This window comes from Pasteurella oralis (assembly GCF_042681465.1).
Classification (GTDB): Bacteria; Pseudomonadota; Gammaproteobacteria; order Enterobacterales; family Pasteurellaceae; genus Pasteurella; species Pasteurella oralis.
Window position 1 is genome coordinate 1 of sequence record NZ_JBHUFP010000002.1, and the last position, 57671, is coordinate 57671.

Genomic DNA, 57671 nt, shown 5'->3' on the forward strand with positions numbered 1-57671 from the left:
AAAAAGCACAAATCACTGCGTTAAGTTCGATGACAGCCGCGGTGGCAGGTGGGCTAACGGCACAGAGTTCAAGTCAGAGTAACACGACGGTATCGAGTCTCACCCATGCTTCGATTGGTGGTGAGATTGGTAAGATTGCGGTGGAGAATAATTATCTTGCTGTGCTTTCTAGAGGTTGTTTATCAATTTCTTTTTGTAGAAATCAAGTGCTTAAAGAAGCATTACTATTGAATAGTAGTGTTATTGCAACAGGCATCATTGCAGAGGAGTTAACAAGTAAACTATCTTCTGATGAGTCAGAGCATTTGATGACATTATTATTGATAGGGAATGATAATATTACAAGTCACTATGTAAATAGTTTAGTTACTAAGTATGCTTCCTTAGATCCAAATGATGTGCCTAAATTAGAGGGATATCCTATACCTGAGCCTAAAAAGCTTCTCATATTAGTGAGTCCTCAACCAGAGTATGATAGAGAGGATGGGATTCTAATAACACCTACGCATATTACAGATAAACACGATTCTGTTTTAGTGGGTGGGGAAATTAAAATTGGAGATTGGAGAGACAATGTATTAAATATTGTACCAGAGAGCTTAATTCCAGAAGGTGCAAAAAGAAGAGGTGCTTTTAATGAGGCAAAACGAAGATCAGGTATACCAGTTAGTCAGAGTCCATCAAAAATATATTCTAATATAGACAAAAGAGGAAATAAGCAAGCAGGATACATTTATGAATTTGATATTCCTCGACAAGGTGGTGGAAGCAGAAAAGTATATATTAGGGATGACTCGAAAGGACATTTTTATGGTGAGAATGATCCTCAAAATAGGGGACCTCACTTTAACGACGAAAAAGGAAATCACTATGATTATAAATGATGTTGTTGTAAGAAAAGCAACAGATATTAGAAAGAAAAATGATATAGCAAATTTCCCTCAAAAGTACTTTACTCCATTTCATAATGTTTCAGCGATAAGTTTTGAAGTGCTAAATATGGATTCTTTTAGAGGAAAGTATTGGATTCTAAAAAATTTTTTAGCATTGAACTATCCAAATGAAAAAAAATTAAGTTTTGTTATTCAACTATCTGAACAGCCAAATCAAAAAAGCATCAAGTTTAAAGGTATTTGGAGAATACTAAATTTTTCAGGTGTTAATATTGATTTTTTTTATAATAGAAAGGAACTTTTTTATGAATCTAATTCGAAGCTGAATATAGTAGGATATGCTGAGGTCGATATTGAGCACATAGAGTTTATGATTAAGCTGATAAATGATGTCGATTATTTATATTTTTCTTTAGGGGGAAATGACATTTTTTTTGATAATTATGAAAAGTGGATAAATTATAAACTAAATAATAATAAGTCAGTTTTATTTTTTTTAGAAGACTTATGGGGAGGTGAAAATGAAATGGTTGTTATTGATAAAAATATCAATGTATTAAAATTAAGAATTACTTAAGATTAAAATAAATAGTTTTCTATTGAGTTCTCTATCTTTTCTTAGTGTTATTAAAGCACTCGTCAAAGATGAGCGCTAGCTTGGGGGATGGAGGCTAGATTATGATGAGGAAAAAGGTATGCATATAAATGTATTTGATTTTTCTCAAGGAAAAGGTAATAAAGGAATTAAAGAAGTAATTCCTTTTGAAGGAAATCAGGATGATTTTAAACGTTACTTAAAACAGTTAAATAAGTGAGAATGAAAATGAATTTATTTAATGAATGTAAAATAGCATTACACAATTCTATATCTGTTATAACGAAAGAAACTGAAAAGCAAGTTATAGACTTACTCAATACATATCCTATTAAAGATAATTGGATTGATTTTAATTTAGCTCATTATAAGGAATATGAGCATATAGAAATGCTCCCCAAAGAATATTATTCAAATGATTTTTTTGTTTTAGCGGATGATATCGATATACCTATATTTCAAGCTAATCTAAAGGAAATAGTAGAGAATTTTCATCATGTTTCTTGTTTGTGTCCTATATTGTTTATTTTTAATCAAGAATGTCTAATTCTAAGAGATTTTTCAACAGATAAAGTAAGAGTAATATATAAACCATTATAAATTTAAATGTAGACATTTATTATTTCCTGTGGCAGAAAATTTTGAGGCGTTTTTAGATATGCTTTACGATTTTGATGAACGTTATCCGAATGGTTATGAGTAGGTATTTGTTTAACTAATGTGTTGTATTTTTTAAGCGTTGTTTACAATTAATATTTTAAGTGCGGTCAGTTTTGAAAAAGTTTTGCTTTGAGAAATTGACCGTTTTTTACATGATATAGTTAAGACGCACTACCTTAAGCAATGTCATTGTGGATAAGATTATCAAGGAATACCCAAATGGGGTCTATGAAGCGAGGGTGTTGATCCCTAACCCAAAAGCTAAAACTGATCCTACTGCACCGAAATTTTTGGAGAAAAAGGGAAATGAAGGTGTATCCACAATGTTTCCGAGAACATGAACAGCTGATAGATTGAAAGTTGAGTTGGAGAATGCGTTTCGAAACAGTTCTGGAGTACTAGATACTAAGGATAAGTGGACAGGCATAACAAAATCAGGGGTTAAAGTAGAATGGATTCTTAATAAAGATGGTTATTTATCAACAGTTTATCCGACAAAAGGGCAATGAGGTATAAAATGAAAGTACGTTTTAAGTATTGGGAATATGAAGGTAGTATATATAAAACCTGTGGTGTTTATGAAAGTGATAATTGGGAAAATGATGGGGTGATTACTGACTACATTAGCACGTTGGAACGTTTAAGTTGGATAAGTAAGGTATTAGAGATGCTTCGAGATCCAACGATTACTCGGGATTGGATTAGTTCTCAGGCATTTGATGCCTTGATAGACCATGATCAAATAAAAGTGGGTTTTTATCTATTAGATGATATGGAAGAAGAGGATATTCCTGATGATGTTGACGAAAGAGATACCGATCCCCGTTTCATCCCCCGTAAAGAATTTGCCTATCTACTGGAAAAATGGATCGCTTTTTACCAAAGACCTATTACTGATATGAATTACCAAGAAATTATTGACACCAAGGAGGCGTATTTATGACTGTGATTGTGAGTGGACATTCCACCTTAGGCAATATTCGAGTGGACCGAGTATTACAAACCTATAAAAATGGCGTGTATATTGCACAAATTTCCGTATGGGATAGCGACACCAATCAATATATTGCCAAAACCAATAACAACGGCGAAATGCTCATGTTTCCTGCAACATGGACAGCAGATAGGATATTGGTTGAGATTGATTCAGCCTATTCAAACCAAGTGGATGATTTAGATGTGGTACGTCAAATGGAAGGGATGTGGGCGGGGATATCCAATTCAGGTGTGAGAATTGAAGGATACACTTATCCAGAACTTACTGCTTTTCCAAGTAGCAGACAGGAGTAAGCTATGCAATTAGTGTTTTCCTATATTGAACATAAATCACAAGTGATACCGGTTTGTTTTTGGAAAGAAAACCATCAGCTTCATCCTTTAACAGGCTATTTAAATGACCCGATGGGTGGACCCAATTACTTTGCGTTCTTGGATAGGGTGTTATCGATTTTGAGGGATGATGAGGTACAACAAGGGGATATTTCTTCCAATTCTTGGGGAGTTGAAATTCAGGGTGATAAGGTGTATTTCTGTTTTTTATTTGCCCAAGAAGACACAAGTTTGCATTTTGCTTTAACGAGAGCAGTACTGATAGATGTGCTCGTACTATGGTTAGCCTTTCGTAGTCAGGAGCCTGTTGTTGGTTATCAAGAAGAGTTAAGTTTTGATGAAGTGTAAATATCAAACAGCGTAGCAAGAAAGTGCGGTCAGTTTTGAAAAAGTTTTGAGCTTTGAGAATTGGTCGCATTTTTAACATACATTGATAACGTACGTTAAGGAAGTTTTAGTGAAGGTAGATAAAAGTTTAGAATTAATAGAAAGATGAAGATTAATTTCATTAATAAAACGCTTTATGACAGCTTGAAAATCTGCTTGCTTAGTAGCTTTTAACAGAATAGTGCTATTTTTGTTGTAAACTTGCACCGTCTTTTGCTTTTAAGTAGCTTAAAATCCAAATCAGTAAGATGCCAAACAGTGCAACACTTAAAAAAGTGCAACTAAAAGATTGCTGTAATTGGTTGCCGATTTCACCAATATTGTCACGATATATCCCTAAAATGACCGAACAAACTGCGATACCAATCCCAATTCCCATTTGTTGAGCAACACTGAGAATCGTTGAGCCTGCGCTGGCATTTTGTTCAGAGAGCTCACTGACTGCAAGAGTATTTGTGGCAGTGAAAATCACTGACATACAGCTACCATACCAAGCCAGCGCAGCAATTAATAACCAAGTCGGCGTTTCTACTGTGACAAATGCCATTGATGCAATGGATAAAGTAAGTAGAAATGCGGTAAAAATAAGGGTTTTTTTGTAACCTAACAAGGCAAGGATGCGGCTAATTAAAGGTTTCATTAATACAGAGCTAATGGCGATAGGTGCTAGTAGCCAACCTGATAACTCAGCACTGTAATTAAACACAATTTGTAACATAAGTGGTAATAAGAACGGGATGCCTGAACCACATAAACGGATGAATAAATTGGCTAAAATACCAATACTAAATGTACGGATTTGAAACAAAGATAATGGCAACAACGAATTTTTCGATTTTTTTGCATGGAAATAGTATGCCACTAAGAGTATGACACCACTAGTTAGGATGCTTAATGCATTAACTTTATGACTGGTTTTTTCTGCGATTAAATCTAAACCGAGAGTTAAGCCAACAAGCCCACCTGCAAAAAGGAAAAAACCGATCCAATCAAGTTTATTTACTGGAGATGTGGCATTTGGCATATAGTTTCCTGCGATGATAACGCCAATTGTGCCAATTGGGATATTGATTAAAAAAATCCAATGCCAAGTGGTGTAAGTGACTAGCCAACCGCCTAAAATAGGTCCTAAGATTGGACCTAGTAAGCCTGACATTGCCATTAGATTCCAAACAGATAATAAATGTTGTTTGGGGACTGTTCGGATAATTGCTAAACGTGCGACAGGCATCATTAATGCGCCGCCAACACCTTGTAAAACACGTGAAAGCACGAGAGTATCTAAGGTATTTGATATTGCACAAGTAATTGAGCCAAACACAAAAATACTGACTGCAAGACGAAAGATTTTTAACGTACCATACTTATCAGCAAGCCAACCACTTAGTGGAATAAATAAGGCAACAGTCAATGCATAGCTGATGATAGCAAGCTGCATTTCTAGAGGTGATTCGTTGAGATCGCGTGAGATAGCGGGTAGTGCGGTATTAAGAATCGTTGCATCAAGGGTTTGCATAAAAAGTGCAATGGCAGCAATCCAAGCTAACCCTCGATAACTTTCACGTTCTGTCATAAAATTTTCCTATTTTGAACCGCACTTTTGTTGATACCAATGTAAGATGAATGTGCTGATTTGGTTAATATCATTGATATCTAAAAGTGGTTTTTCCGAGTTTAAATCATAATCTGTTGCTAAAGCGATCACATCATTGTCCTGCGTTGGTAGCGGTTTGCTCATTGTTTGGCGATGTAACAAAATTTTGGCAATAGGTTCTTGTTTGAACCCTTCAACAAGCACTAAATCAGTTAAGTTAGGATCAAATTGTTGTGCTAAATAATGAAGATCAACAGGCTGTTTAGGGGTTTCGGTCATGAGTGCCCAGCGATTGTCACATGCCATGATAACCTGGCTTGCGCCAGCCTCTTTCATGCGCCAACTGTCTTTGCCTTCTTTATCAACTTGTGCATTATGGTGGCTATGTTTAATTACGGCAACTCGTAGTCCTTGTGCCGTAAGCAGGGGAAGAAGTTTTTCTAATAAAGTCGTTTTGCCACTTCCGCTATAACCTGTAATGCCCAACATTAAGTGCATGAGATAGTTATCCTTTTGTCAAAAATTTTATGCATTATAAAGGGATTAGTTCAGATCACAAAACTCTTAATAAGATAGGTTTATAGGCTGCTTTTTGATTGAGCTTTTTGCTGTAATAGCGGATAACAAGAAAAGTAAGAGCGGTACAAATGAAAATAAACATTGCACTGATTAATTCGTGCGGAAAGAGCTGTTCTGCAAGAAATGTACTGAGCAAGATTGTCAGTAAAGGAACAATATAGAGTAGTAATGCAGAGAGAAGCAGAGAACGTTCGGCTAAACCAATTTCAACAAGTTGACCTACTTTAAGTGGTGTGATGGTTTCAATTGTGAAGATATGTTCACCTTGTTCACCCGTTAATTCAGAAAGTGCTGAAGCGCCACAAGCATTTTGGGCTGCACAGGCACCACAAGCGCTTTGTGATTGGCATTTTACTTTGGCGATGCCTGCTTGGTATTCGATAACGACAGCACTTTCTTTTAGCATTGATTAAAACCTATTTTTTGAATTGGATATCTTGCACGATGCGTTTTGCAGTGGAAATGGGTAATTGGCCAACAAATGTCACTTCTTTACCATGAATTGTTTCACTGTATATCGTATAAGCTCCTTGTTTCCATGTGTTGTCTAAATTGATTTTTGTAATAGGATCAGCAACATATAAAGTAAAAGAAAAGAGTCCATCGCTGTATAATTGGCTTTCAATTTGATTATCTTCTTCTAATCCAACACTTTCATTAATTTTAACGAAACCCTGTGGTAACCAGCTGACCTGCCAGTTAAAGTGTAGTGTGTTTTCTTCTTTTTTATCAATGAGTAGAGGTGGGAAAACAACATTGTCTAAATACTGAGCTAATCCTTGTAAGCCATCACCAACATATAGATTTACTACACGGAATTGATCAAGTAAATTACCATCACGATCGAGTATATCACTTTGTAATAAAAGATAATTTTCTTCATCAATAAAAGCAACGTATTGATAGCGGAAATCATCTTTCGGCAAAATACGGATAGTTTGTACAATACGATCAGCGACACGATTGCGGCCAATATTGACGAAATCATAATATTTTTCTAAGCGATTAAAATCAGCACGCATGATAGCAGGTAGGCTGTCAATAATGTGTGTACTATGGATAGTGAAAGGTTGGAAATTAGGCTGAAAATAGCTAACTAAGTTATCACGTTGGACAATTTCTTGCTGTACTCCATCAAGAGAAACTAATTGAGCATAGGATTTACCGTCCAGATGAAGATGACGATAGCGTAAGGAATCCATATTCACCGGCGTTGTTTTTACAAATGCTATTTCATAACTCAATTTTTCGCGTGCTTCTGGCATTTTTAATAATAACTGTTTTGCCGAGAGTTGAGTTTCGGCAAAAGCAATGAATGGCAAAAGTAAAGCAAAGAGAAGTGCGGTTGATTTTTGAAAAGTTTTTAACATAAGTCATCACCATAAAACAAAATCACCACCAATGAAGGTGGTGAATATTAACTTGTGAAATCATTACTTTTGATTAGTTTGTTGATTTAAGATGAGTGAGTCAGCGTATAAACGACGTTGGATTTCATAATTTTGCAACATTGCACCAATCCGTTTATTTTTTTGTTCTAACTGCTCGGGAGTTACTGCATCTTTAGGTGCATTGTAACTGACTTCTTGTACAACATTATTAAATGGTAATGTTTGTAAAATCGGTGTATCAATACTATTTTGCACTTCATTTTTTGCAGTAAGGAAAGATTGAGTACCAACTACAGCAACTAAGCAAACACTTGCAGCGACTGCAACTTGTGCCAATGGGGCAAATAAGCCTTTAAATTTCTGCATAAATGGTAGTTTAGCAACTTCTTGTGGTAGAGGCTGAGAAGCTGCTGGTTGAGCCACTCGGATTTCTTCTTGCTCAATGAGCATCTCCATTTTTGCTGTGAAATCTGCACCCAACAGCACTTCAGTTTCTTGACGCATGACAGTACGAATTGTATGAAAATTTGCCCAAGATTTTTGTAATTCAGCATCTTGGCATAATTTTTCTGTCAATTCAGCACTGACTTGTTCACCATCAATATAGGCTGAAAGTAACTCTTTTTGCATGTTGATACTCCAACTTTCGTTTGGTTTTCTGTATTTGTTGTGTTTTTAACGTTCTAACATAGGTTGTACTTTACTTTCGATAATTTCGCGTGCACGGAAAATTCGAGAACGTACAGTACCTACTGGGCAATCCATAATTTCAGCAATTTCTTCATAACTTAATCCTTCAATTTCTCGTAACGTGATTGCTGTTCTTAAGTCTTCTTGTAAACCATTGATCGTATCAAACACAATTTTCTTTAATTCGTTAGATAACATTTCATGTTCGGGGGTATCCACATCCCGTAAATTACTTCCTACATCATAGCTTTCCGCTTCTTCCGCTAAAATATCTTCGTTTGGCGGGCGGCGTCCTTGTGCAGTTAAGTAATTTTTTGCCGTATTGACGGCAATTCTGTATAGCCAAGTGTAGAAAGCACTGTCACCACGAAAAGAATAAATTGAACGATATGCTTTAATAAATGATTCTTGTACGACATCGGGGATATCGTTTGGTGACACATAACGAGTCAGCAAACCAGCTACCTTATTTTGATAACGTGAAACCAATAAATTAAAGGCTTTCTTATCTCCTTGCTGTACTCTTTCTACCAAAGCCTGATCTGTTAGCTGTTCAGCCATATAACCTCTTATATCACCTCTAACAAGCCTTAATATTCAAAGACAGCAAGCTCTTGCAATCAGTTAGACGGTGCTAAATTTAAAAAGTTCAATCTTTTTTGTAAAGACCAAATATTGTGATTAATCAGCTAATTTCAAAGTATCTTGAATATAATCAACTAGGTGTTGTAATTCGGGATCACTTGCTTGTCCACGATTAAAAAACCAAGAAAATAGCTGTAAGTCAGAACAAGCAAGCAAGCGAATGAATTGGTCTTTTTGTGTATCTGACAATTGATCAAAATGTTGCTGATAGAATGGCATAATCACGTTATCGAGCTCTAACATACCGCGCCGACAATCCCATTCAATTCGCAATTTGTTATATTGTGTCATTTTATATCCTTGTAAAATTGAAACGGATTAAATATATCAAGGATCTATTACAAAATAAACAATGTTCACTCCACTTGTTAATATATTAAAAAGGCATAATTTTGCAATTTTGATAATTTTTTGCTATATTAACTGGGATATGATAATCATTAACCAACATATTCTGCGTACTGAAAACTCAATTTAATTGGGTTTTTCCTCATTATTTCCGTGAGCAAGCGGAAGTTCTGTATAACAATTAGGTTATATCAAAATCATCGAAAACTAAGGAGGCGTTTTGACGTTTTTAAAGCAATTACGTGCGAATAGCACGCTAAAAGCACCCATTTTCTTACCCAGTATTCTTTTTATCGCTTTTGTCACAATTTATTGTTCTTTTTTTCCTGTCCATGCTCAAAAGATACTGATCATTGCCAAACAACAAATTTTTACTCATTTTAGTTGGTTCTATGTGTTGGCAGTGTCTATTTTTATCTTATTTTTGATTTTACTTTGTTCAAGTCGGTTAGGCGATATTCGCTTGGGGGCGGATAATGAAGCTCCAGAGTATCCATTCCTTTCTTGGATAGCAATGCTATTCGCGGCAGGAATGGGTATTGGTTTAATGTATTTTGGAGTAGCAGAACCCATGTTGCACTATGTAAGTCCGCTGCATCAACAGCTTACGCCTACTGAGCAAGTAAAAGAAGCAATGTTAATGACTTTCTACCACTGGGGAATTCATGCTTGGGCGATTTATGCTGTAATTGGATTGACACTCGCTTATTTTGGATTTCGTTATAAGCTACCTTTGACGATTCGTTCTGGTTTTTATCCGTTATTAAAGCATAAAATTTCGGGATTCTGGGGGCACGTGATAGATATTTGTGCATTATGTAGCACTATTTTTGGTATTACGACGACATTGGGTTACGGGGCAATGCAATTAGATGCAGGCTTGAGTAGTTTGGGGTGGATTGAATCACGCAGCTTTTCGACGCTTGCAGTATTAATCGTCATTGTGATGTGTTTGGCGACAATTTCAGCGATTACAGGGGTAGCAAAAGGAGTACGCCGATTAAGTGAAGTGAATTTATTTTTGGCGTTAGCATTGATGTTGTTTGTGATTATAGTTGGACCAACATTACTTTTATTCACCAGTTTTACTGAAAATTTAGGTTATTATTTAAGTAACTTAGTTTCTTTAAGTTTTCGTACTTTTGCTTATGAGCCAGAACATCAAGGCTGGTTTAGTGGCTGGACAGTATTGTATTGGGCATGGTGGGTATCTTGGGCGCCATTTGTCGGGTTATTTATCGCTAAGATCTCAAAAGGGCGTACTATTCGTGAATTTATTTTAGGTGTGTTATTTATTCCATCACTATTTAATGCATTATGGATGACAACTTTTGGTAATACTGCAATTTGGCTAGATGTTGAAACTGCAGGCAATTTGACCGCACTTGCAAACGATACAGAAGCATTATTATTTGGCTTTTTTGAACAATTACCTTTCGGCAATATGGCTTCTTTCATTGCAATCACGATCATTGCTCTGTTTTTTATTACTTCTGCTGATTCGGGAATTTATGTGATTAATAGCATTGCTTCACAGGGCGAAGAAAAAAGTGTGAAATGGCAAAGTGTATTTTGGGCAGTATTGTTGGCGGTTTTAGCTATCGCATTATTACGTTCTGATGGATTATCTGCCTTACAAACCATGACGTTAATCATTGCTCTACCATTTACGCTAATTATGCTGTTACTTTGTTTTGGTTTATGGAAAGGACTGATGGTGGATAACCAATATTTTAGCAAAGCATTTTCACAGGGAAGTGATAATTGGAGTGGGAAACATTGGAAAAATCGCTTAGAAAAGATTCTTGTGCAATCTAAGCGTGCAGATGTAAAACACTTTATTCAAGATATTGCTCAACCTGCATTTAATGAATTAGTCACTGAATTTGAAAAGCATGGATTAACTGCACAAACGGATATTATTACGGGTAAAAATCCGAAAATTGAATTTGTCGTCATGAAAGAAAACGTACGTAATTTCTTATATGGTATTGATTGTAAATCTCGTGAGTTATCGACTTTAGTCGTAGAAGATGATGCGTTACCCAATATTGATTCACAGCGTTCTTATGAGCCTATTACTTACTTTATTGATGGACGAGAGGGCTATGATGTGCAATACATGACTAAAGATGAGTTGATTGCGGATGTATTGAAACAATATGAGCGCTACATGAATTTAGCGATGGATAATACTAATGCACTAATGACTTATGACGTAGCTTAATGGTGTATTGTTGCTAAATTTGATAAAAAGTGACCGCACTTTTTAAGTGCGGTCGTTATTATGCATTTTTTAAGTTAAGCCATAAAGTAGACAAACGCGGCGATGATGAGTCCAATCACAATGAATGGCAAGAAATAAGCGCCTTTACATTTAAATTGGCAACATTCACTGGTCGTCGTTGACGCTTGCTGTGTACATTTTTCAGTAGTGTGTACATCCGTATGCGTGGTTTGTGCAAAAGCGTTTTCAAATTCTTGTGCGGTATTTTTTAGTGCGGCACTGGTCGAGGTGCGATAGAGTGGCTTACCTTTAAATTTAGCCAGATCGATATCAATATCGGTTGCAACAAAAACTAAATCCGCGGCGGCAACTTCTTCTGCACTAATCAGATTATCTGCGCCCATTTGTCCATGCGTTTCCACTTTAACACACCAACCCTGCGCCTTGGCATAATTCATAATTGCTTCAGCAGACATGAACGTTTGGGTAACACCAGTTGGGCAAGCTGTGACTGCTACAATTTTTTTACTGCCTTCACAAGTCGCGAAGTCATTTGCAAAATTACGCAATGGCGGAATGATAATCTCCTCTTTAGGCTGTTCAAGCTTGTAGATAATGGCTTGTTCAAACGCTTTAGTAAATTCTTGTGCCGTATCTTTTAACGCAGCACGTGTTGAGGTACGGTAGATAGGTTTGCCTGCAAATTTAGTTAAATCAACATCAATATCGGCGGCAATAAACACTAAATCCGCATCGGCAACTTCGTCGGCGCTAATGAGATTATCAGACCCCATTTGTCCGTGTGTTTCTACTTTAACGCACCAGTTTTGTGCTTTCGCGTAGTTCATAATTGCTTCAGCCGACATAAAAGTTTGTGTTACGCCAGTTGGACAAGCGGTAACTGCGACAATTTTTTTACTGCCTTCACAATGCTCGAAATCATTAGCATAATTACGTGGTGCGGGTGTAATAGTTGGGACTTCTTCACTTTGTTCAACTTGATAAACAGTTGCTTGTTTAAGTGCCTGACTAAATTCACCCTCCACATTGTTGAGTACTGCACGAGTCGATGTGCGATATAACAACTTACCTACAAATTTTGATAAATCAATATCAATATCACTAGCAACAAAGACGAGATCTGCTGCGGCAATGTCTTCATCGTTCAGAATTGCTTTTGTACCAATTTGACCTTGTGTTTCAACTTTGACTTGCCAGCCCTGTGCCTTTGCATAATTCATAATTGCTTCAGCAGACATAAATGTTTGGGTTACGCCAGTTGGGCAAGCTGTGACTGCAACGATGTAGTTAATTTGAGGTGTGGAAAGATGTGCAAAATCGACCGCACTTTCTGTTGTTGAATAAGTGAGCGCATCTGTAATAGCTTGTTGAATCGTCTTTTCAGGTGCATTAAATGCTTGTTCAGCATCAACAACAAAAATCTTTTTACCAGCAAATTCAGGTTGGTTTAGGCACTGATCTGTAAAGGCAATAACAATTTCCGAGTCAGCTAATTCGCTGATTTGATGCCCTTGCTGATTGGCGGCTGTAGTTAAGACTTGATGTAATAAAAACAGCTTTGAATTACCCATGTCGTCTTTTTGTGTGAGAAAAATATTCATGAAATTATCCTTAAATTAATGTGATTTTTACTTTTTCCAAAATCGGATCTAATAATGCAGAATCAGGCACCCCAACATGGGTTTGTGATACCGTAAAAGTGGCAACAGCACTTGCAAAGGCAAGGGTTTGCTGTGCGGAAAAATGATTAACAATACCATAAATAAGTCCTGCAACCATAGCATCTCCCGCCCCGACTGTACTGACCACCCGCTGGCAAATAGGGGGTTCTGCATGAATAATATGCTCCTGTGTCAGCCAAATGGCACCTTTTTCACCTAGTGAGACCACAACATTTGCGATGCCTGTTGCTTGTAATTGCTGCGTGGCGTTGATGATATCTGCTTGTGTAACTAGCGGATGCCCTATCCAAGTTTCTAGTTCGCGGTGATTGGGTTTGACTAACCAAGGCTTGGCTTGAATCCCCATCGTGAGAGCTTGATTGCTGGTATCGAGAACGAGCTTAATATGATGGCGATTGAGTTGTGTTAACCATTGTGCAAATGCCTCAGCACTAATGCCATCTGGTAAACTGCCGCAAACAGCGATTAAATCAAAATCTGGTGTAATTTGCAGTGAGAACTCAACAAAGTGTTGCCAAACTTCAGGTGTGATGACATAGCCTTGGAAATTAAGATCAGTTACTTTTGCTTCAGTTTCCGTAATTTTAACATTGACTCTGGTTGCGCCCGCAACGCGATGGAAGTGATCGGATAGCGCTAAATTAGCAAACATATGCTGATATTCACTTTGATTTTGCTTACCGAGGAAGCCAGTTACTGTGCTATTGATCCCCAGATCATGCAGTACTTTTGCAACGTTAACTCCTTTTCCCGCTGGATATAGACCTAGGCTTTCTATTTTATTGACTTCACCTAAAGCAAGCCGTTTTACCTGCCCAATGAGATCATAAGCACTATTTAGTGTGATTGTGAGTACTTTCATGGCGATTCATCCAAACCTGATTCAATAAGTTCACTAATTTCTTTAAGCGCTTGTTTTGCTTGTGCACCAGTGGCGACAAAACGTAAGCGATGCCCTTTTTGCGCACCTAGTGCGGTGACTTTCATTAAGCTTTTAGCGCTAATTAGCTGGCCGCCATTATCAAGATTTTGTACTGCAATTGAGGCATTATATTTTTTTATGTGGTTTACAAGTAGTGCAGCTGGACGATAATGGAGTCCGTGGGTATGACGAATGGTAACAATCATTTCTATTGCAGGGACTTGTCCTGCTAAAATTGTTGAATTTTCTACCGCACTTTCATTGCATGGCTGAGAAGTTAACGCACAGAGAATTTGTTCTATTGAGCCAGTTAATAATGTTTCTTGCACTTGCTGGTCTAATAAGCAAGCTAAACTGTGATTAATTTGGTCATCCACTGCAGCAATCGTGAGGACGACTTGTACGGATTTTCCATTATGAATAAATGCTTGTTTGGCTCGACTCAATGCTATCGCATTATGTTGATTACCCACAGTGGCATCAGTCAGCCAAATCCCTTTACCTAGTGGTAAAGCTGGACTCGCAATGACTTCGCTAATGAAGTAGTTATTGATGGCTTGTTGCTGCTGCAATTTTTCTACATTTAACGCAGTGAGTGTTAATAAGCTCTCGGTTTCTACGGCTAAAGTAATGGATTCAGCATTGATGAGCGAAGATGTCGTTTCGCCCATGATAATAGCTTGAAATTGCCGTACATCTTGCGTTGTTGCCAGCTGTTGTGCCGCTGTTTCATTATCTAAAATACGTGTTAGTTGACGCAGTAACGCTAAATGTGCATCAGAATCTGCTGCAATGCCAATCACGATATAAGCGATGTTGCCTTCACCCCAATCTACGCCTTGTGGAAATTGAAAGAATTGCACGCTAGTTTTATTAACCAGGCTACGTGTAGCGAGTGAACCATGTGGAATAGCAATCCCATTACCTAAATACGTAGTCATTTGTGCTTCTCGCTCAAGCATGCCTTGTAAATAACCGTTTTCCACACAACCTGTGTTCACTAAGGCATCTGCTACAAGGGCAATCGCTTGTTGTTTGTTTGTGGCTTGAACTGCTAAATGGATGTCATTGTCCGATAATTGAAACACGCGTACTCCTCTGGTTTTACTCTGCTATGTTGGCGATATAGCAATTTATTTTAACCGTAAAATAGAAAAAACTGCTGACTTTTACATCAACAGTTTTTCTATTTAACTACCACAAAGTTTTAATAACTGTTCGGAACCTTGCACAATATAAGGGTCATCTTCGGCACGCACTTTATCTTTTTGTAGATCTTTCATCGCGTCATAGATGCCTTGTGTGACACTGGCTGAATCAATTTGAGTCCAACAGCCTTGTTTTAAACTATTAAAATTGGTTTGTAACGCAGAGGCAAAAATTACTCCACTATAATACGCATGAATACTTGAATCATGCCCACCTTGATAGAGATCTGCTTTGATTTTTTCAATAGGTAATAGAATTCGATTTAAGTACCAGTCATTAGCACCACTCGTAAAAGAATTAACATCATAATCTTGATTCACACGACCTTTATAAGTTTCAACCGTTGCCTCATAAGCAGTGGCATAAGATTTTTGATCAATTTGCTCTTTATCTAAATTAATCACTGCGTTTTTATCACCAATAAAAGGCACATAGGAAGAAAGTGAACAGGCAGAAAGCAGAGTGATTAACGCGAGGATAGCGATTTTCTTTAACATAAAAAATTTCCTAGTCAGTCAAGTGAAATCAGGTCTTTGATTATACTGTGAAAGTCTTTATTCGCCAACGGATTCATCCGCTTTCAAAGTAAAAGATCATGATTTTTTATTATTCAAATCAATTAATGTATTCATGTTTGTAAACGCACTTTTGTTTTCAGAGAAATCAACCGCTACAGCATGATGTTGTTGCATGAATTTCAACATACGACGTTCACCACTGGCTAAGTAATCTGCTAGAGCATGTTTCAGTTGGGTGGAGACTAAACAAAATGTGGGATGTTCTTGTTCACCATCATGTGCATAGGCAATTAAAATTTCAGGAAAACAGACCGCACTTTTCAACTTCTCTAATAAATTTGTTGGTAAAAAAGGGCAATCACAAGGCACAAATAACACAAAATCTGTGCTCGCACGTTGTAGTGCTGTCAAGATGCCACTTAATGGTCCTTGAAACCCAGCGAGTTGATCAGAGAACACCGTTAATCCGCTTTGTGCATAAATATGTTGGTTACGATTGGCATTAATCGCGATTTCATCTATTTGTAGCCGTAAACGTTGATAGACATGTTGAAACAAAGGTTGCTGTTGAAACAATTGTAATCCTTTATCAACACCACCCATGCGGCGCGCTTGTCCACCAGCTAAAATTACCGCACTAATTGTCATTGCCATATTTTCTTCTGCACCTAATTAAAGTATGATCCGAACAAATTTTTCTCAATCATAAGGAAAACTTTATGAAATGTCATCGACTAAACGAAGTGTTGGAACTTTTACAACCCTATTGGTCTAAAGAACCTGATTTGCATTTATTGCAAATTTTGCAGAAAATTGCAGATGAAGCGGGTTTTGATAAACCTGTTTCAGAATTAACTGATGAAGTGATTATTTATCATTTAAAAATGCATGGCACAGATAAATATGAACCGATTCCGGGAATTAAAAAAGACTATGAAGAAGATTTTAAAACCGCATTGTTAAAAGCGCGCGGTATTATTGAATAATTAAGGATTGCAAATGAAAAAATTGTTTTTAGTTTTAGCTTCATTTCTATGTGTATTTGCTGCACAAGCGCACAATTTAACGGAAGGCAAACAGTATTCAGCATTAAATAACCCACCTTCAGCACAACCCGAAGTCATTGAATTTTTCTCTTTTTATTGCCCACATTGCTATTCATTCGAATATGAATATCAGATCCCAGCAAAAGTAAAAGCTGATTTACCACAAGGTGTCGAATTTAAACAATATCACGTTAATTTCTTAGGACCGCAAGGTGAAAATTTAACGCGAGCATGGTCATTTGCACTAGCAACAGGTGTAGAAGATAAAGTGAAAGAAGCCCTGTTCCAAGCTGCACAAAAAAATGCATTACGTTCTATGGATGATATTCGTCAAATCTTCTTAGACAAAGGTGTTTCGGCAGAGCAATTTGATGGTGGAATCAATAGTTTTGCAGTTACGGCTTTAGTGAATAAACAAGTTAATGCAGCAGAGCAATTTAAAGTGCATGGAGTGCCAGATTTCTATGTAAATGGTCAATATCGTATTAAACCAGAAGGACTTAGTACCACAAGTAATGACGCTTTTATCAAAGATTATGTAGAAACTGTAAAAGGTTTATTGCAAAAATAATGAAAAATTGGTTTAATGCCTCGTTTTTAACGAAAGAGATTATTTTAAGAGGATATTATGGCAGAAAGTTTTAGTGTTACGCGTCGTTTTTTCGATGATAAAAATTATCCAAGAGGCTTTTCACGTCATGGCGATTATACTATCAAAGAATCACAAGCGCTTGAGCAATATGGTCAAGCATTCAAGGCTTTAGATTCAGGCGAGCGCGCACCAGTCACTAAAGAAGAAAAAGACTTCGTTGCTTTCTGTCGTGGTGAACGTCAGCCTGAAACTTTTTTAGAGAAAACTTGGCACAAATACCGTTCTCGTATTTCAACCACAAAACGTGTTTATACCTTGTCTGGTGTGGTTGGTACCGATAACTTAGACGATTTCTCAGCAGAATAAGCGTACATTTCATCTGATAAAAGGCTTGGCGGACGAAAAGAAAACCGAGCCTTTTGCTTTTAGCTTCAATAACATATAGAACTTATCCCATGCAAGGTTTGCCCCCAATTGAACAATACGATAGTTTATTGGCTGAAAAACAGCAAAAACTGACCGCACTTTTATCTCCATTTCATGCGCCTGTATTAACTGTGTTTGCTTCGCCAGTACAGCATTATCGTATGCGTGCAGAGTTTCGTATTTGGCATGATAAAGGTGATTTTTATCATATTATGTTCGATCAGCAAACTCGCCAACGTTATCGTGTTGATCAGTTTCCGATAGCCAGTCAATTAATCAATCAAATGATGGGAGCATTATTACCATTATTAAAAGCGGATAATGTGTTACGACATCGATTGTTTCAAGTGGATTATTTAAGTACTTTGAGTAATAAAATTATTGTCAGCTTACTCTACCACAAAACACTTGATCAGCAATGGATTGATGCAGCAAAACATTTAAAAATGCAGTTACAGGCTCAAGGATTTGATGTACAAATTATTGGTCGTGCCAGTAAGCAAAAAATTTGTCTTGAGCAAGAATTTGTTGACGAAATTTTAACAGTACATGGCAAACCTTATATCTATCGTCAAGTAGAAAATAGCTTTACGCAACCCAATGCGATAGTGAATCAAAAAATGCTGGAGTGGGCGATTGATTGTACAAAAGGTAGTCAAGGTGATTTATTGGAACTTTATTGCGGTAATGGTAACTTTTCTATTGCGTTAGCCCAAAATTTCCGCAAAGTCCTTGCGACTGAAATTGCCAAACCTTCTGTTGCAGCTGCGCAGTTTAATATTACTGCAAATGGCATTGATAATTTACAAATCATTCGTATGTCGGCAGAGGAATTTACCCAAGCGATGAATGGTGGGCGTGAATTTAATCGTTTAAAAGGTATCGATTTAAGTCAATATCAATGCCATACTATTTTTGTTGATCCACCGCGAGCAGGGTTAGATGATGAAACCGTGAAGTTAATACAAAATTATCAGCGTATTTTGTATATTTCCTGCAATCCACAGACCCTATGCGATAATTTACATCAGCTTTGCCAAACGCACCGTATCGAAAAAGCCGCCTTGTTTGATCAATTCCCATACACTGATCATATGGAAACAGGTGTATGGTTAATTCGGAAATAAATCATGAAAATCCAGTTAATTTGCGAAAGTGGAAATGCAGAAGAGTTTAGTGCACTTTGCCAAGCACAAGGTTTAGAACAGGATTGGACGAGTGATTTAGCTTTAGTTCAAACTGATGATGAACAAGGACAAACTCGCTTAGTACTCCGTAAATTAGATGAACCTAAACTGGGTGCAGTGTACGTGGATTTTGTCAGTGGTGTAATGGCGCATCGTCGTAAATTTGGTGGTGGACGAGGTGAAGCGATTGCCAAAGCGGTGGGAATTAAAAAAGATTATTTACCAACCGTCATTGATGCTACTGCTGGTTTAGGGCGAGATGCTTTTGTATTAGCTGCTTTAGGCTGTAAAGTGTGCCTTGTTGAACGTCACCCTGTTGTGCGTTTGTTGTTACAAAATGGTTTGCAGCGTGCTTATGTGGATAAAGAAATTGGTGAAATGATGCAACAAAATATGCAATTATTAACTGTACAGCATATTGCGCAATTAAAGCCAGAAACAGATTTTGCCGATGCAATTTATCTCGATCCAATGTATCCACATAAACAAAAAAGTGCCTTAGTTAAAAAAGAAATGCGTGTTTTTCAGCATTTAGTTGGTGCTGATATAGATGCGGATAATTTGCTTGAACCTGCCTTAAAATTAGCGAGAAAACGCGTTGTGGTTAAGCGACCTGATTATGCTGATTTTCTCGCACAAACTCCACCACACTTTAGTCGTGAAACTAAAAATCATCGTTTTGATATTTATATGAAACATGATGAGTCAATTTGAATCTCCCTTACCTCTCGTTAATAGGAGAGATAAGGATGCGATGTATTTTTATTTTACTGTGCAATTTCGCTTTCTTTTGGATAAATTGCACCTAAACTGACCGCACTTTTAGCACCTGTTACACTTGGTAAATTGGCTGGCTGATCATTTAAACGGCGATGGGCAAGCCAAGCAAAAGCAGCAGCTTCGACATCATCACCATTTAAACCATAATCATTCGTTGTTTCAACTTTCCAATCAGGTAAAAGTACAGCTAAGCGAGTCATCAACAGCGTGTTTTTCATGCCACCGCCACAAACGAGCAAATAGCGAGGTAAATCCGTCTGAATTTGATTAAGTTGAGCAACAATACTTTGTGCGGTTAATTCGACTAATGTGGCTTGTACATCTTGTGGCTGAAGTGCGGTGTGCTTTTCCAATTTTTTGTTGAGCCAAGCTAAATTGAATAGTTCTCGCCCAGTGCTTTTGGGTGGAGGTAATGCAAAAAACGGCTCAGCTAATAAATCCTGTAACAGTGCTTGATTGACTGTGCCAGATTTTGCCCATACAGCATCTTTATCATAAGCTTTACCTTGATGTTTTTCGATCCACGCGTCAAGTAGTGTATTACCCGGACCTGTGTCATAACCAATCACTTCTTCATTTGGTAGTAGGCATGAAATGTTACTGATACCACCAATATTTAACACTACAGTGGCTTGATCGGGTTTAGAAAATAAGGCTTGATGAAATGCAGGGACTAATGGCGCGCCTTGCCCACCAAATGCCATATCTTTACGACGAAAATCGGCTACTGTAGTAATGCCAGTTTTAGCCGCGATTAAATTTGCATCGCCAATTTGCATTGTGAATGGATATTGACTCGTGGGTGAATGCCAAATGGTTTGTCCATGACAGCCAATGGCAGTAATTTGCGTTGGTGAAAGGTGGTATTTTTGTAAGAAGTGTTTGATACAGTCTGCATAGAGTAAGCCTAAACGGTGATCCAACTCACCTAAGGCTTGTAATGTAGTTTCACCTGAGTTACATAACGCTGAAATTTGTTGCCTTAACTCGCTTGGCATGGGATAAAAATCTGCATGAATAAGTTGTGGTTGCACCGTAGAAAAATCCATTAATGCGAGATCCACACCATCTAAACTGGTACCAGACATTACACCGATATAGTACATAATTTCTCCTTTTTCTGCTTGTATGGATTTTATTATAGGGGAAAGATCAAAATAGATAAAAGAGGAGTTGAGCTTGTAGGGCAAATAAAAATAGACGTAAAAACGTCTATCTTGATTCTTGTTTGTTTCATGCAGAATGTATTATTTTACCCATTCCACCACATCTTCAAATGCTTGACGCGTTTTCACTTTCGGTTGGTTTAAACGATAACCAAAGGCGATCATGACACTCAGTTTATAGGTTTTACTATCGTAAAGCCCCTGTTTGACAAACAATTGATCCATTTTTTCTAATGGAAATCCTTCTATTGGCGTTGAATCAATACCAATCATGGCTGCGCTAGTGAGCATATTGGCCATCGCAATATAGCTTTGACGGCAAGCCCAGTGATAAAACGCGTTTGAATTACCCGTTAATGCAAAGTCTTGTTCAGTAAAAGTGCGGTAGAAATGTTGACGAATTTTGCGCATATCTTCTGGAATATGATGTACATCTTGCATCATATGTTGTACATATTCACCATCTGTTAGTAGCGTTTCAGGTTGGCGCACCAGTACCACAACAAAATGGCTGCAATCCATGACTTTATCTTTGGCGCCCCATGCTATATCACGGATCAATTCTTTGATTTTTTGATTTTCAATCACTAAAAATTTCCATGGTTCAAAACCAAAAGAACTGGGGGAGAGACGACCTGTTTCAAGAATAAAACGAAAATCTTCATCGCTGATTTTTTTAGTAGGATCATAAGCTTTACAGGCATGGCGATAATGAAAAGCGTTGAGGATATCGGTTTTTGAAATAGTCATATTGATTTCCTTGTAGTTTGTTTATCAAGCCATCGCTGATGGCGATTTACTTTATGCGTATTGCTACTTTTGATAGCATACAACACTTTTTTGACTTTTATGTGGTGTAAAACAAAACAAGCAAAGAAAAGCGAACCAACTAAGTCGCTTTCTCTCACTTTATGCTGATTTTTGCACAGAAAATTAAGCTATTTTTTATTACACGCATGATCAAAAGTGCGGTGCTTTTTCAAAGTTTTGTTTAGATGATTCTAGAGAATTGCTGGCGTTTGGCTTGTGCTCTTGAATAAGTATCGAAACATAAACAAATATTACGAATTAATAAACGTCCTTTAGCCGAAACTTGGATGTTATCTGCGCCAATCTCTAATAAACCGTCTTTGGCTAAGGGTTCAAGTAAGGCTAAATCTTCAGCAAAATGTGATTTGAATTGAATATTATATTGCTGTTCAATAGATTGATAATCTAATTTAAAGTTACAGATAAGCTGTTTAATCACATCACGGCGTAAGCAGTCTTCTTGGCTCATCACAAAGCCTTTATGTAAAGCAATGCCGGTATTATCTATGGCAGTATAATAATGTTTTAATTCTTTTTGATTTTGCGCGTAAGTATCACCTAATAAACTAATTGCGGAGACGCCTAAGCCTAACAAATCACATTCTTCTTGCGTGGTATAACCTTGGAAATTGCGATGTAGTACACCGTTTTGTTGTGCGATTGCCAATTCATCATCAGGTTTAGCAAAGTGATCCATACCAATAAATTTATAACCTGCATGACCTAGCGTTTCGATCATTTTTTGCAAGATAGTTAATTTGGTTTCTGGCGCAGGCAGTTGGTCATTTTTAATTTTGGCTTGACCAGCAAAACGGCTTGGTAAATGCGCATAGTTAAACACACTTAAACGGTCAGGATTCAGTGCAATAACCTTTTGTAGAGTAAACATAAAACTGTCCACATTTTGTAGGGGTAAACCATAGATTAAGTCAAGGTTAGTCGATTGGAAGCCTAATTCACGTGCATGTTGTAATAATGCTGCAATAAAGTACTCATCTTGTTCACGATTGACCGCTTTTTGTACATCTTTATTAAAATCTTGTACGCCCATACTCATACGGTTAAAACCAATACGATGTAAATGATCAAGCATTGGTAATTCAATTTCACGTGGATCGATCTCAATACTGATTTCAGCATTAGGCGCAATGGTAAAATGCTGACGTAGCATTGACATTAAGCGTGAAGATTGTACTTCGCTTAAATAAGTGGGCGTGCCACCGCCCCAATGCACTTGAGTTGCAATGCGATTTTTGAATAAAGAAGCACGAGTTTCGATTTCTTTTTCTAAAAAATCCAGATAAATATCGGCTTTGTGCTGATGACGCGTGATCACCTTATTACATGCACAGAAATAGCAAAGTTTGTGGCAGAAAGGAATATGAATATAAAGAGAAAGTGGGCGTTCAGGATAACGTTGTGTTGCCTGAATAAAATCCAGATTTGTATAACTTTCATTAAATTCCAGTGCGGTCGGATAAGATGTATAACGTGGACCAGAATAGTTATATTTTTGAATTAATGCCAAGTCCCAAATAATTTCGGACATTGTATCCCCCCTCAAAATTAAATATGCTCCATATCAGCTAATAACTGATGAATCTCCAACAAGATTTGCTTTTCTAACTCTGCTTCGGCACTTTCACGTTGTAAATCTAAACGCATGCGTTCATTTTTCTTTAATTCACGACGTTTTTCATGAGTCGGCATGTCCATCACGACTTCATAAAGCTGATGCATGGCTTGATAGCTTTTTAACTTTTTACCTAGTGGTTCTAGTAACATTTTGAGCCGTAGTACTCCTTCAGAATGATTACAGTCGCCATTCTGCATTGCTTTGGCAATGATCACAATACTCTCTTTGAGGCGCAGTGTTCTAGCGTTGCGCACGTGCTGGATCGCTTTTTTCTGTTTTTGTAACATCAGTAACAAATAGCCCGCATAAGCTGCCATCGCAACGATAATAAGTACAGCAATAATGATTAAAAGGGTTGTCCACATAACTTTTATCTAAATTGGTTGATATCGATTTTTTCGAAAGTGCGATATAAATCTTCTTCTGTCTCTTCTTCGTCACTAATCCCGAGTTCATCCATTAATTGCGCAATACGTGCTAAACATTCATCAACAAATTGTTGGTCTTCTATCGTTAAGGTTTTGCCTGCATCCAGTTCATCCAACAATTGATTCAAACATTCGTTATTTTCCAGTTGTTCTAATTCCAGCATTGGATCATGTTTTGTCACTTTTTCTTCCAATTTAACGGCAGGAATTGTCATGCCTTTTTCAGGTTTATTCACAAACTCAACGATTAACGGCACTTTTTTACGGCTGCCAATGCGTGGATCTTTTCTCTCTAGGCTTTGATTATGTGTACTACTATCTACTGCACTATGACGTGAACCTGAGGCTAATCCTTTATGTTTACGTTTCTTTTTATCTTCACGTGCTTTAGCATCTAACTCATAACGCGTTAATTTTTTGCCAGGTTTTGCCTTAGGCATTTCGACTTTTTTATCCGTCTTACGTGCAGGCATAATATCCGTCACGCGGCGAGTTTTTTTCTTACGAGCCATATTGTTTTCTCTTTCTCAATAGTTGGTTGCAGATTGTACCATTTAAAACCATTTTTACTTAATTAAAACTCAGGTTTTACTTCAAATAACAAGCTTTGTTGATTAATAGGGTGAGTAAACTCTAAGCGTTCGGCATGTAAGCATAAACGTGTCGATAATGCTTTTGCTTGTGGCGGCGCATAGAATTTATCACCCAGAATAGGGTGTCCTAATCCAAGCATATGCAGACGCAGTTGGTGGGAACGTCCTGTGATTGGTGTTAATCTTACTCTGGTCGTATTATTGGGATAACGTGCTAAAACTTGGTACAACGTGACCGCTCTTTTACCGCGCTCAAAGCAAATTTTTTGGCGAGGACGGTTTTCCCAATCACAGATCAAAGGGAAATTCACTTCTCCTTGTTCTTGCTCAACATGTCCCCAAACCAATGCTTGATATTGTTTTTGGGGTTCACGTTCACGAAATTGACGCTTTAATTCGCGATCGGCTGCTTTACTGAGTGCAAAGAGAATCAATCCACTAGTTGACATATCTAAACGATGAGCAGGTTCACAGAAACCGTATTTTTCTTTTACACGTGACATCGCACTATCATAATATTGCAGTTGATTACCAGGCACAGAAAGTAAGCCACTCGGTTTATTGATGACAACAAAATGATCATCATAGTGAACGATGTCGAGGTAAGGTTCTGTAGGAGGATTGTAAGTGATTAGTGCCATTTTATTTTCTGTTTCGAGTTTAATTTGTTACTTTGTTTGTGTGTAAAAAAGTAACTAAAGCTAATCCCCGACTAAACTATTTTTGTCTCACACAAGCTTTTGGCGAAAAATAGGTGATTGTGTTTGGATAGTTTATATGGGGATGTTCTTTTACGTTTAATCTTTATTCAATTTCGGCAGAGACAAGCGCTTGTCCTGTGCTACGATTTTCTAACAAGTGTGGTGCTTTTTTTAAAAGTTTTATTCTTTGTTACTCACAATTACACGCAAACTATCTAAGCGCCATGTAGCTTGTTGTAGCTGGGCAAGAGATTGTACACGGGTGTTCTCGAGCGCGTCTATTTCATCTTGGCGAATGTTTTTATTTACCGCTTGTAATGCAGTTAAACGATCTAATTCAGCACTGAGCGTTTGATCCGCAAGCTGCCGTGCATTGTGGATAATTTGTTTCGCTTGCGCAACGACTTTTTGCTCACTTTGCTTAATTAATTGTTCCACATTAGAGCGCACCATTTTCACCACGTTGTTTGCCATGTTTTTACCAATCGGCTTTAACTGCTTTTGTAAAGCATTGAAAGAAACTTGCTCTGCTAAATTATTACCTTTTTGATCTAATAACAAACGAATTGGCGTCGGCGGTAAGAAACGCGTTAATTGTAAACCTTTAGGGGCTTGAGCCTCAACCACGTAGATCATTTCGAGCAAAAGTGTACCAGCTGGTAGCGCTTTATTAATCAATAAACTGACTGCGCTTTTACCAATATCGCCCGCAGTGATGAGATCAATACCATGACGAATCATTGGATGATCCCAGCTTAAAAACTCGAGATCTTCACGAGCAAGAGAAAGTTGACGATCAAAGGTGACTGTAGTGCCTTCTTCTCTTAAACCCGGGAAATCTGGCACTAGCATTGTGCCTGTTGGTGTGATTACGATCGATTTTTCGCCTAAATCTTCTTGTTCCACGCCAATAATATCAAACAAGTTCAAAGCAAAGTTGACAAGTTCTGTTGAACCATCTTGTTCAGCAATAGCATTCGCGAGTTGTTGAGCGGTTTCGCCACCGTTTGAATTTAATTCTAATAAACGGTCACGCCCTTTTTCTAAGGCTTGTTTAAGCGCAATTTGCTGTTTGCGTGTTTGAGCGATGAAGGTATCGAAGCCATCAAGTGCGGTCGGTTTTTGTAAAATTTGGCGCAATTGTTGTTGATGTTGCTCAAACAATGTCATGCCCATTGGACAAGTTTCTTCAAAGGCATTTAAACCTTCATGATACCAACGAGCGAGTATAACTTGCGCGCTGTCAGCAAAACAAGGGACATGGATTTGAATATCACGTGTTTGTCCAATGCGATCTAAGCGCCCAATACATTGTTCTAATAAATCAGGATTGTCAGGTAAGTTGAATAACACAAGATGACAGGCAAATTGGAAGTTACGTCCTTCTGAACCAATACTTGAACTGAGTAATACTTGTGCTCCTTCTTCTTGTTGTGCAAAATAAGCCGCTGCGCGATCGCGCTCAATAATCGTCATTTTTTCATGGAACACGGCAGCACGGATTGCTTCTTTTTCACGCAATGCTTGTTCTAATTGAATTGCAGTATTCGCGTGGCGGCAAATCACTAATACTTTTTCAGCACGGTGATTTTTGAGAAACGTGATGAGCCATTCAACACGTGGATCAAACTCCCACCAACGTGCTTCTGGATTGAGCTTTTGGAACATTTGTTCGGGATAAAACACGTCTTTTTCTACGATTTCACCTAGCATAGTCAATACATTCGTCGCATTACTATATTGTTTTGGTAACCCTAGTGTAATTTGGTTGTAGGTTCGATGAGGGAACCCTTTAACAGCTTGTCTAGTGTTGCGAAATAACACTCGGCTTGTACCATGGCGATCAATTAAATTATTAATTAACTCTTGGCGCGCAAGTACTTTTTGTTCTTGGCTTGCCTGAGAGTCAATGACTTTGAACATGGGTTCTACATCTTGTTCTGCTAATAGATCAGCAATATGATTTTTTTCTAGCGTACTTAATGGACTATCAGCCAATAAACTTTGCACCGCATCGGCAACAGGTTGATATTGTCGCTGTTCTTGAACGAAGGAGTTGTAATCATAGAAGCGATTAGGGTCGAGCAGACTTAAACGCGCAAAGTGGCTTTCTTGACCTAATTGCTCTGGTGTGGCAGTGAGCAATAGTACGGCTGGAATTTGGTGTGCCAGTTGCTCCACAAGCTGATATTCTAGGCTTGGGTTTTGTTCTGACCAAGCAAGATGATGGGCTTCATCGACAATCAACATATCAAAGCCTGCTTCAAGCAGTTGTTCCACTCGTTTTGGTGTTGTACGTAACCAATCTAAGGCGCAGATAATTTGTGACTCCGTCGTAAACGGATTGATCCATAATGCTGAAGTCGGATCTTCAAAATCAGCACAACGTTCTTCATCAAACAACGAAAAATGTAGGTTAAAGCGACGTAGCATTTCAACTAACCATTGATGTTGCAGTGTTTCAGGTACAATAATCAGCACGCGTTCCACTTTTTCTGCAAACAATTGCTGTTGTAAAATCATACCTGCTTCAATAGTTTTACCTAATCCTACTTCATCTGCTAATAATACACGTGGTGCACTACGTTGTCCTACTTCTTTGGCGATATGTAATTGATGGGGGATAAGCCCTGCGCGAATACCACGTAAACCACGTAATGGCGATTGGAACTGAGCTTGTTGATGTGTTAACGCATTGTAACGTAAGGCAAAGTGTTCATTGCGGTCAATTTGTGCAGTAAATAAACGATCTTGTGGTTTACTGAACGTGATTTGGTGGGCTAAGTCCATCTCATGAATAGTGGTTTCTTCATGAGTATCAAGACGTTTAACTAAATAAAATGCCACCCCTTTGTTTTCTAAAATTTCTAAGATACGAGCTTTCCAACCTTCATGATGGCTGATTTCATCACCAACTTGAAATAAGACGCGGGTTAAAGGTGCTGCATCTAAAGCATAAATGCGCTGTTCTTCTGAAGCTGGGAATAAAATAGTGACGCTACGTATATCAATGCTTACGATAACCCCTAAACCAAGATTATTTTCACTTTCACTGATCCAACGTTGACCTACTGCAAATGCCATATGTAATTACTTTCTCTTATTGTTTTTATAAAAAATAGCCAGCTATTTTAGCGATGTTAAGTTAAAAAATAAAATGAAATGTAACGTTTAGTTATGCTTAGAAAAAATATGAGAATTTATTCCATATGTCACAAATTTATGTTTTATTTTAATTTGTATTAAGTGGATGTAGCTTGTGATTGACATGCTACAACGAAAGTGTGAGAATTTTGTACATATTTTAACAAGTTAAAAGGCTTTTTGAGTTTTTAACTTAACAAAAAAGTGTATTTTTCGAATTCACAAAGCGAGGCAATTTATGATGAAGCTAAATTTAGAAGTGATTAAAAATGAGTTTTTAGGCGGCTGGAAACCATTTGAACTAGTGTGGCTAGCCATTTTTCTTTCTGTACAAGTCATTGTTTATATTATTGAACCAGATTCGTTACTCGCCATGATTTCTGGTATTGCAGGGATTTTATGTGTGGTTTTTGTCAGTAAGGGAAAAATTAGTAATTATTTCTTTGGCTTAATTTTTGCCTATACTTATTTTTATGTGGCTTGGCAAGCCAATTATATTGGTGAAATGAATACCGTACTTTATGTGTATATTCCTGCACAATTTATCGGTTATTTCTTATGGAAAGATAATTTGCAAAAAGGTGCTTCCCATACTGAAAGTGTCATTAGTAAATCTTTAACTTTAAAAGGTTGGATAATGACATTATCTGCAATTACCATCGGTACGTTATTATTTGTACAAGCACTAAAATCTGCTGGTGGAAGTGTCGTAGGATTAGATGGTTTAACTACAGTTATTGTGGTAGTGGCGCAATTACTTATGGTGTTACGTTATCGTGAACAGTGGATTTTATGGATTGCACTTAACGTAATTTCTATCGCGCTTTGGATGCAAGCAAAAGAAGGTTCATTATCTATCGTTGCAATGTATTTTGCTTATTTATTAAATTCGCTTTATGGTTATTACAACTGGCGCAAACTCGAGAAAGCAAAAGTATAAATTACATCTGACAAAAGGAGAATTCCATGTCTGTGACAATTATTTCAGCACAAGACGCACAACAACGTTGTCTTGCAGGAGCAGTTTTAGTCGATATTCGTCAGCCTGATGAACATCGTCGCGAACATATTGCAGGGGCAAAATCTATCCCGTTAGATGAATTAAAACAGGGACTTTGTGCACAGTTAAAAGATCAAAAAGTGATTATTTTCCATTGTAAATCGGGTATGCGTACGCAAAATGCACAAGCGATACTTGCGCAATATACTGATTGTGGTGCTGAAGTCTATATTGTTGAGAAGGGGATCGATGGTTGGAAAGCGGCAAATTTACCCGTTGTATTTGATAAAAAACAGCCATTAGAAATGATGCGTCAAGTACAAATTGCCGCAGGTGCATTGGTGTTATTCGGCTCGATTTTAGGTTTAGTTGCAACGCCTTATTTTTTTGTCATTCCAATCTTTGTTGGCGCAGGTTTGATTTTTGCAGGTATCACAGGTTTTTGCGGTATGGTGCGATTATTGGCTTTAATGCCGTGGAATAAATAATTCGATATTTTCCCCTCTGATTCAAATTAAGAGGGGATTTTCTAAAGTAATGGGTAATGAATTGAGACTCATTCTTCTGCTCTTGTTAACAAGTCGTGAGACAGGGTAGTTTCGAAATGTCAATCAATCACAGTTAAGGAATTCCGAATAATCAAAAGTTATGTTGAGGAAGAAATTGAGCGTTAAATTAGCTGCTCTAATATTTTTCCTCTATTTTGATTTAAAAGTGCGGTCACTTTTTACTTTGTTTTGTTGGGCGTTGCCAGTCTTGAATATGGCGTTGCCGTACTCGACCGATCACTAATTCGCCACAATTGACATTTTTTGTTACTGTTGTGCCAGCACCGATCGTTGCATCATTTTCAACGGTTACAGGTGCAATAAGTTGTACATCTGAACCCACAAATACATTATCACCAATCACTGTTTTAAATTTATTTGCACCATCATAATTACAGGTAATCACGCCCGCACCAACATTACAACCTTGCCCAATTTCAGCATCGCCTATGTAACTGAGATGGTTCACTTTAGAGCCTTTACCAATATTAGCTTTTTTAATTTCGACGAAGTTGCCAATATGGGTTTCTGCGGCTAGTGTTGCGCCTGGGCGTAAACGAGAGAAAGGACCAATTTGTGATAAATGACCAACTACCGCATCTTCTAACACAGAATAAGGCTTAATTTCTACATCATCGCCAATTTCACAGTTTTTTAGCACACAACCTGCGCCGATACGCACACGATCACCTAATTTTACATTTCCTTCAATCACTACATTGATATCAATTTCCACATCTTTACCATGTATTAATTCACCACGTAAATCAAAGCGTTCGGGATCAGCTAAAGCGACACCTGCTAATAATAACTGATCTGCTTGTTGACGCTGATAGTAACGTTCTAATCGAGCAAGCTGTTGGTGATTATTTACACCTTCCACTTCCATAAAATCTTCAGCTTGCACAGCGGTAACTTGGCAACCATCTTGATTAGCAAGGCTGATGATATCCGTAATATAGTATTCGCTCTGTGCGTTATTATTTGTCAGCTGACTTAACCATTTTTTCAACTTCTTACCTTCAGCGACTAATACACCCGTATTAATTTCTTGGATTTTTAATTGCTCAGGGCTGGCATCTTTTTGTTCAACAATAGCAACCACATTACCATTTTCACGCACAATCCGCCCATAGCCCATTGGTTCATCTAGCACGACAGTTAATAACGCAATACCATTTGCTGGTTTTGCAGCAATTAATTTTTGTAACGTTTCTGCACGAATTAATGGACCATCGCCATATAACATTAAAATATTTTCATCGTCGGCAAAAAATGGCGCAGCTTGTTGCATAGCATGTCCTGTGCCAAGCTGCTGTGCTTGTAATACCCAATTAACAGGTTCATCTTTTAAATGTTGCTGCATGACTTCACCGCCATGTCCATAAACTAAATGAATATTTTTAGCCTGAATTGATTTCACTGTATTAATTACATGTTTTACCATCGGTTTACCTGCGATTTTATGCAGTACTTTTGGTAAGTCAGAATACATACGAGTTCCTTTACCCGCAGCTAAAATAACAATACTTAATGGTTTAGTTTCCATAACATTCTCTCGTTGATTGACAAAACGAATCATTGCCCCAAATTATAATCTAACTTTGTTTATAGATAAAACAAAGAAAATTGTCAGATACAGCAAAGCAGTGTATAGTACAAAGCTTAAATTATTTTTAATAATTTGAATTATATTAGTAAGGATAAGAATATGGATAAATTCTCAAAAATCAGCGTAATCACGCTTTTCTCTTTAGGCTTAGTTGCCTGTGATCAATTTATTAACAAGGACGAAAAAACACAGACAAATGCCTCAGTAACTCATATACAAGTTGATCCAAAAGCAGATTTTGCTCTCTTTACTGAATTCCAACTTGCACAAAATGAAAAAATTGCTACGCTCAACCAGCAATTGGTTGATATTTTACAATCTGGTGATACTAAAGCCTTAGAAACCCTGTTAGTCACATTTTCAAAAGAAATCGATGGGATTGTCAAAGAGTTAGATACATTACCAATTTATAGTGCTGAAGTTCTTAACTTAAAAGAAAAAGCAAAAATTTTACTTATTACTTCATCTGAACTAATGGCTGATAACGTAAAATTACAACAGAATCCTTCAGAAGCTGGAGGGAAAGCATTGTTAGTAAAAAGAGATGTTTTGCTCAAAATTACAGATGAATTTACTCAAATGAATAATGAATTAGCTGAAAAATACGGTACTCCAGCTGTACAATAACGTATTGTAAAATGCTATAAAAAGTAACCGCACTTTTACTTATCAATAAAAGTGCGGTTGTTTATTTTATACGACTTAATAAAACTGAAAACCAAACATCCAATGATAAATAAACAGAAAGGCTAAAAAAAATCAAAGGAATATAATGTGTTTAGATGATAATAATCATCAATAAACGTATTTTTCTGCTTTTAAGCTGCCTATACGGCAGTGACCAAAGAACTTGGCGGGTGGGAAACGATCGAAATTTTCTAAGCTGCCTATACGGCAGTGACCATATTGAACCAACAACAAAAATTAGCCGAGTATTTCTAAGCTGCCTATACGGCAGTGACCAGGATATTCAAAACTATCATGAATCTATTCATTTTCTAAGCTGCCTATACGGCAGTGACCTCTAGTAGTTTAATTCACATACCAGTATTCATCAAGTTTTAGCGCATTTTATACACAAAAACCCTTCTTTTAGATATAAAAATAACCCTTTGATCCTATTAGATAAAAAATCTGTTAAGAAAAAAGGGTTATTTTTAGGGTTGTTTATTCTGTTTTACTCGTTTGTCCACTCGGTTTACGACGTTTGCCAATATTTTTACTGTCCTTATGTCGTATTTTCACTTTTTTCTGTTGTGCTTGTTTTTGCTTTTCGTCTCGTTTTGCTTTAATCCGTGCTTTTTGCTTTTTGCTTACGGTCTTAATTTCACCATCTTTAGGGGCTTTAGTACGAGGTTCTAAGCCCTCAATAATACGCGCTTTCAATAATTCATCAGTATAACGTTTAACTTTACCTAATAATTTGTAATCATGTGCTTCAATAAAAGAAACCGCAATCCCCTTTTTCCCTGCTCGTGCAGTACGTCCAATACGGTGTAAATAAGTATCTGCGCTGTAAGGCAAATCAAAATTCATCACATGACTTACATCATCAATATCAATACCACGCGCCGCCACATCTGTTGCTACTAACACAGTAACTACACCATTTTTTAATTTATCAATTGCATTGTTACGTTGGGTTTGTGCCATTTCACCTTCTAAGTAAGCCGAACGAATCCCTCGTTTACGCAAAGTTTCTGATAACTCACGTGCTTCTTCACGACGACGTACAAATACAATGCCACGCGATACTTGCTCTTGTTCAATAAAACGTGCCAATAGTTTGACTTTATGTTCATGACTATCCGCATGATAGTACCATTGCTGAATTTTTTTACGCTCACGACGGCTTGGCTCGGCATCTACTTGCACAGGATCAGTTAATAAACGTTGCGCAAAATCGAGCAGCAATTCCCCTTCTAATGTGGCAGAAAAAAGTAATGTTTGTTTACGCCAACGAGTTTCTGCCGCAATCTTTTCTGCATCTTGCCCAAAGCCCATCTGCAACATACGATCTGCTTCATCAAAAATAAGAATTTCGACTGCGCGACAATCAAAGTTTTCCTCTTTAATGTATTGTAATAAACGTCCTGGTGTTGCAACAACGATATCTTGATTCTTATTAAACACTTCGCCATGATTTTGATAAGCAACGCCGCCTGTAATAGTCGCAATGCTTAGGTGAGTAAACGTTGCGAATATTTCTGCTTGTTCCGCTACTTGCATGGCTAACTCACGCGTTGGTGTTAAAATCAAAACACGTGGCGCGCCTGGTGCACGACGAGGATAATCTAATAAATGCTGAATTGCGGGTAATAGAAATGCCGCAGTCTTACCTGTGCCTGTTGGAGCGGAACCTAATATATCTAGTTGTTCCATTGCGGCAGGAATGGCTTGTTGTTGGATAGCTGTGGGGCGAGTATAGCCTTTTTGCTTCAATGCTTTAAGCAAAGCAGGATCGAGATCAAAATCGTCAAAATGTGCTAATGTCATGGTTTGTTGGTTTCTATTAATGAAAAATTGTGGCAGATTATAGCGTACTTTGTTCTTATCACGAAATGACGGCAAATTATACAGTAAGTGCGGTCTGTTTTAAGGAAATTTATGTCAGCTAAAAATAATGGCTTTACTTTCAAGCAATTTCATATTGATCATGATCGCTGCGCTATGAAAGTTGGCACAGATGGCATTTTATTAGGCGCTTGGGTAGAAGTACAACATGCTAAACATGTATTAGATCTTGGTACAGGCACAGGATTAATTGCCTTAATGTTGGCACAACGTAGTTCGGTTGCAAGCCATATTTGGGCGATTGAATTAGATCATGCGGCTTTTTTACAAGCACAAGCTAACATTAAACAATCCAAATGGTCAGCCAAGGTGAGTTTATTTGCTGAAGACGTAGCCGACTTTTGCCTCAATACAAAAGAAAAATTTGATTTAATTGTTACTAATCCCCCTTATTTTCCGCAAGGCGTTGCTTGTCGTACAGCACAACGTCATCTTGCGCGTTATACTCAAAAGCAAACACACGCAGATTGGCTTAATTTTGCCTCCCAATGCCTTGCTGAACAGGGTAAAATTAGTTTAGTACTTCCTTATGAGGCAGGCAAAACATTGCTAAAACAGACCGCACTTTATTGTACGCAATACTGCGAAGTCATCACTAAACATGGCAAATTGCCACAACGCTTACTGCTTACCTTCTCTCAACAACCTGAAATAACACAGCAAAGTCAAATAATGATTTACGATAAAAACAACCAATATCACCCTGATTTTGTCGCCCTTACTCGAGAATTTTATCTTAAATTTTAAATCATCTAAAAGTGGTGACTCAAAACTTATGGCGTGATACGCAAAGCGAAATTTTCTGAGCCATCTATACGACGTTTAACGGTAAGTTGTCCTGCTATTTAACTAATCCGAATTTCTAAGCCACCTATACGATGTTTAACACAATGAGCGGCAAACCAGGCAGATGGGGGAGTTTCTAAGCCATCTAGTAAGATAGTAAATATCATAATTGCACATACGAGCAAAGTAACATTAAACGAAAATCAGAATACGAATATAGATTTTCTACACTCTTTTTTATAGTGTATTTTAGCGGAAGCTGATTTCAAGACCAATGTCATTTAGTAAACGTTTTTCTGCTTTCAGTTCGTTATGGACTAATGGTGTATGTGGTAAATAGCCGTTAGCAAAAGTGAGCTGCCAATGAGTTAAAGTGCGGTCAGTTTTTAGCGAAATTTGTTCGGTTTTTTCGGTCGCTTGACGTGATTTATTGAGCATAATTGCTAAGCGGAGTAAGCGTACTAAAGCTAACACATCTTGTTCATGGTAGCGGGCAAATTTCGTTAAATCGCTTAGTTTGAATAAGTTAATTTGGTAACGCACTAAAGTGGTTAATAAACGTTGTTGTTCTTTATCGAAACCAGGAAGTTCGATATTTTGTAAGATGTATGCGGAATGTTTTTGCATACCCTTGTGATTAATCACAATCCCAACTTCATGTAGTCTTGCAGCCCACAGCAAAATTTCGCTCATTTCTTCTGCTAGCTCATGTTTTTGCCAGTTGGTGTATTGTGAGCAAAGTAATTTTGCGCTTTGGTAAACGCGTTCAGCTTGGGCTTGATCAATGGCAAATTGTTCTGCTAAACCAAAAGCAGTACGTTGGCGAATATTGGTGACTTGGAAATTTTTTTCCAGACTATACATGACACCTTCGCGTAGGGCTCCATCAGAATAACGCATTTGTTGAATGCCAAAAGTGTCAAATACTGCACTTAAAATCGCTAAACCGGGAACAAAGACATCAGCGCGTTCCTCAATCAGACCAGATAATTTGAGGACCCCAAAATGATTACTTTGTAACGTACGTTCAATAAGTTGATTAATACGTTGTGGGGTGATGATACCGTTAGGATCAATATTCGCCATAATCACTTGATAAACGGTTTTGATTGTGCCAGAAGAACCAAGCACGACATCCCAGCCTAAATTACGGTATTCAAAAGCTAAGTCTTCAATTTTCATTAATGCTGCTTGGCGAGCGTTGTTAAAGTGCTGTTGGCTAATTACACCATTTGGGAAAAATTGTTTAGCAAAGCTGACACAGCCCATGTGGCGACTTTCTGCCAACAACGGCGTGAAATTTTCACCAATAATCATTTCAGTAGAACCACCACCAATGTCGACTACTAATTTCTTGCCCATTTCAGGTTGAGTGTGTGACACACCAGCATAAATGGTTTTCGCTTCAGTTTTGCCTGTGATGATGTTAATTGGATAAGGAAAAACCGCTTTGGCTTGACGTAGAAATTCTTGATTGTTGACTGCGCGACGTAGGGTATAAGTGCCCACCACATTCACATTTTCAGGGGCAAAGCCGTGTAAGCGTTCGGCAAATAAGGCTAAACAATTGACACCACGTGTGATTGCTGCTTGGCTTAACACGTTGTTTTCATCCAAGCCTTCTGCTAATTGCACTTTTTGCTTTAAGCGTGACAGAATTTGAATAGAGCCATTCATAATACGGGCGACGATCATGTGAAAGCTATTTGAACCAAGATCGATTGCCGCTATTTCTCTGGCTTCAGTGCGCGGCAGAGGAGTCAGTGCGGTCACTTTTGCCATCAGATTTTCGTTATTCATGTTATTCCTTAAAATTCAAATTGATAGAGCAAATCAACGGCTTGTGTTACACCTGAAACCGATTGTAAATACAATTTTGGTAGTAAGCGGTAACGGACTGTAAATTCGGCTAAACCATCAAATAAGCCAACACCATACTTGACTTGTAAGCGTGGTGTAATATTACCGCTGACTACCACTTTTGAGCTGTCCCCTACTCCTTGTGTACCTAAATTGAGATCTTGAATACCAAAAGCCTGTCCTAAACCACCTATGGCTTTTCCGCTTTTCGCTAAACCAAGTCCTAATAGCGCAGCACCCATTGAGCCGCCAGAGCCTGCTTCGCCACTATTTTCTAGTGAACGACCTGTGAGTACATAGGAAAGGGCCTGATCCTGTGACATTCCCGGTTCTGAGAACACTTTAATTTCTGGGCTTTCAGCTAAACCGAGAACTTTAATACCTGCGATAATACCAGAGGTATCCATCGATTCTGGGTTGCGGATCGCCTCGATATTTAGCATTGGCTGTGAGGGTTGTCCAGAGAAGCTGATCATGCCTTTGCGGATCAAAAGATCTTGTCCGAAAGAAGCGTAGCGTCCATTGCTTAGATTGACTTGACCAAATAGTCCTAAATTACCTTTTTCTTGTTTGACGCTGAGTAAACCATGCAAATTCGTTTTTAATCCATAGGCATTAAGATAGACATCTCGTCCAATATTAATTTTTAAGTCAGAGAGAATTTCCATACCTGATTTGGTTTTGGCAGGTAAGTTGGCGCTAATTTTAGGTTTGGACTTACCATCTAAAATCACTTCATCCGCACTGACTGACACGACTGTTTCAGGCAAGTTTTCAATTTCGATTCTTGCCCATGGAATATCAATATTACCCGCTAATTCTAAACGTTTTGGGTTTGCTTTTACTTCAATATTTGGGCTGATTTTGAGTTTCGCTATGGCAGGAATATCGACTTTAAACTGATCTGCTTGGGCATGTAAACGTGAATTCCAATTGTCTAAATTTTGCCAGCTTGCTTCGCCATCTAAATTAAGGCGGCTATCTGGTGTTTGTAGATGACCACGCAGAGTAGAGCGGTTGCCAAGAAAATGTAATGCTATTCCACCCCCATTAATATCAAATGGTAGGGATTTCATTTTGGCAGTGAGGTTGTTAATGTTAAATTCGCCATTGAGATTTGGGGCAGTTAACGTGCCTGCAAATTTTAAGTTCGCAGTGATATCGCCATTAAGTTTTTCATTATTTGAAAGTAACTGGTTAATTAAATTTAAGTTGAGTTTATGGATAATTAATGCGCCACCTAATTGGCGTGCTTTAACTAAGTCTTTGATTTCTAAATTAGCGGTGATATTGCCTTGATCTTGTAATAATAAACTAGATTTAACGGCTAAATTATTATTTTGTAAGTCTGCATTTAACGTGAGTTTTGGCATGGCAAGCTTAAAGGTTCGATAATCAATTTTTTGTGCTAAAGATAAGTTATCGCCGTTAAGCTGCATTGTTAATTCAACGGGCTTATCAGTAAACCACGCTACTTTACCCTGGCTTTGTAGTTGTCCACTGAGGAGTTCTTGTTTAATAAATTGATTGACTAACGCCAAGTTGAATTTTTTCAGCTGGAAAGGCACTTCACCTGTTTTACCTACGCTGAAATTTTGTGGGAAACACAGTTCAATATTTGGGCTTTGCCAGCAATGGGCGTTAATATCTGTTTGTGTCATTTTATTGTCATAAGCCAAGGTGATATTTTGATTAGTATTCCACTGACCCACAAGAGATTGAATTACGACTTGGCTTAATGTGCCTTGCCAAACTTGTTCAGCACGATCAAAGCTGCCTTTGAGATTAAATTTCGGTGCAACAGGTGTGCCTTGTGAGTTGATACTCAGTTGGTGATCACTTTCATTACCAGTTAATGCCAATGTGGCATAATTGAGTTTCACGTCACCATAATTAAAGTTATCAACTTGAAAATCAAGCTGCCCTTGGCTTTGGTTTGCCAGATCTGCTTGACCTTTTAAGTGAATTTTATTGAGTTTAAGTTCATCAAATTTAATTTGATTGCCCATCAAATCAATATCAACGATAGGTTGAGTAATATTGCCCGTTAGATTGACCTTACCTTGTAGGCTTGCTGATAAATTAGGGATGAGACCACGTAAATCAGGCGCATTAATCGCTAAGTTAAGATCCGATTTTTTGCCTATTACGCCAGTCGCAGTGACATTATTAGTGCCATAAGTGAGTAATAGGTTAGGTGCTTTTAAAAGTGGGTTGCGAAATCCTGTTTCAGCACCAATACTGATGACACCTTTTAAAGTTAGAGGGCGATTGGATAAGGTTCCATGTAAATCTAATGCTGGAATATCAAACAAGGTCACTTGATCGCTGATGATACCCGTTGAAAATAAGTTACCAGACAGAATCGTCGGTAAGCCTGCGACATAATCACTGAGATTTAATTTATCAAGCTGTAAATCACTATACCATTGTAAGCCATCTTGCCAACCAATTTTACCTTGCATATTGGCAGTGCCTTTGAGTGTATCTACATGCAGTTGCTCAATTTCGATAAATTGTAGTTCGCCTTTTGCTTGTAAATTGAGTGCTGTTTTAGGCACATTCATACCTTGTGCAGTGGTATTAAGTTGTAATTGATAATTAAGTAAGTCACCGCTAATAGTTAAATTAAGTTGTGGTACTTGCAGGGGATCGGATTCAGCCGTGTCAAAAGGATAGCGGAAATCTTGAGCGGCTAATCTTAGCTCAAAAGGGGTCTTTGCTTGATTAAGTGCAACAAGTCCGTTTAGATTAGCATTGACTGCCCCTGTCGTTTCTAGTGAAAGTGCGGTCTGTTTTTTCAAATTTCCCGAAAGAACTAAATTAAGCAGGCTTTCTGGTAAAAGCGTGTTGTCATTTTGTGTTAGATGATGGATATGGCTTTTTAGTACGAATTCAATTGGAAAATTTTGGTTGAGTTGCAGCTCGCCATGTCCTTGTATATCAGCTAAAGAACTTTGGATATTGAGCTGATGTAATTTTACTGTATGGCCTATTGCCTCAGCTTGTAGCTGAACTTGAGGAATATCAATTTGTTGATGTTGATCCTCATTGAGATATTGATATTGCCAATTTTTACCTTGAATCTCTTTTAGTTGAATATTAAAAGGTAGATCCACCTGTTCTAGTTTTGCCAGTAATGGTGGTGTTAAACTTTGTTCGATTTTTGCCCAGTCAATTGGTTGTTTTTCTTGTACTGGTTTACTTATAACGTCTTTTTCTGCTTGTGCAATGATTTTAACGAGAAGTGTATCAATAGTTGTTGGTTCAAGGACGAGTCCAGATTCATTTGTTAAGCTAACCGCAGTTTGAAAGCGCGTTAAATCGATGCTGTTACCATCTAATACCAGACGTAATTGATCGACTAACAAGTTGTCGATTTGCACTGAAACTGGCAAATCAATACGCCGCATTGGAGTAGAGGTCTTGTCTTTTTTGCTTTCAGAGGTCGGCAAAAGCGCAGTGTTTACTTGAATATGCGGTTCATGCAAACTGATATCATTTAGGCAAATATGTAAATTCCATAAACAAGCAAAATCCAATTGTAAGCGTGCTTGAGTGAGCTGTGTTGTTACACCAGCTGATTCAAAACGAACATTATTGAGGACTAACCCCTCTTGTAAGCCCCCTTCAATTTGTGCAATAGACAAACTATCTAGTGATTTATCTGCGAGCTGAATGAGCCAGCGCTGACCAGTACTGGTTGCAAGTAACATCACTAACAGCAAAATGAGCAAAATAATGACCGCACTTACTGTACATAACAGTCGGCGCCAAAGCGGTTTTTTCGCTTTGGAGGCTGCTGGAGTGGTTGCATGATTTGTCTTTTCTGTGTCTATTTGCTCTGTCATTTTGTTGTCCGCTGAATATCCTGAAATCGTTTATTGCTAGTTACAGTTCTGCACCAAGTCCAATATAAAATTGAATATTTTTGCTGTTGTCTTTATCGCGTATTGGGGTAGCAATATCAAATTTGATTGCACCAACAGGTGATGTCCAACGCACTCCCATACCTGCACCATAGCGTAATTCTTTTGCGCTAAACATATTAGCTGCAAGTCCTGTATCGGCAAAAGTGGCTAGCCACCAATCAGGGTAAACTTGATATTGGTATTCAAGACTACCAGTTAAAAGACGTGAACCACCGACTAATTTGTTATTTGCATTTTTAGGCGCAATTTTTTTGTAACCATAACCACGGACACTACGATCACCTCCTGCAAAAAATCGCAGCGCTGGTGGGATACGTTTAATATCTTTAGTATGTAACCAACCTAGCTCAAGGCGAGTGACAACACGATGGTTGTGTAAGTAGGTGCGAACCCATAGACTAGAACCTTGTATTTTGAAGAAATCCACATCAGATAGCCACCAAGTGCGACCTAAATCCACAGTGATATTTTGTGCATCCCCCCAAGTTGGGAATAAACCACCTTGTAGGCGAGTACGTCTGAGTGATGCGGTTGGATAAACTAGGAGAGTTTTATCTTTGACATTGGCTTGAATAAAAGAGTCGTAACGAACGCGTAAACCAAATGAATGTTGCCAACCTGCTGCATGATTCCAATAACGGATTGCAGAAAAAGTTGAAGCAAAGGATTCAGTATCATTTTTATTTTCATTCTCAAAACCCGTTGATAGCTCATAGTAATAATTTAACGGGTTTTTAAGTAACGGCATTTTATAAGTTGCCTCTAGGGTTTGTTTCGGTGCTGAAACATATAAATTTGTTCGGAAGCTATGACCTCGATTATTAATCCAAGGTTTAGTCCAACCTAATTGTAAACGTGGTCCCACATCTGATGCCCAGCCAATTCCCACTTCCATACTATTTTTTTTACGTGGTTGGAGTAAAACATCGACATTAACAATTTTATTGTCTTCATCTAAATCAGGCTGTAATAAAACAGAACTAAACCAGTTTGAGGAAGTATAGTTATTAGTTAACGTAGAGAGATCATTAATTAGGTAAGGATCACCTTTTTTAATGTTGATCATATTACGTAGATAATCTTCACGTATTTGAGCATTTTCGAACGTGACTTCACCAAAATGATAACGCTCGCCGCTATCATAGATTAAACGCCACCATGCTTGTAAAGTAGAAGGCATGACTTCGAGGCGAGATAATAAGAAATCACCATCAAAATAACCGCGGCTGATAGCTAACTTTTGTAGGCTATTTTTATAATCATCGTAAGTTTCGTGGTTGAGGATGGTACCTGCTGGAGGTAAATTTTTAGCTAATTTAGCGAATTCGGGATCTTGTTTAGCTTCGCCTTCAATTTTGACATCTGTTGCTGCAATTTTTACAGGTTTACCGATGGTGACATGCGCAATGAGTATCTCTTTTGCTGGTGGTGAGGGAGGTTTGGTGAGTTGAAAATCAATTTGGTTTTGATAATAGCCGTATGCACGTAAGCCTTTATCAATAGCTTCTCGTACTAATTGTTTGTGGCGTTCTGAACCATCGGCTTCTTCTTTGTCAATCATAGCGGTATAAAGGCGCACATTGTCATTTAATTGGGTATTTTTGATGCCTTGTATTTGTAAATTGATTTGTGCAAAGGAAGAAGGTGTGCTTAATATTATCGCACTTAATATGGCTACTTTAGTCGTAAACCATGCCGTTGTATTCCTTAATAATTTCATAAGTTCCCCAAATCAAAAATTACTTTAGTGTACCTGTTAAACAGCGGCTTTGGCAACGCAAAGTGCGGTAGTTTTTTTGAAAATTTTAGCAAATTTTTTTATAAAAAAAGCCAATCATGAAAAATAATTGGCTTTTTCAAATAGAAGGAAGAATTATAACCCTTTATGTTCAAAATAAAGGACTGTTGCAGCTACGCGTGAATGAACATTGAGCTTACGTAATAGATTACGGATATGTACTTTAACGGTTTCTTCAGAGATGAATAATTGACCTGCAATTTGTTTATTCGATAAGCCTGTGGCAATTAAGCGTAGCACATCCATTTCACGATCGGTTAATGAATACATTGGATCTGTTGCAGTTTGACGTTCAAGCAGGGCATCTTTAATCGAATCGCTTAAGATGATCTCGCCTTGAGCAATACGTTTAATTTGGCTTAATAGTGCATCAGGTTCAGTATCTTTTAATAAGTATCCATCAGCACCAGCGTCAATTAACGTGAAAATATCGCTTTTGAGATCTGATACAGTTAAGATTAAAATACGTGCGTCAATACCTTCTGCGCGTAAAGCTTTTAAGGTATCTAAACCAGATAATCCTTTCATATTGAGATCAAGAATGATCAGATCAGGTTGGGTTTGTAATGCTAATGTAATACCTTCACTGCCGCTACCTGCATCAGCGACGACTTCAAAATCATCTTCTAGTTCCATAAGTTGTTTGATTCCTCGACGCATCAATGGATGATCATCGATAATCAAGACTTTTGTTTTTTCTAACATGTAACCCCCAGTGTGTGGTTATGACATTGCTAATCGGCTGTGGAATGGGACAATTTTAATTCCATTTTGTTGTGATAGTAACTGATAAAATTGTGGATAGTTAAAATCGCGCTGCACAATTTTATACGGATTATTATTTTCATCCAAGCCTGAAGACTGATAAATATGATTAATCTCAAGGATTTTTTGTTCTTTCTGTCCATCGCAATTGCGGTAAATTTCAATTCGATTGGCTTCATCTAAAATGTAAACATTAAACGATCCATCTGAATTATCTTCAAAGAAAAATTGCAAAAAGCCTTCACTAGCAAAATGATCGATTTCAGGTGGATAGCTACGCGAATGGTCAGGTAGTGCGATTTCTTTTTCTTCTATTTCAGTTTGTAGTGCGGTATCAAATTCTGTTGTTTCAACAACAGTATTATTATGGATTTCTTGTAAGCTGATTCCTCTTTCTTCAAAGAAAAATTGCCAGTTTTTACCTGCGACACGTAACAAATTATTTTGGGGGGGTAAGCTAGTACCAATTTGAATACTAATACAGCGATTAATTAAGGCGGTCACGATATTCCGCAAGGTTTTGCGATAGCGTTGACTATAACAAAATACTTGTACAAATTTAGGTGAGGGTGCGCCCCGATGAATTTTATTCGATAGTACTTTAAGCGCTAATAAAATCGCGTTAGGACCTTCAAAATGTAAGGTGCGTATTTCATTCCATAAATTACGGTAAGTGATATCAATACTTCCCACTAAGCTTTCTTCTTTTGGACCAAAACTAAATAAATCGCTTGCTTGAATACGTGTTTTCGCTTGTTTAATTTGTTTAGTTGGGTCAACAGTGAGGTTTACTGCGACAATTAAACTGCGAATTTCACAAGAATGTGCTAGATTTTCGTTAGTAGCAGATGACACTGTTGCAGGAAAAGAAAGACGTAAGTCAGTAACAAAGTTGCGCAAAGTGGTTAAAGACACATTTTGACTAATAATATGTAAATTAGTATTGGCAGTTAAAATGCGATTAAAATAAGCCCATGCTACGAGTTTATTTAAACTTTTACTGTATTCGGTATAACGTTTTTGAACAAAACCTTTTACATTTGGCGTTTGGTTGATTACATACCATCCATCTTTGAAGGTTTTGTTATTTTTCACTTCAAAAAATAAGAGATTTTTCTCCGATAAATCCATTGAAATTTGCGGATTAAGTAGTGTGATTTTGCCCGGTAATTCTTCAAAAGCAGTATAAAGCTTGCGTGTTAAAACACTAATATCTTGCGGCATGATACTTGAGTTCACTTTATGCTTACGCGCAAATGTCACTAAGTTGCGATAACTTAACATTAAGAATTTGATCAGGCTGTTATGTGCTTTTTTAACTTGTTTGATTTTCCAGTGCGCACGTTGATTAAGATCGTTGATTAAAGCATCGGACCAATCCCATTCTTTAACTAATTTTTGTAAATATTGGATACGCCAATTTGTCTTGGTTTCAGGTGCTTGCCAATCAACCCCTTCAGTGGCTTTAAGATAAACACTGCGGCGTACAAAGCCAAGCCGCTTAAGTTCATTATGTGCAGTTAAATAGCGAGTTGCGCGTTGTAACATCGCTAAGTAAGGATCAAAATTGTGACTCGGATTGAGTTTGCCAGTGAGTAATTCTTCTTTAAATTCACGAGCAATTAAATAGGTATTAGGATACTCAGAGGAATAGGTTTCTAATAACAAGATTTTGATAACTGATTTATAGGGCGCATCAATTCCTTTGTAGAGTTGCCATAAACTGGCTCCAAAATACTCGTTGGCAGAAAATTGTCCAAGCCCACCAAAATCAACCCAATCTCGCAAATTAATTTGTTGCGTTTTACTTAAGTGTTCAACTTCGCTTTCATAGCGTTCTTCTCTTTCGACTAATAAATGTTGCCAGAGTAATGGTTTTCCAGCTAAACGAATCGCTGAACGATAAAATTCATCTAATAACAACATGTATTGTGCTGAACCACAGTTTTCGGCTGTGAGTGGTTCTGCATAACGGAAACAACGGAAGCGTTGTTGATCAATTAAATAAAAATTTACTTCAACGCCAAGTTGCATCGCCCATTGTTCGATAAGTGTGGCTTTTTTTTGTAAGGCTTCTTTTTCTGCCAAACTTAGCTCTTCACGATGACACACCCAAGTATCTAGATCTGATGCTTCTGTTTGTGAGATTGAAGCAATACTCCCCATTACATAAACACCTAAAATAGCATTAAAGCCGCGGTATGAAAAAGATGGAATAAGAGGTTGGTTGAGATCCAAATTAGGGACAGTTTGCGTGAGGTATTGTTTTTGATAATGAGAAAGTTCAAAGTCAACAATCCCAGCCGGTGCGTCAGCGACATAACCCGGTACGTTAGGATGATTAATATGTAATAACAACGTAAGTAGTTGAAAGACATGCTGAAATTCATTTGAAGATCCAGATAATGCTCGTTCAATACGTAGATTATCTAAATATTCAACTTTTTTCTTCGCACTAAAGAGATCGTAATTCAAATAATATCCCACTAATTTATGCTGCGATTTACTTTGCCCCGCTACTCTAACATCTGGTCTAAATTAAAGCAAAAAATTTAAATGGAAACTGACATTTAAACGGAACAATGATAGGATAAGAGCAGATTATTATGCCTAAAATGGTTGTGATGATGACAAAAAAACTCTTAAAAATCGCCACTCGTCAAAGCCCACTTGCGTTATGGCAAGCGAATTATGTCAAAGCACGTTTACAACAGATTCATGCTGATTTACAGGTTGAATTAGTGCCAATGGTGACTAAAGGTGATGTGATTTTAGATACGCCGTTAGCAAAAATTGGTGGTAAAGGGCTTTTTGTGAAAGAGCTTGAAACCGCGTTGCTGAATGGTGAAGCGGATATTGCAGTCCATTCAATGAAAGATGTCCCAATGTACTTCCCTGAAGGGCTTGGTTTGAGCGTTATTTGTCAACGTGAAGATCCAAGAGATGTATTTGTATCAAATTCATACCGTACTTTGCTGGAATTACCACAAGGTGCTGTTGTCGGGACTTCTAGTCTACGTCGCCAATGTCAATTAAAACAATTACGTCCTGATTTACAAATTCATTCATTGCGTGGCAATGTTGGTACACGTTTAGCTAAGCTAGATAATGGTGAATATGATGCGATTATTTTAGCTGCGGCAGGTTTGATTCGTCTGGGTTTAGAACAGCGAATGACTTCTTTTATTGAAACAGAACAATGTTTACCCGCCGTAGGGCAGGGTGCAGTAGGAATTGAATGCCGTATGGATGATCATGACGTTCAACAGCTGCTTGCGCCTTTGGCGGATATGGAAACCACTTATTGCGTACTAGCTGAAAGAGCAATGAATATGCATTTGCAGGGTGGTTGCCAAGTACCGATTGCAGGTTATGCGATTTTGACACAAGGACAGCTTTATTTACGTGCATTAGTAGGGGAATTGGATGGCTCTACTATCATGCGTGCTGAAGGTAAAAGTGCGGTCGAAAATGCCGAAATTTTGGGTATTCAAATTGCCGAACAGCTTTTACAGCAAGGTGCTGATAAAATTTTGCACAAACTTTATTCAGAATAAGGAAAGGAAGAATAAACAATGGCAGTATTAGTCACTCGCCCCGATGAGCGTGGGGCACAATTAGCGGAAATGTTGATTCAAGCAGGTGTATTTGCAATTCATTTGCCATTATTTACGATTGAAGCTGGCCGAGAATTAAATGCATTGCCGCATAAATTTTCACAATTAAAAGCGGGTGACTATGTTTTTGCTGTTTCGAAACATGCTGTTGATTATGCAACGCAAACTTTTAAAAATACGGGTTTTTCTTGGCGTCATGAGTTGCTGTATTTCGCGGTTGGACAGCGTACAGCTGAATATTTTGCAAGTCAAATAGAACATGCAATTTTTTATCCACAACAGCAAGAAACCAGTGAAGGGTTACTTGAATTAGCTTTGATGCAAGATATTGCAGACAAGCATATATTGATTTTGCGTGGTAATGGTGGACGCGAATATTTTTCTGAGCAAGCACAATTGCGTGGGGCAAAAGTGGATACGCTAGAATGTTATCAGCGTGTGCCGATTGAGTATAACAATGCAGAACAAATGAGTATTTGTAAACGTGCGGGTATTCAGAGGATTGTCGCAACCAGTGCAGAAATTTTGCACTATCTTGTGGATTTTGTACCAGAAAGCGAACATAATTGGTTAAAAAGTTGCCAGCTCGTGACGGTGAGTCAGCGTCTTGCGAATTTAGCACATAATTTAGGGTGGCAAGATATTGTAGTTTCGCCGCGTGCAGATAATCAGCATTTACTACAAACATTATTATGTTCAAGCTGATTTGCTTTGAATTCTAATTATCATAAGGGAAATGGGTATTATTATGGCTGAAAATAAAATAACTTCTTCTGACATTAATGAAGTGCCAAAGAATGATACTGGCATGCCAGAACAGAAAAAGCATAATGAGAAGGTTGTTGTGGAAACAGAGAAGGCGGCTGTAGGGCAAAAAGTACCACAAAAGCCAAAAGATACATCTAAAGTAGCAACTGGAGAGAAAAAGGATTCGAAGAAAGTGAAAGAACAAGATCCGAAGCAAAATATCTCACAACCAGAGAGTATGTCTGTTGAAGCACAAAAGCGAGTTGAAACAGTGGTAGTTAAGAAAGGCGGAACAGGTATTGCCTTGCTTGCCTTACTTGTTGCACTCGGGCTTGGTGGCGCTGGTTATTATTTTGGTTTACAACAAGTGGACCAAATTCATCAAAAACTGACCGCACTTGAATATAAGGCAGGTCAAGCAATGGTAGCGCCAAGTATTGATATCCCTTCTTTTGATCAGGAGCGTCAACAAATTGCACAATTAGTTGAAGCAAATCGTATGGTAGATGAAAAATTACTTTTATTGCAAAAAGAACTTGCAGTGAAAGAGCATGTGATTTCGTCATTACAGAATCAGGTTAATCGTCTTAGCTCTGCAAGCAAACCGCAGCAGCCAAATGATTGGTTATTATCTGAAGCTGATTTTCTGTTAAATAATGCACTACGTAAGTTGGTATTAGATAATGATGTAGAAACGAGTATTTCGTTACTTAAAGTTGCAGATGAGGCGTTAGAAAAAGTGTCAGATCCTCGTGTTGTGAGTGTGCGCACAGCAATTAATCAAGATTTAAAACAATTGCTAGCAGTCAATAATGTCGATCAAAATGCTATCATGCAGCGTTTATCTCAATTAGCAAATAATCTTGATGAATTAACGGTACTTGATGTGAATTTTGATGAAGTTGATTCAGCTAATCAAAAATTAACAGATTCTTTAGATGATTGGAAAGAAAATGCTGAGAAAAGTGCAACGTCATTTTTGAATCATTTTATTCGTATTACGCCAAGAAATTCACATGATAAAGCTTTGTTAGCACCAAATCAGGATATTTATTTACGTGAGAATATACGTTTACGTTTACAAATCGCTATCATGGCGGTGCCGCGTCAGCAAGATGATTTATATAAGCAATCTTTAGAAACCGTCGCTTCTTGGGTTAGAAGCTATTTTGATACTAGCTCTGAGCTTGCACAAAGCTTCTTGAAAAGCGTAGATGAGTTAGCAGAACAATCGATTTATATTGATGTACCGAATCAACTTTCTAGCTTGAATGTATTAGATAAATTGCTTAATAAGCAATCGCAAGAAGTGCAGAAAATTGAGATTTCTGTTGATAAAGCCTTAACAGAACAACCAGCTGGTGATACACCGAAAAACGATGATAATACATCAACCACTGAGCAACAGTAGAGGAAATAGATTATGTTTAGAGTACTATTTTTAATGCTGGTGTTACTGGCGGGATTGATTGCAGGTCCTTATTTATCGGGCAAACAAGGTTATGTATTAATTGAAACTAGCAACTATAACATTGAAATGTCGATTACCATGTTAGTTGTGTTCTTTGTAATCGCAATGGCAATCATTTATGGCATTGAGTTAATTATTACCCGTTTTTGTCGTTTAAGTAGTAATACATATAGCTGGTTCTCACGTCGTAAACGTGCTAAAGCACAAAGACAAACTCTTGAAGGTTTAATGCGAATGAATGAAGGAGATTATTCAAAAGCAGAAAAACTGATTGGTAAAAACGCAAAACATTCTGATGAACCTGTATTGAATTTTATTAAAGCAGCTGAAGCAGCGCAGCAGCGTGGGGATGAATTTAATGCGAACCGTTATTTAATGGAAGCAACGGAAATTGCAGGCTCAGACAGCTTAATTGTTGAATTAGCACGCACTCGTATTTTATTACAACAAGGTAAGTTACCAGCTGCGCGTAGTTCAGTTGATAGCTTGTTAGTAATGACTAGTCGTAATAAAGAGGTATTGAAGTTAGCTGTTGAAATTTATTTAAAATCAAAAGCATATTTGGCATTAGATAAGATTTTAGATCAAGTTGAAAACTCAGGTTTGTATTCAGCAGAAGAATTTACTGCCTTGCAGCGTCAAGTAGAAGATGGCTTACTTGATGAAAAAATGCATGAAGAAGGTGTCGATGGTTTATTGGCTTGGTGGAATGATCAACCGCGTAAACGTCGTAATGATTTATTTGTGAAAATTGGCTTAATTCAACGTTTGATTGATTGTAATGATCATGAAACAGCTTATGAATTGACATTAGAAGCATTGAAAAAAGTTGAAGAGCAAAGCCCAGAAAATAAATTACTTTGTGCGCAAATTGCACGTTTACAGCCTGAAGATAATAGTAAACTCATTAAGCTAATGGAAAAGCGTGCGAATAAAGCGAGTGAAAGTGCGCAATGTTGTGTTAATCGTGCGTTAGGTTATTTATATGTGCGTAATAATGACTTTATACATGCGAGTGAAGCATTTAAACAGGTGATTGCGCATAGAACCCAACTAGAGCCAACAGATGTAAATATGGCGGCGTATGTATTTGAGCAAGTTGGTGAAAATACACTAGCACAGCAAGTGCGTGAAGAAGGGTTAAAAGAAGCGATGGCAGTTTCAAGTTTAAAAACTGAAAGCGATAAAATTGAAGAAAATCCGACCGCACTTTTAGAAAGTAAGTAAGCTAATGTGTGAGTGTACAATGATGTTGAGTGTTTATTGAGAAAGCTAGTTAAGCTAATTTAGAAGGCAGATCATTTTGATCTGCTTTTTTCTTATTACCTGAAAATCGTGTTATTCTTCAATACCATTACCTATATAATCCGAAAAATCTTCTGGTCTAAAGCCATGGGAAAGCATATAGTGCCATATTTTTTGTTTTATTTTAAGATCTGAAATCGTAGCAAAACCAGGAAATTTTTTACGCAGCAGATTGAAGGCCAATTCAGACCAATTAACCTCAGCTTCATTCAATGCTTGCTGAATGACAACAGAATTAATACCTTTCAATTGTTGTAATTCTTGTTTTATTCGACTGAATCCATAGCCACGTTGTGCACGAAAAATAAGATAATTTTCAGTAAAGCGTTGATCATTCTGCCAGTTTTTTTGTTGGCAATACGCTAATACTTCATCAATTTCCTGTTCAGAAAAGTGTTTTTCTTGCATTTTACAACGGATCTCAAATTCACTATATTCGCGGCGCGCTAATAAACTGATGACATAATTAAGCGCTTGTGATGACATGGTGTTTTTCCTGTAATAGACCTTTGTAATAAAGTGTAGATGATAAGCAAAAAGTGCGGTCAATTTTTGGCAAATTTCAACCGCACTTTATTTCATCCTATTTGACTCGATGATGGATTAGTAATCTGAATCCATTTCTGCATTATTTTGTTCAGCAATATCTGCGGCAAGTACTTTTTCTGGATTAGCTAATAATTCATTACGTAGTTTCGTTTCCAGTGCTAACGCTTCTTCTGGGTGTTCGTCTAACCATTTCATGGCATTAGCTTTACCTTGTCCAATTTTTTCGCCATTGTAAGCATACCAAGCACCGGATTTATCCACTAATTTATGTTTTACACCAAGCTCGATCAGTTCACCTGTTTTTGAGATGCCTTGTCCATAAAGAATTTGGAAGTCGACTTGACGGAATGGCGCAGCAACTTTGTTCTTCACTACTTTCACACGAGTTTCGTTACCAATCACTTCTTCGCCATCTTTAATAGCGCCTGTGCGGCGAATATCTAAACGCACAGAAGCATAGAATTTTAAGGCATTACCACCTGTCGTGGTTTCAGGATTACCAAACATGACACCAATTTTCATACGAATTTGGTTAATGAAGACAACTAAGCAATTTGAATTTTTAATTTGCCCCGTGAGCTTACGCAGTGCTTGTGACATTAAGCGTGCTTGTAAACCCATGTGGGAATCACCCATTTCACCTTCAATTTCTGCTTTTGGTGTTAAGGCAGCGACGGAGTCTACGATAATGACATCAACAGCACCTGAACGTACTAAAGCATCACAAATTTCTAAAGCTTGTTCACCATTATCTGGTTGCGAAACTAATAATTCATTGACATTAACGCCTAGCTTAGCAGCATAAATGGGATCTAATGCATGTTCAGCATCAATGAATGCACAAGTTTTGCCTTCTTTTTGTGCCTGTGCAATGACCGAAAGAGTTAAAGTCGTTTTACCAGACGATTCTGGTCCAAAAATCTCAACAATACGTCCCATTGGTAAGCCACCAATACCTAGTGCGACGTCTAAACTTAATGAACCTGTTGAAACGGCTTCAACATCTAAGGCTTGGGTATCACCCAATTTCATAATTGAGCCTTTACCAAATTGTTTTTCAATTTGACCTAATGCGGCTGCTAAAGCCTTATTCTTTTCTTCTTTTGTCGCCATTGTTGAATCCTCAATAAAATCATCATCAGAATTTGAGGTGTATATTACCTGTATGAATAAACAGTATCAAGTGCTTTTTGCAGAATTTATAAAATTTATTGCAAAATAAATATCAGTTATTAAAAATAAGTTTTTCTCAATTTCCTTATTTATTTTTTTAGATCATTGATATCAATACAAATCTTAGTGATGTAAAGTGGTGTAAAAAAGTACAAACTCTTTGCATTTCTATGCCAAGATTATTAAAATCCTTTGGATATAGTGCAATATTTATAACTATTTTGTATTTATTGTGATCAAGTTGAACAAGGATAATCTATGTTAAGTGCTTTATTACGTAGCGGTGATGTAAAAAATTACACCGCACTTGGACAAGATGGCACCCCAGTATATGCGGTAGCGCCACAATTGCGTGAGGCGATTAAGTTCAGAGTCAAGGATCCTGAGGATAAACACATTGGGAAAAAGTTTGCCAATTATCTTGCTATCCCACAACGTAATGATCAAGGGAGTCAGATCGACTGGTATGTACCATTTGAATCGGAACGTCCTGATGGTAACTATATGATTATTCCTTGGACTTCTGCGACAGAGGAAGAACGTGCCGCTGCATTTGCAGAATTAAGTCAATTTGAACAGGCAATGCTGCAGTTCGGTTTAAAATTGAAAAATACAGACAATTTGCAAGGTGACCTGCTTCTTTTTTCTCGCTTATTATGTGGCAATAACAATCCAGCTGATATTAGTGATCCAGATAATTTAAAAGCGCTTCGTTTTCCCAGTCCTGAATATGTCTATTTAGTCAATAATAAGCCTGTCATTACTTTTTGGGGATTTGTTGAGAAAAGTACTGAGCTTTATGGCAATCCATTTTTAAGTTTAAAGCCCGTTGTACGTGAGCCTGTTCCTGCTGTTGCCGAGCCAATGCCTGTGATTGAGGAAAAGAAACCTTGGTGGCGTTGGTTACAGTGGTTATTGCCATTTTTATTGTTGGGCTTATTCGCGTTGTTCTTTTTGCGTGATTACTGGGCACCTAAAGTTGAGGTCGCAACCACTGCTTTATCAGATGTGAGTAAAGTCAAGACATCTAGCGTAGAGCGTCGAGTTTGCTTTGATGGTATTTCATATCGTTTTTTAAATGGTAATTGGATTACTGATGTGAATAAGAAAAAAGTCACCGACTCACGCTTAATTGAGAAGTTGGATCAGTTACCAGCACAGCCAACAGGAAAATGTGAGTTAGTGTTAAATGTTGATCCAAGTAAAAAAATGGTGGGTACTGATGTTGAGCAAACAGTCTTAAATCGCGGCACTGAAGTCGCAGATACAACAGTTGCGACAGACACTAATCAATCAGCTTTAGCCGATAAAACGATATTACCTGAGCTAGATTCAACTAATGACAAATTAAATCAAGCAGATAATAGTAAGGACAATACTGAGAAAGCGGCTACGGAAGCAACTCAGCCAGAAAAAAACATAGCAGATAACTTGCAAGCACAAGATTTGTTACAAAAAACGAATGATCCACAGACGATAAATCAACCATTGCAAATTCCAGCAGAGAGCGCCAAAAGTGGTAATGTGGATTTCCTTAATGGTCAATGGAATGCAGGAGCAGGTATTCAAGATAAAAGTACTGGCAAACCTCTGCGTTTAAAATATGAATTTGACAAAGGTAAAGGACAGGTGCGAGTTGAACGTGGGGATGGTGTGCAGTGTGTTGGTGATGTGAATGCGGCTATGCAAGGGGGCAGTTTAAGTATTGGTAACACAGGTGTAGCGAAATGTAGTGATGGCTCTACTTACCAATTGCCTAATGTGAAATGTAAACCTGATGCAAGTGGTTCGGCAGACTGTGAAGGGGAATATGGCAAAGGTCAGCGTTTCCCAATGTCAATGAAAACAAATTAAGTTTAACAATAAGAGAGAATAAAAAATGCTTCCAGAATTACATTATTTAGGCAAAGAAATCTCGCTAGTCATGAATAGTGGGATTCAGTTTATTGATTTTGGATTGAAAATTGATTGGAAAGAAAGAGCGTGGCGTGATATTGGTAGCGGTTATTTTATTTCTTCAGGTGAAAATGGTCCTTTGCGCCGTTTAATCGAAGATAAAGTCCGTGATGGTTATTATGATCCAACCCAGCCCGGACGTATTGTAACCCCTGAACAAGATATTAGTGTAGAGCATTCTTTTACGTTATTTGATGGAGTTTGGTTGCCGATTCCATTTTTACGTACTGTTCCCCCCGATCGTTTTGATGAAGGTCCATATAACTGGGCGCGTGTACGTATTATTCGATTAGCTGAACCAGATCAAGATGGTCATACTCACCGGATTACCTTTGCATTTGATACTAAAGTGTTCCCAAACAGTCAAAATGTGGCGTATTTAGCACCAACAGAGGAAGATGTGCGTTCAGGTGTGGTATTTGGTTTAGCATACCAGTCAGATCAAATGTCATGGTTTTTAGATTTCAAATGGGTAAATGAGTGGCTATTAGAAATTTTTAAAGAGCAAGCCCATTTAATTCGTTTAACTGATTTTGAAGAATTATCCGATGCGGTGAAATTAAAAAATCATCAAGCCCATTACTTGAATATGTTAGCAATATTAGGCACCTGTTTAACCATGCCGAATATTAAAGTGGTTTCCAAAAAAGCAGATGATATTATCGAAGCGATTCCCGTTGATATGGTTCTAGATGTGGGTAATTCACGGACTTGCGGTATTTTGATAGAAGATCATAAGCAAGAAAAAGATGGTTTGAAAAAACGTTATGAACTGGAGTTACGTGATTTAAGCAGTCCGGAACGAGTTTATAATGAGCCTTTTGAAAGTCGAGTTGAATTTGCACAAGCTTTCTTTGGTAAAGAACATTTTTCAGTACAGAGCGGGCGCCGTGATGCTTTCCAATGGGCAACTATTGGTCGTGTTGGTAAAGAAGCTGCGCGTTTAGCGAGTCGCCGTAATGGTAATGAAGGTTCAACGGGTCTATCGAGTCCAAAACGTTATTTATGGGATGTGGAGCAATATGGACAAGGTTGGCGCTTTAATAGTGCTTATGTGAAAACTGATCACGAGCCACATGCTACTGCCGAACCTTTATCTGGTTTAATTAATGAATATGGTGAAGCACTACATATTCTTGATGATAGTATCGATGATGAATTTGAGCGTAAAATTCCTGTTTTCCATCCTAAATATTCGCGTAGTTCATTGATGACTTTTATGTTGTCGGAAGTGTTGATGCATGCGCTGGCGCAAATTAATAGTCCAACGCAACGCGCGAAGCTAGAGCATTCACGTACACCGCGTTATTTACGTTCAATTATTTTAACTGTACCACCAGCGATGCCGAAACCTGAGCGTGAAATTTTCCGTAATAGTGTGTATCAAGCGATTGGTTTAGTGTGGAAAAGTTTAGGTTGGGATAAAACTGACGATGATTTGAATTTTGATTCAAAAGAAAGTCGAGAAAGCTACTGGCCAATGTTGCCAGAAGTAGTGATTCAATGGGATGAAGCAACTTGTGGTCAAGTGGTATATTTCTTTAATGAAACGCAGAATAATTACGGCGGTCGCCCAGAAGAGTTTATTGCTGCATTAAGACGTCGTGATAATTCACAGAAAAACGCAATTACGATTGCAACTGTCGATATTGGTGGTGGGACGACTGATTTAGTGATTAATGACTATGCTTTAGATTATGGTAGTAATCATCATCATGGAAGCAGTAATGCACATATCGTACCAACTCAACGTTTCCGCGATGGTTTTAAGGTGGCAGGTGATGATATTTTGCTCGATATTATTCGTGATGTCGTTGTGAATTCATTAGCAAAAGGCTTGAAAGAAAAGGGTATTGCAGAGCCAGATTCGATTTTATCGAAATTGATTGGTTCAGAAGAGCGTTCTGTACAGGACAAATTATTACGTCAACAATTGACACTACAAGTATTTATGCCAATTGGTTTGCGTGTATTGAAAGAGTATGAAAATTTTGATCCTTATTACAGTGAAGCCAGCTTAAATGATCTGACTTTCTGTACTTTATTGAGCGAGGTAGAAGCGCCGACCGAAAATGTGTTGGATTATATTAACGAGCCGATTCGTCGAGAGTTAAACGATCCACATTTCAGTATCTTAGATTTGCCAATTGAAGTGAATTTACGTGAGATTCACAATCGTTTTGTGCGTGGTGATTATTATGATATTTGCAAAACGTTCAATGCATTATGTGAAATCATCAATTGTTATCAATGTGATGTTCTATTACTAACGGGGCGCCCATCACGTCTACCTGGTGTACAAGCCTTTTTCCGTTCACGTTTACCATTACCTGTTGGGCGTATTTTACCATTACATAATTATCGTACTGGTAACTGGTATCCATTCCATAAGCAAGGGCGGATTGATGATCCAAAAACTACCGCATCAGTGGGGGCAATGCTATGTTTCCTCAGTACACATCAACGCTTACCAAATTTCTATTTGCGCGCAACCGCATTAGTTGCCTATTCCACCGTTAAATATGTGGGATTACTGGATAACAATAATGTGATCAAAGACAGTAATATCTATTATCGTGATATTGATCTTGATAATCCTGATTATGAGCTACCAGATATGCATTTTGAAGTTCGTGGTTTAGCACGTTTAGGTTTTCGCCAATTAAATGTGGAGCGTTGGAGTGCAACACCATTGTATTTATTGACTATTGAAGATGATGCACTAAATCGTGAATTAGCCAATGGTGGTGTCTTAAATGTGAAATTACGCATTAAGAAAGCATTAGGTTTAGCTTCAAAACAAAAAGAGCGTATTGAACATTTTGAAATTGAAAGCGCTAAGTTGATGACAATGAGCGGTAGTGAAAAAACAGTGCGTTTAAGACGAAATGATCTGGGTGAACCACAAATTAAATTAACTTTAAATACGATGACGGATGCAGGTTTAAAAGACAGTCTTTATTGGTTAGACACTGGCAGCATTAAACGGGAGAAATAATGAGTAATACAGCAAAACAATTAGTGCAATCTTGGGATGATGTATTTCATGCATCACAATCGGCAATTGATTGGATTGATGATGTTCGCCCGAATGTTGTGCGTTTAAATAATGAAGCTGACAGCTTAATTTTAGAGTTACGTCGCTTACGTAATACTGCCAGACGTTTAGGAGCGGTTTCTGATAAACCGATTACTGCGGGTTTTTTTGGTTTATCACAAGCAGGTAAATCATTTTTGATTTCGGCGTTAGCTGCAGATGAACGTGGTAAATTAGAAACCTTATTTGATGGTCAGCAACTTGATTTTATTAAACATATTAACCCACCGGGTGGTGGTAAAGAAGCCACAGGTTTAGTCACACGTTTTACGCGTCAAGAAACGAAAAGTGTTGCGGGTTATCCACTTGAACTACGTTTATTTAGTGAAATTGAAGTAGCTAAAATTTTAGTCAATGCCTATTTCAATGATTTTGATAAAGAACGTGTTGATTATGAAATTACGCAAGGGCGAATTAATAGCTTAATCAAGGGGTTAAATACTCGTGTTTCTGCGACGGAAGTGGCTGGCGTGAGTAAAGATGATGTGGTGGATCTGCAAGATTATGCACAAGACAGTTTTGGTAAATCTTTATCCGTTTTACAAGGAAACTATTGGGCAAATGCTACTGCACTTGCGCCTTATTTATCTATTCGTGATCGCGGTGAATTGTTTTCCATTCTGTGGGGCGAAATTAAAGAGTTAACGGATATCTATATTCAATTTGCGACTTCATTAGCACG

General features: G+C 37.8%; 50 protein-coding genes and 4 pseudogenes (1 of these 54 running past the window's edge). 25 read left to right on the top strand and 29 right to left on the bottom strand.

The window, feature by feature from the left end; genetic code table 11:
- From ACFSAV_RS00695 to ACFSAV_RS00730, 8 genes and pseudogenes are all read left to right on the top strand, one after another.
- A partial coding sequence (locus ACFSAV_RS00695; protein WP_379095072.1) for an HNH/endonuclease VII fold putative polymorphic toxin occupies positions 1–884 on the top strand: 884 nt, incomplete at its 5' end.
- Positions 871–1470, top strand: coding sequence for a hypothetical protein (locus tag ACFSAV_RS00700; RefSeq protein WP_379095075.1), 600 nt, complete (start codon positions 871–873; stop codon positions 1468–1470). The genes ACFSAV_RS00695 and ACFSAV_RS00700, both read left to right, overlap by 14 nt.
- Positions 1471–1716: 246 nt before the next feature.
- The gene (locus ACFSAV_RS00705) at positions 1717–2088 is read left to right on the top strand and encodes a CDI toxin immunity protein (protein WP_379095078.1); all 372 of its coding nucleotides are present in this window, start codon (positions 1717–1719) and stop codon (positions 2086–2088) included.
- 10 nt (positions 2089–2098) lie between these two features.
- A pseudogene (locus tag ACFSAV_RS00710) lies at positions 2099–2191 on the top strand (SMI1/KNR4 family protein); the annotation flags it as partial.
- A gap of 148 nt (positions 2192–2339) precedes the next feature.
- A pseudogene (locus ACFSAV_RS00715) lies at positions 2340–2657 on the top strand (EndoU domain-containing protein).
- 8 nt (positions 2658–2665) lie between these two features.
- The gene (locus ACFSAV_RS00720) at positions 2666–3091 is read left to right on the top strand and encodes a DUF5376 domain-containing protein (RefSeq protein WP_379095081.1); all 426 of its coding nucleotides are present in this window, start codon (positions 2666–2668) and stop codon (positions 3089–3091) included.
- On the top strand, positions 3088–3438 hold the full coding sequence (locus tag ACFSAV_RS00725; protein ID WP_379095085.1) for an EndoU domain-containing protein: 351 nt from the start codon (positions 3088–3090) through the stop codon (positions 3436–3438). Before ACFSAV_RS00720 ends, ACFSAV_RS00725 begins: the two co-directional genes overlap by 4 nt.
- Positions 3439–3441: 3 nt before the next feature.
- Complete coding sequence (locus ACFSAV_RS00730) at positions 3442–3825, top strand: DUF5376 family protein (protein WP_101776232.1); 384 nt, start codon at positions 3442–3444, stop codon at positions 3823–3825.
- A 223-nt stretch (positions 3826–4048) separates the two neighbouring features.
- Here the strand turns inward: ACFSAV_RS00730 and ACFSAV_RS00735 are convergent, their stop codons facing one another.
- The 7 genes from ACFSAV_RS00735 to ACFSAV_RS00765 all read right to left on the bottom strand — a co-directional run bounded on the left by ACFSAV_RS00735 (position 4049) and on the right by ACFSAV_RS00765 (position 9054).
- On the bottom strand, positions 4049–5437 hold the full coding sequence (locus ACFSAV_RS00735) for a DHA2 family efflux MFS transporter permease subunit (protein ID WP_101776231.1): 1389 nt from the start codon (positions 5435–5437) through the stop codon (positions 4049–4051).
- Positions 5438–5446: 9 nt separating this feature from the next.
- The gene (gene mobB / locus ACFSAV_RS00740; protein WP_379095089.1) at positions 5447–5956 is read right to left on the bottom strand and encodes a molybdopterin-guanine dinucleotide biosynthesis protein MobB; all 510 of its coding nucleotides are present in this window, start codon (positions 5954–5956) and stop codon (positions 5447–5449) included.
- Positions 5957–6011: 55 nt separating this feature from the next.
- Complete coding sequence (locus tag ACFSAV_RS00745; protein WP_379095092.1) at positions 6012–6443, bottom strand: SoxR reducing system RseC family protein; 432 nt, start codon at positions 6441–6443, stop codon at positions 6012–6014.
- Between the two features lie 10 nt (positions 6444–6453).
- On the bottom strand, positions 6454–7407 hold the full coding sequence (gene rseB / locus ACFSAV_RS00750; RefSeq protein ID WP_379095095.1) for a sigma-E factor regulatory protein RseB: 954 nt from the start codon (positions 7405–7407) through the stop codon (positions 6454–6456).
- 63 nt (positions 7408–7470) lie between these two features.
- The gene (locus tag ACFSAV_RS00755) at positions 7471–8058 is read right to left on the bottom strand and encodes a sigma-E factor negative regulatory protein (protein ID WP_101776227.1); all 588 of its coding nucleotides are present in this window, start codon (positions 8056–8058) and stop codon (positions 7471–7473) included.
- A 45-nt stretch (positions 8059–8103) separates the two neighbouring features.
- Entirely contained in the window at positions 8104–8679 is a 576-nt protein-coding gene (gene rpoE, locus ACFSAV_RS00760; protein WP_379095099.1) for an RNA polymerase sigma factor RpoE, read from the bottom strand.
- Positions 8680–8799: 120 nt separating this feature from the next.
- Positions 8800–9054: an FAD assembly factor SdhE gene (locus ACFSAV_RS00765; protein ID WP_101776225.1), complete on the bottom strand. Its 255-nt coding sequence runs from the start codon at positions 9052–9054 to the stop codon at positions 8800–8802.
- 277 nt (positions 9055–9331) lie between these two features.
- Here ACFSAV_RS00765 and ACFSAV_RS00770 point away from each other — a divergent pair, with 277 nt between their 5' ends.
- Entirely contained in the window at positions 9332–11338 is a 2007-nt protein-coding gene (locus ACFSAV_RS00770; protein WP_379095103.1) for a BCCT family transporter, read from the top strand.
- A gap of 224 nt (positions 11339–11562) precedes the next feature.
- Here the strand turns inward: ACFSAV_RS00770 and ACFSAV_RS11750 are convergent.
- The 6 genes and pseudogenes from ACFSAV_RS11750 to mobA form a co-directional block, all read right to left on the bottom strand.
- Positions 11563–12309, bottom strand: a pseudogene (locus ACFSAV_RS11750) (PTS fructose-like transporter subunit IIB); the annotation flags it as partial.
- Between the two features lie 42 nt (positions 12310–12351).
- Positions 12352–12960: pseudogene (locus tag ACFSAV_RS11755) on the bottom strand (fructose PTS transporter subunit IIB); the annotation flags it as partial.
- Between the two features lie 10 nt (positions 12961–12970).
- A complete protein-coding gene (gene fruK / locus ACFSAV_RS00785; protein WP_379095106.1) occupies positions 12971–13903 on the bottom strand; it encodes a 1-phosphofructokinase in 933 nt (310 codons plus the stop codon).
- Positions 13900–15051, bottom strand: coding sequence for a fused PTS fructose transporter subunit IIA/HPr protein (gene fruB, locus ACFSAV_RS00790; RefSeq protein ID WP_379095110.1), 1152 nt, complete (start codon positions 15049–15051; stop codon positions 13900–13902). The genes fruK and fruB overlap by 4 nt, the downstream gene beginning before the upstream one ends.
- A gap of 102 nt (positions 15052–15153) precedes the next feature.
- Positions 15154–15669, bottom strand: coding sequence for a hypothetical protein (locus ACFSAV_RS00795; RefSeq protein ID WP_379095113.1), 516 nt, complete (start codon positions 15667–15669; stop codon positions 15154–15156).
- A 96-nt stretch (positions 15670–15765) separates the two neighbouring features.
- The gene (mobA, locus tag ACFSAV_RS00800; protein WP_379095116.1) at positions 15766–16344 is read right to left on the bottom strand and encodes a molybdenum cofactor guanylyltransferase MobA; all 579 of its coding nucleotides are present in this window, start codon (positions 16342–16344) and stop codon (positions 15766–15768) included.
- A 65-nt stretch (positions 16345–16409) separates the two neighbouring features.
- Between mobA and ACFSAV_RS00805 the strand changes: the two genes are divergently transcribed.
- From ACFSAV_RS00805 to ACFSAV_RS00825, 5 genes are all read left to right on the top strand, one after another.
- Positions 16410–16676 carry a YihD family protein gene (locus ACFSAV_RS00805; RefSeq protein ID WP_101776219.1) on the top strand — a complete coding sequence of 89 codons (267 nt, stop codon included), beginning with the start codon at positions 16410–16412 and terminating at the stop codon, positions 16674–16676.
- 13 nt (positions 16677–16689) lie between these two features.
- The gene (dsbA, locus tag ACFSAV_RS00810; protein WP_101776218.1) at positions 16690–17307 is read left to right on the top strand and encodes a thiol:disulfide interchange protein DsbA; all 618 of its coding nucleotides are present in this window, start codon (positions 16690–16692) and stop codon (positions 17305–17307) included.
- A gap of 57 nt (positions 17308–17364) precedes the next feature.
- A complete protein-coding gene (locus tag ACFSAV_RS00815; RefSeq protein WP_379095121.1) occupies positions 17365–17694 on the top strand; it encodes a MaoP family protein in 330 nt (109 codons plus the stop codon).
- 89 nt (positions 17695–17783) lie between these two features.
- Positions 17784–18881, top strand: coding sequence for a tRNA (uridine(54)-C5)-methyltransferase TrmA (trmA, locus tag ACFSAV_RS00820; RefSeq protein WP_379095124.1), 1098 nt, complete (start codon positions 17784–17786; stop codon positions 18879–18881).
- Between the two features lie 3 nt (positions 18882–18884).
- Positions 18885–19655: a class I SAM-dependent methyltransferase gene (locus ACFSAV_RS00825; RefSeq protein WP_379095127.1), complete on the top strand. Its 771-nt coding sequence runs from the start codon at positions 18885–18887 to the stop codon at positions 19653–19655.
- Positions 19656–19708: 53 nt separating this feature from the next.
- Here the strand turns inward: ACFSAV_RS00825 and ACFSAV_RS00830 are convergent, their stop codons facing one another.
- From ACFSAV_RS00830 to rapA, 7 genes are all read right to left on the bottom strand, one after another.
- The gene (locus ACFSAV_RS00830) at positions 19709–20827 is read right to left on the bottom strand and encodes an anhydro-N-acetylmuramic acid kinase (protein WP_101776214.1); all 1119 of its coding nucleotides are present in this window, start codon (positions 20825–20827) and stop codon (positions 19709–19711) included.
- 141 nt (positions 20828–20968) lie between these two features.
- Positions 20969–21637 (bottom strand): NAD(P)H-dependent oxidoreductase, encoded by a 669-nt coding sequence (locus ACFSAV_RS00835; RefSeq protein ID WP_379095130.1) that lies wholly within the window; start codon positions 21635–21637, stop codon positions 20969–20971.
- A 241-nt stretch (positions 21638–21878) separates the two neighbouring features.
- A complete protein-coding gene (hemN, locus tag ACFSAV_RS00840) occupies positions 21879–23246 on the bottom strand; it encodes an oxygen-independent coproporphyrinogen III oxidase (RefSeq protein WP_379095133.1) in 1368 nt (455 codons plus the stop codon).
- A 17-nt stretch (positions 23247–23263) separates the two neighbouring features.
- Positions 23264–23698: a DUF2489 domain-containing protein gene (locus ACFSAV_RS00845; RefSeq protein WP_379095136.1), complete on the bottom strand. Its 435-nt coding sequence runs from the start codon at positions 23696–23698 to the stop codon at positions 23264–23266.
- A 5-nt stretch (positions 23699–23703) separates the two neighbouring features.
- Complete coding sequence (gene yihI / locus ACFSAV_RS00850; protein ID WP_379095139.1) at positions 23704–24273, bottom strand: Der GTPase-activating protein YihI; 570 nt, start codon at positions 24271–24273, stop codon at positions 23704–23706.
- Between the two features lie 62 nt (positions 24274–24335).
- On the bottom strand, positions 24336–24995 hold the full coding sequence (gene rluA / locus ACFSAV_RS00855) for a bifunctional tRNA pseudouridine(32) synthase/23S rRNA pseudouridine(746) synthase RluA (protein ID WP_379095142.1): 660 nt from the start codon (positions 24993–24995) through the stop codon (positions 24336–24338).
- Positions 24996–25235: 240 nt separating this feature from the next.
- Positions 25236–28139 carry an RNA polymerase-associated protein RapA gene (rapA, locus tag ACFSAV_RS00860; RefSeq protein WP_379095145.1) on the bottom strand — a complete coding sequence of 968 codons (2904 nt, stop codon included), beginning with the start codon at positions 28137–28139 and terminating at the stop codon, positions 25236–25238.
- Positions 28140–28437: 298 nt separating this feature from the next.
- On the opposite strand from rapA, the gene pnuC reads away from it, so the two are divergent.
- Together pnuC and ACFSAV_RS00870 are read left to right on the top strand one after the other, a co-directional pair.
- Positions 28438–29139: a nicotinamide riboside transporter PnuC gene (gene pnuC, locus ACFSAV_RS00865; protein WP_379095148.1), complete on the top strand. Its 702-nt coding sequence runs from the start codon at positions 28438–28440 to the stop codon at positions 29137–29139.
- A 26-nt stretch (positions 29140–29165) separates the two neighbouring features.
- Positions 29166–29687, top strand: a complete 522-nt coding sequence (locus tag ACFSAV_RS00870) for a rhodanese family protein (RefSeq protein WP_379095151.1) — start codon at positions 29166–29168, stop codon at positions 29685–29687.
- Positions 29688–29919: 232 nt separating this feature from the next.
- Here the strand turns inward: ACFSAV_RS00870 and glmU are convergent, their stop codons facing one another.
- Positions 29920–31296: a bifunctional UDP-N-acetylglucosamine diphosphorylase/glucosamine-1-phosphate N-acetyltransferase GlmU gene (gene glmU, locus ACFSAV_RS00875; protein ID WP_379095157.1), complete on the bottom strand. Its 1377-nt coding sequence runs from the start codon at positions 31294–31296 to the stop codon at positions 29920–29922.
- Positions 31297–31458: 162 nt separating this feature from the next.
- Between glmU and ACFSAV_RS00880 the strand changes: the two genes are divergently transcribed.
- The gene (locus tag ACFSAV_RS00880; RefSeq protein WP_101776204.1) at positions 31459–31986 is read left to right on the top strand and encodes a hypothetical protein; all 528 of its coding nucleotides are present in this window, start codon (positions 31459–31461) and stop codon (positions 31984–31986) included.
- A gap of 540 nt (positions 31987–32526) precedes the next feature.
- Here the strand turns inward: ACFSAV_RS00880 and srmB are convergent.
- On the bottom strand, positions 32527–33855 hold the full coding sequence (gene srmB, locus ACFSAV_RS00885; RefSeq protein ID WP_379095296.1) for an ATP-dependent RNA helicase SrmB: 1329 nt from the start codon (positions 33853–33855) through the stop codon (positions 32527–32529).
- 111 nt (positions 33856–33966) lie between these two features.
- On the opposite strand from srmB, the gene ACFSAV_RS00890 reads away from it, so the two are divergent.
- Positions 33967–34680, top strand: a complete 714-nt coding sequence (locus tag ACFSAV_RS00890) for a tRNA1(Val) (adenine(37)-N6)-methyltransferase (protein WP_379095161.1) — start codon at positions 33967–33969, stop codon at positions 34678–34680.
- Positions 34681–34968: 288 nt separating this feature from the next.
- Here the strand turns inward: ACFSAV_RS00890 and ppx are convergent, their stop codons facing one another.
- The 5 genes from ppx to ACFSAV_RS00915 all read right to left on the bottom strand — a co-directional run bounded on the left by ppx (position 34969) and on the right by ACFSAV_RS00915 (position 45549).
- A complete protein-coding gene (gene ppx, locus ACFSAV_RS00895; RefSeq protein ID WP_379095164.1) occupies positions 34969–36519 on the bottom strand; it encodes an exopolyphosphatase in 1551 nt (516 codons plus the stop codon).
- 8 nt (positions 36520–36527) lie between these two features.
- Positions 36528–40430 carry an autotransporter assembly complex protein TamB gene (tamB, locus tag ACFSAV_RS00900; RefSeq protein ID WP_379095167.1) on the bottom strand — a complete coding sequence of 1301 codons (3903 nt, stop codon included), beginning with the start codon at positions 40428–40430 and terminating at the stop codon, positions 36528–36530.
- A gap of 40 nt (positions 40431–40470) precedes the next feature.
- Complete coding sequence (tamA, locus tag ACFSAV_RS00905; protein WP_379095170.1) at positions 40471–42231, bottom strand: autotransporter assembly complex protein TamA; 1761 nt, start codon at positions 42229–42231, stop codon at positions 40471–40473.
- Positions 42232–42384: 153 nt separating this feature from the next.
- On the bottom strand, positions 42385–43014 hold the full coding sequence (locus ACFSAV_RS00910; RefSeq protein ID WP_379095173.1) for a response regulator: 630 nt from the start codon (positions 43012–43014) through the stop codon (positions 42385–42387).
- An 18-nt stretch (positions 43015–43032) separates the two neighbouring features.
- Positions 43033–45549 carry a class I adenylate cyclase gene (locus ACFSAV_RS00915; RefSeq protein WP_379095176.1) on the bottom strand — a complete coding sequence of 839 codons (2517 nt, stop codon included), beginning with the start codon at positions 45547–45549 and terminating at the stop codon, positions 43033–43035.
- Between the two features lie 152 nt (positions 45550–45701).
- On the opposite strand from ACFSAV_RS00915, the gene hemC reads away from it, so the two are divergent.
- Genes hemC through ACFSAV_RS00935 form a run of 4 tightly spaced genes read left to right on the top strand, consistent with a single transcriptional unit; the run spans position 45702 to position 50136 of the window.
- Positions 45702–46631, top strand: a complete 930-nt coding sequence (gene hemC / locus ACFSAV_RS00920; protein ID WP_379095179.1) for a hydroxymethylbilane synthase — start codon at positions 45702–45704, stop codon at positions 46629–46631.
- Positions 46632–46649: 18 nt separating this feature from the next.
- A complete protein-coding gene (locus ACFSAV_RS00925) occupies positions 46650–47396 on the top strand; it encodes a uroporphyrinogen-III synthase (protein WP_101776197.1) in 747 nt (248 codons plus the stop codon).
- A 43-nt stretch (positions 47397–47439) separates the two neighbouring features.
- The gene (locus ACFSAV_RS00930) at positions 47440–48849 is read left to right on the top strand and encodes a uroporphyrinogen-III C-methyltransferase (RefSeq protein ID WP_379095182.1); all 1410 of its coding nucleotides are present in this window, start codon (positions 47440–47442) and stop codon (positions 48847–48849) included.
- A 12-nt stretch (positions 48850–48861) separates the two neighbouring features.
- Positions 48862–50136: a heme biosynthesis HemY N-terminal domain-containing protein gene (locus tag ACFSAV_RS00935; protein ID WP_379095184.1), complete on the top strand. Its 1275-nt coding sequence runs from the start codon at positions 48862–48864 to the stop codon at positions 50134–50136.
- 111 nt (positions 50137–50247) lie between these two features.
- Here the strand turns inward: ACFSAV_RS00935 and recX are convergent, their stop codons facing one another.
- Positions 50248–50700: a recombination regulator RecX gene (recX, locus tag ACFSAV_RS00940; protein WP_379095187.1), complete on the bottom strand. Its 453-nt coding sequence runs from the start codon at positions 50698–50700 to the stop codon at positions 50248–50250.
- A 117-nt stretch (positions 50701–50817) separates the two neighbouring features.
- Positions 50818–51876, bottom strand: coding sequence for a recombinase RecA (gene recA / locus ACFSAV_RS00945; RefSeq protein ID WP_101776194.1), 1059 nt, complete (start codon positions 51874–51876; stop codon positions 50818–50820).
- 318 nt (positions 51877–52194) lie between these two features.
- Here recA and ACFSAV_RS00950 point away from each other — a divergent pair, with 318 nt between their 5' ends.
- The 3 genes in view from ACFSAV_RS00950 to ACFSAV_RS00960 are tightly spaced (at most 25 nt apart) and all read left to right on the top strand, a layout consistent with a single transcriptional unit that may run on beyond the window.
- Positions 52195–53790, top strand: coding sequence for an SrfA family protein (locus ACFSAV_RS00950; protein WP_379095190.1), 1596 nt, complete (start codon positions 52195–52197; stop codon positions 53788–53790).
- Between the two features lie 25 nt (positions 53791–53815).
- On the top strand, positions 53816–56890 hold the full coding sequence (locus tag ACFSAV_RS00955; protein WP_379095193.1) for a virulence factor SrfB: 3075 nt from the start codon (positions 53816–53818) through the stop codon (positions 56888–56890).
- On the top strand, positions 56890–57671 hold the start of the coding sequence (locus ACFSAV_RS00960) for a putative virulence factor (protein ID WP_379095196.1). The gene runs 1882 nt beyond the window's last position; 782 of the gene's 2664 nt are visible here — the first part of the coding sequence; it begins with the start codon at positions 56890–56892; its stop codon lies beyond the right edge, outside the window. Before ACFSAV_RS00955 ends, ACFSAV_RS00960 begins: the two co-directional genes overlap by 1 nt.

Excerpts from the sequence above, each read along its gene's own strand:
- ppx (WP_379095164.1), bottom strand. The coding sequence starts at position 36,519 with ATGAATAACGAAAATCTGATGGCAAAAGTGACCGCACTGACTCCTCTG.
- ACFSAV_RS00805 (WP_101776219.1), top strand. The coding sequence starts at position 16,410 with ATGAAATGTCATCGACTAAACGAAGTGTTGGAACTTTTACAACCCTAT.
- mobA (WP_379095116.1), bottom strand. The coding sequence starts at position 16,344 with ATGGCAATGACAATTAGTGCGGTAATTTTAGCTGGTGGACAAGCGCGC.
- ACFSAV_RS00935 (WP_379095184.1), top strand. The coding sequence starts at position 48,862 with ATGTTTAGAGTACTATTTTTAATGCTGGTGTTACTGGCGGGATTGATT.
- ACFSAV_RS00955 (WP_379095193.1), top strand. The coding sequence starts at position 53,816 with ATGCTTCCAGAATTACATTATTTAGGCAAAGAAATCTCGCTAGTCATG.
- ACFSAV_RS00720 (WP_379095081.1), top strand. The coding sequence starts at position 2,666 with ATGAAAGTACGTTTTAAGTATTGGGAATATGAAGGTAGTATATATAAA.
- rseB (WP_379095095.1), bottom strand. The coding sequence starts at position 7,407 with ATGTTAAAAACTTTTCAAAAATCAACCGCACTTCTCTTTGCTTTACTT.
- recA (WP_101776194.1), bottom strand. The coding sequence starts at position 51,876 with ATGGCGACAAAAGAAGAAAAGAATAAGGCTTTAGCAGCCGCATTAGGT.
- rpoE (WP_379095099.1), bottom strand. The coding sequence starts at position 8,679 with ATGGCTGAACAGCTAACAGATCAGGCTTTGGTAGAAAGAGTACAGCAA.
- yihI (WP_379095139.1), bottom strand. The coding sequence starts at position 24,273 with ATGGCTCGTAAGAAAAAAACTCGCCGCGTGACGGATATTATGCCTGCA.
- hemC (WP_379095179.1), top strand. The coding sequence starts at position 45,702 with ATGACAAAAAAACTCTTAAAAATCGCCACTCGTCAAAGCCCACTTGCG.
- ACFSAV_RS00725 (WP_379095085.1), top strand. The coding sequence starts at position 3,088 with ATGACTGTGATTGTGAGTGGACATTCCACCTTAGGCAATATTCGAGTG.
- ACFSAV_RS00950 (WP_379095190.1), top strand. The coding sequence starts at position 52,195 with ATGTTAAGTGCTTTATTACGTAGCGGTGATGTAAAAAATTACACCGCA.
- ACFSAV_RS00925 (WP_101776197.1), top strand. The coding sequence starts at position 46,650 with ATGGCAGTATTAGTCACTCGCCCCGATGAGCGTGGGGCACAATTAGCG.
- mobB (WP_379095089.1), bottom strand. The coding sequence starts at position 5,956 with ATGCACTTAATGTTGGGCATTACAGGTTATAGCGGAAGTGGCAAAACG.
- ACFSAV_RS00735 (WP_101776231.1), bottom strand. The coding sequence starts at position 5,437 with ATGACAGAACGTGAAAGTTATCGAGGGTTAGCTTGGATTGCTGCCATT.
- fruK (WP_379095106.1), bottom strand. The coding sequence starts at position 13,903 with ATGAAAGTACTCACAATCACACTAAATAGTGCTTATGATCTCATTGGG.
- ACFSAV_RS00910 (WP_379095173.1), bottom strand. The coding sequence starts at position 43,014 with ATGTTAGAAAAAACAAAAGTCTTGATTATCGATGATCATCCATTGATG.
- tamA (WP_379095170.1), bottom strand. The coding sequence starts at position 42,231 with ATGAAATTATTAAGGAATACAACGGCATGGTTTACGACTAAAGTAGCC.
- ACFSAV_RS00825 (WP_379095127.1), top strand. The coding sequence starts at position 18,885 with ATGAAAATCCAGTTAATTTGCGAAAGTGGAAATGCAGAAGAGTTTAGT.
- srmB (WP_379095296.1), bottom strand. The coding sequence starts at position 33,855 with ATGACATTAGCACATTTTGACGATTTTGATCTCGATCCTGCTTTGCTT.
- ACFSAV_RS00705 (WP_379095078.1), top strand. The coding sequence starts at position 1,717 with ATGAATTTATTTAATGAATGTAAAATAGCATTACACAATTCTATATCT.
- ACFSAV_RS00880 (WP_101776204.1), top strand. The coding sequence starts at position 31,459 with ATGGATAAATTCTCAAAAATCAGCGTAATCACGCTTTTCTCTTTAGGC.
- ACFSAV_RS00835 (WP_379095130.1), bottom strand. The coding sequence starts at position 21,637 with ATGACTATTTCAAAAACCGATATCCTCAACGCTTTTCATTATCGCCAT.
- trmA (WP_379095124.1), top strand. The coding sequence starts at position 17,784 with ATGCAAGGTTTGCCCCCAATTGAACAATACGATAGTTTATTGGCTGAA.
- ACFSAV_RS00730 (WP_101776232.1), top strand. The coding sequence starts at position 3,442 with ATGCAATTAGTGTTTTCCTATATTGAACATAAATCACAAGTGATACCG.
- rluA (WP_379095142.1), bottom strand. The coding sequence starts at position 24,995 with ATGGCACTAATCACTTACAATCCTCCTACAGAACCTTACCTCGACATC.
- glmU (WP_379095157.1), bottom strand. The coding sequence starts at position 31,296 with ATGGAAACTAAACCATTAAGTATTGTTATTTTAGCTGCGGGTAAAGGA.
- ACFSAV_RS00830 (WP_101776214.1), bottom strand. The coding sequence starts at position 20,827 with ATGTACTATATCGGTGTAATGTCTGGTACCAGTTTAGATGGTGTGGAT.
- ACFSAV_RS00890 (WP_379095161.1), top strand. The coding sequence starts at position 33,967 with ATGTCAGCTAAAAATAATGGCTTTACTTTCAAGCAATTTCATATTGAT.
- dsbA (WP_101776218.1), top strand. The coding sequence starts at position 16,690 with ATGAAAAAATTGTTTTTAGTTTTAGCTTCATTTCTATGTGTATTTGCT.
- ACFSAV_RS00815 (WP_379095121.1), top strand. The coding sequence starts at position 17,365 with ATGGCAGAAAGTTTTAGTGTTACGCGTCGTTTTTTCGATGATAAAAAT.
- tamB (WP_379095167.1), bottom strand. The coding sequence starts at position 40,430 with ATGACAGAGCAAATAGACACAGAAAAGACAAATCATGCAACCACTCCA.
- ACFSAV_RS00870 (WP_379095151.1), top strand. The coding sequence starts at position 29,166 with ATGTCTGTGACAATTATTTCAGCACAAGACGCACAACAACGTTGTCTT.
- pnuC (WP_379095148.1), top strand. The coding sequence starts at position 28,438 with ATGATGAAGCTAAATTTAGAAGTGATTAAAAATGAGTTTTTAGGCGGC.
- rapA (WP_379095145.1), bottom strand. The coding sequence starts at position 28,139 with ATGGCATTTGCAGTAGGTCAACGTTGGATCAGTGAAAGTGAAAATAAT.
- recX (WP_379095187.1), bottom strand. The coding sequence starts at position 50,700 with ATGTCATCACAAGCGCTTAATTATGTCATCAGTTTATTAGCGCGCCGC.
- ACFSAV_RS00755 (WP_101776227.1), bottom strand. The coding sequence starts at position 8,058 with ATGCAAAAAGAGTTACTTTCAGCCTATATTGATGGTGAACAAGTCAGT.
- ACFSAV_RS00845 (WP_379095136.1), bottom strand. The coding sequence starts at position 23,698 with ATGTGGACAACCCTTTTAATCATTATTGCTGTACTTATTATCGTTGCG.
- ACFSAV_RS00745 (WP_379095092.1), bottom strand. The coding sequence starts at position 6,443 with ATGCTAAAAGAAAGTGCTGTCGTTATCGAATACCAAGCAGGCATCGCC.
- ACFSAV_RS00795 (WP_379095113.1), bottom strand. The coding sequence starts at position 15,669 with ATGTTAAAGAAAATCGCTATCCTCGCGTTAATCACTCTGCTTTCTGCC.
- ACFSAV_RS00765 (WP_101776225.1), bottom strand. The coding sequence starts at position 9,054 with ATGACACAATATAACAAATTGCGAATTGAATGGGATTGTCGGCGCGGT.
- hemN (WP_379095133.1), bottom strand. The coding sequence starts at position 23,246 with ATGTCCGAAATTATTTGGGACTTGGCATTAATTCAAAAATATAACTAT.
- ACFSAV_RS00700 (WP_379095075.1), top strand. The coding sequence starts at position 871 with ATGATTATAAATGATGTTGTTGTAAGAAAAGCAACAGATATTAGAAAG.
- ACFSAV_RS00930 (WP_379095182.1), top strand. The coding sequence starts at position 47,440 with ATGGCTGAAAATAAAATAACTTCTTCTGACATTAATGAAGTGCCAAAG.